The sequence below is a fragment of the Streptomyces sp. NPDC005492 genome (assembly GCF_040605995.1).
Lineage (GTDB): Bacteria > Actinomycetota > Actinomycetes > Streptomycetales > Streptomycetaceae > Streptomyces.
In genome coordinates, this window is record NZ_JBEXDX010000027.1 from 52,791 (window position 1) to 108,829 (window position 56,039).

Below are 56,039 nucleotides of genomic sequence, written 5' to 3' on the forward strand. Positions count from 1 at the left end.
GACCGCTGACGCGTCTCTCGAGCTACTGGCGGCGCTTCTTGCCGTCCAGTTCGTCCCACCACTCGTCGGACTTCGGGTCGCCCGAGGGGTCGTCCCACCAGCGGTCGTCGGGGCCCCTGCGGTTCGCGACCATCGCGGCGAACGGGGGGATGACCATCGCCACCACACACATCGCCACGGCCGCCGGGACCGACCAGATCCGTACGACTCCCCAGGCCAGGACGAACAGCGTGATGCAGATGCCCATCATGACGAAATAGGTGCGACGGCGGCGTGCCAGCATGGTTCCAGGGTAGGCCGGGGCACGCCAAAGGGCCGCACCCACGAAAGGTGCGGCCCCTCAGTGGTCAGGTGCCGGCGTCAGACCGCGATCGCCACCTCGGAGAGGCCACCCGTCTGGGCGACGACCGTGCGGTCGGCGGTGGCGCCCGGGACGAGGGCGCGGACGGTCCAGGTGCCTTCGGCCGCGTAGAAGCGGAACTGGCCCGTCGCGGAGGTCGGGACCTCCGCGGTGAACTCGCCGGTCGAGTCCAGGAGGCGGACGTAGCCGACCACGGGCTCGCCGTCCTTCGTCACCTGGCCCTGGATCGTGGTCTCACCGGGCTTGATCGTCGAGGCGTCGGGGCCGCCGGCCTTCGCTCCACACATGTGCTTCTCCAGAGGTCTTGAAAGGGGCGGACTTACTTGTTGGCGCCGAGCTCGATCGGCACGCCGACGAGGCTGCCGTACTCGGTCCAGGAACCGTCGTAGTTCTTGACGTTCTCGACACCGAGCAGCTCGTGCAGCACGAACCAGGTCAGGGCCGAGCGCTCGCCGATACGGCAGTACGCGATGGTGTCCTTGGCGAGGTCGACCTGCTCCTCGGCGTAGAGCTCCTTGAGCTCGTCGTCCGACTTGAAGGTGCCGTCGTCGTTGGCGTTCTTCGACCACGGGATGTTGCGGGCGGACGGGACGTGGCCCGGGCGCTGCGACTGCTCCTGCGGGAGGTGGGCCGGCGCGAGCAGCTTGCCGCTGAACTCGTCGGGGGACCGCACGTCGACCAGGTTCTGCGAACCGATCGCCGCCACCACGTCGTCACGGAACGCTCGGATCGCCTTGTTCTGCGGCTTGGCCTTGTAGTCGGTGGCGGGGCGCGAGGGCACCTCTTCCACCAGCTCGCGGGCGTCCAGCTCCCACTTCTTGCGGCCACCGTCGAGCAGCTTGACGTTGTCGTGGCCGTAGAGCTTGAAGTACCAGTAGGCGTACGAGGCGAACCAGTTGTTGTTGCCGCCGTAGAGGATCACCAGCGTGTCGTTGGCGATGCCCTTGCCGGACAGGAGCTTCTCGAAGCCCTCCTGGTCGACGAAGTCACGGCGTACCGGGTCCTGGAGGTCCTTGGTCCAGTCGATCCGGATGGCGTTGCGGATGTGGTTCTTCTCGTACGCGGACGTGTCCTCGTCTACCTCGACGATGGCGATGTCGGCGTTGTCGAGATTGGCCTCGACCCAGTCGGCGTCGACCAGGACGTCACTGCGGCTCATGTTCGTTCTCCTCCGGGGCAGTTGCGGCGGTGCGGTGCGGTGCGTGAGAGGGGGGTGCGCTCGCGTCCGAGTTCAGGGCAGCGCACAGGCGCGCTGTTCAGGGCGCGCGGGAATGCGGGAGTCTGCGCTTCCGCTCAGAAGGTGCGACAGAGCATGGCGGCGACGCGGCACAGGTCCACTGCCCGCCGCTTCGTGAAATCCGCCTGTTGCCTCATGGGGTCGATCGTAGGGACGGATAACCGGGCATGTCACCGGTGTGTCGTATTTTGAGACGCGATCGTCCGTGATGTGAGACAGAATCCATGCCAGGGGTGCGGTGGCGGGGTCTCCGGGCCTCCGTGGCTGTCGTCACACCTCATCGCCATCCCCGCTCCGGACGCGGGCGTCTCGCTCCTCGGACACGTCCCTACCCGGCCAGCTTGACGTTCGAACCCTTCACCTTGATCTCCACACCGCCCTGCTGGGCCTGCACACTGTCCAGCTTCACACCGCCCGGCAGTTGGTCGATCGTCTGCTGGAAGTCGGTGATCGAGCGGATCCGGGAGTCGGCGAGGTCGACGACCAGCTTGGGCAGGTTGTCGGCGTGCACCTTCACGGTGTCGCCGTCGACGGTGACCGTGCTGAGCACCGGGTACGTCGTCGTCCCGACACCGGTGACCGTGACCTTCATGTCGGCCTTGATCTTGCCGGCGCCGCCGTCGGAGAGGCTGACGATCTGGGCCTTGACCCCGGTGAAGACGTCCGTCGGCTGGGACTTGGCGGCCTTGAGCAGCTCGTCGTAGGAGATGCTCGCGGAGCCGGTCGCGCTGGCCGCGGTGGCGGAGCTGTAGTCGCCGGAGAACTTGACGTCCTTCATGTCGGCCTTGAGGTCGTCGATCCGGATCGTGGAGGCGCCGCCGTCGGTGTTGCCCGTGGGCGCCTCGTAGGTCTTGATGCCGAGCTCCACATCGTCCAGCTCACCGGAGGCGACCTGGGTGAGGAAGGGGAAACCCTTGATGGAGACGTCGGGGGTGGTGGCCAGGTTCTCCGTCGTCTTCACCTTGGACGCCGCCTCGTCCTCGGCGAAGTAGACCGCGACCCGGTCCACGACCACGAACAGGATGCCCAGAACCACCACGACGATCAGAAGTATTCGTAGCCCACGCATGACGGTGATCCCCCACCTGGCGGTCGTCGAAGAAAGCGGTACAACGACCTGGTGGCCGCCGAGCGCGAGAGTAGTCCTGCGGAGCGGGTGCGACCGGGAATTGTCGATCACCTGTGACAGGGCTCTTAACTACGCCAGTGCGCGGCCCAACACGTAAACCGCCGGAGCCGCGACCGCCAGCGGCAGCGCCACTCCCGCCGTGAAGTGGACGAACCGGGACGGGTAGTCGTAGCTCGCCACGCGGTGGCCGATGAGGGCGCAGACCGCCGCGCCCGCGCCGAGCAGCGCGCCCTTCGCGCCGAGGCCCGTCATCCCGCCGACCGCGATGCCCGCACCGGCGGCCGCGAGGAGGGAGACGACGACCGACGCCACCGTAGGCAGCGGGAGCGCGCGGGCCAGGATCGCGACCGCGATCGCCGCCGCGCCGACGGTGACCGCGTCCGGGTCGGCCGCGAGGTGGCCGGCCGCGACGATGGCCAGGGCCGCCGAGGCGACGGTCGCCATCAGGCTCTGGATGCGGGTGTCCGGGTCGGCGTGCGAGCGCAGTTGCATGACGAGGGAGAGCAGGACCCACACGCCCAGCGTGCCGAGGATCGCGGCCGGGCCGTTCTCCCGCCCGGCCGCCAGCAGCACCACGTCCGCGACGAGCGCGCCCGCGAAGGCCAGCGCGATGCCCTGCCGGGCGGGCCACATTCCGTTCAGCCGGAACCAGCCCGCGGCCGTGACCGCCTGGAGCACGACGAGCGGGACGACGAGGGCGTACGACCCGATCTGCGCGGTGACGGAGAGCAGCAGCGCGAGGAAGGCGGTGAGGCCGGCGGGCTGCATCCCGGGTTCGATGATCGGCGAGCGGCCTTCGAGCCGGGCCCGCTGGGCGTCGGTGATGCGGGCGTTCCCGGAGAGGGTGGAGGGGCCGTAGCCCTCCTCGGGGGCGGGGGCAGGAGCCGGCGTCTCGGGTCTCGGAGCCTGCGCGTACGGGTCGTAACTCTGCGGCGGCGCTTGGTAGTTCTGCGGTGGCAGGTACGCCGTGTCGGCGGCCGCGGGCGTGGTCTGGTGGACCTGGGTGTCCCAGGTCTGGCCCTGCCACTGCTGGGTGTACTGCTGGGCCGCCTGCGGGTCGTCGTACGCCTGCTGCTGATGGCCGGGCCACGCCTGCGCCTGCTGCGGCTGCTGCGCCTGCTGCTGCTGGGCGGCGTAGGGGTCGTAGCCCTCGCCGTAGCCCTCGTACGGCTGGTTGCTCATCGGTGCGCTCATCCTCCTGCGAACGGCGGGAGCACCTCGACCGTGCCGCCCTCGGCCAGCCGTACCGTCTCATGTCCGCGGGTGCCCACGGGGTCACCGTCGACGAGGAACGAGCATCGCAGCAGTACGCGGGCGAGTTCCCCGGGGTGTCGCTCGCGTACCGCGCCGAGGGCCTCGTCGAGGGTGGCCGCTTCGTACGGCTCCTCGGCGGTCCCGGCCGCGGCCTTCGCGGCGGCCCAGTAGCGCACCGTGACCTTTGCCATCCGCTCTTCCTCAATCGATCAGGGTCGACCAACTCGGTATCGACAACCGCCAGGCTAGCTCTCCTGTGAACCGGCCCAGCGCCCGATGCGGGCCAGCAGGTCGTCGGTGGCCGCGTGTTCGGCGTGGCCCATGCCGGGCTCCAGCCAGAGTTCGGCGTGGTCACCGGCGGCCGCGGCCAGCATGCGGGGGTGGTCGAGGGGGAAGTAGCCGTCGATCTCGCCGTGCACGACGAGCAGCGGGGTCGGGGCGATCCTGGGGACCGCCTCCACCGGGGAGAGCGGGACCGGGTCCCAACCGCTGTGATCGATACGGGTCTTGAGGCCGTAGCGGCCCACGAGCCGGCCCTCGCGGCGGGTCACCAGCCAGTGCACCTTGCGCATGGGGGCCGTGCCCCGGTAGTACCAGCGGGCCGGCGCACTCACCGAAACCACCGCGTCCGTGTGCGCATCCGTGCGCCCTCCGCGCCCCTGCCCGTCCGGGTGCTTCTGCGGGCCGTAGAGCGCCGCGTGCCGCAGCACCACGGAACCGCCCATCGAGAAGCCCACAGTGACCACACGCGCATGCCCCTGTTCACGGGCCCAGGCCACCGCGGCGGCCAGATCGAGCACCTCGCGGTCGCCGACGGTGGACCGCCCGCCGGACCGCCCGTGCCCCCGGAAGGAGAAGGTGACCACGGCCCCGTACTGGGCGAACGCCCCGGCCACCCGGCGCACATGCGGCTTGTCCACATCGCCCGTGAAACCGTGCGCCACGACGAACACCAGATCACCGGAAGGTGGCGGGGAGGCGTCGTATACGGCCGCCCTCGGTTCGTATACGGAATCGATCGTCACACCGTCGTCGGTGTGCAGAAACGTCCGCAAAGGTGTAGGTCTGATCGTCTCAGAGTTCGGACGAACGGTGGATCGTGCCACATGACCTGCCGTACCAGCGCTCATGTGGGCTATTCTGCTGGACAGAGGACTCGGGCAGCGAAGCCCCCGGGTCCTTTTGTGCTTTCAGGAGCGTTGTATACGACACGGGAAACCTCGGGAAACCCCAGGTGGCCGCCGGTGATACAGCGCCCCCGGGACCACAGAAGCAGTGCCGCAACGCCGCAGTGCCGCAAACGTCCTCGCAGGGACCGAGGAGGAACCAGACATATGAGTTCTCTGCTGCTCCTGACCAATGCCCTCCAGCCGTCGACGGAGGTGCTTCCGGCCCTTGGCCTGCTGCTGCACAACGTGCGCGTGGCACCGGCGGAAGGCCCCGCACTCGTCGACACCCCCGGTGCCGACGTCATCCTCATCGACGGCCGCCGGGATCTGCCTCAGGTACGCAGCCTGTGTCAGCTCCTGAGGTCCACCGGACCCGGATGCCCGCTCATCCTCGTCGTCACCGAGGGCGGCCTCGCGGCCGTCACCGCCGACTGGGGCATCGACGACGTACTGCTCGACACGGCCGGTCCGGCCGAGGTCGAGGCGCGACTGCGGCTGGCCATGGGCCGCCAGCAGATCGTCAACGACGACTCCCCCATGGAGATCCGCAACGGCGATCTCTCCGTGGACGAGGCGACGTACTCCGCGAAGCTCAAGGGCCGGGTCCTCGACCTGACCTTCAAGGAGTTCGAGCTCCTCAAATACCTCGCGCAGCACCCGGGCCGCGTCTTCACCCGCGCCCAACTGCTCCAGGAGGTCTGGGGCTACGACTACTTCGGCGGCACGCGGACGGTCGACGTCCACGTCCGACGCCTGCGCGCCAAGCTCGGACCCGAGCACGAGTCGCTGATCGGGACCGTCCGGAACGTTGGTTATCGATTCGTTACGCCGGAGAAGGGTGACCGGGGCGGCGAAGAGGCCAAGCTCAAGGCAAGCGCGGCTCGCGCCGGTGCAAAGCCGGAGGATGCGGACGAGACGGCCGACACGGCCGCCCTGGACGCGGCCGAGATCGCGGCCGAGGCGTAAGCCGCTCCGGGGCAGGGCATTGCTTCCGCACAGAGAAGCTGCGGAGAAGTTCCATACGCCCTGCCCAGAGCGGGTCCATCCGCGTAGACTCCGCGCGTGGCCAAGGTGACTCGGGATGATGTGGCGCGGCTGGCGGGTACCTCGACCGCCGTTGTCAGCTATGTCATCAACAACGGACCCCGGCCGGTTGCCCCGGCCACGCGCGAGCGTGTCCTCGCCGCGATCAAGGAACTGGGGTACCGGCCGGACCGGGTGGCCCAGGCCATGGCGTCCCGGCGTACGGACCTCATAGGCCTGATCGTGCCGGACGCCCGCCAGCCCTTCTTCGGGGAGATGGCGCACGCGGTGGAACAGGCCGCGTCCGAGCGCGGAAAGATGGTCCTGGTCGGGAACTCCGACTACGTGGCCGAGCGCGAGGTCCACTATCTGCGCGCGTTCCTCGGGATGCGCGTCTCCGGCCTGATCCTCGTCAGCCACGCGCTGAACGACCTCGCCGCCGCCGAGATCGACGCCTGGGACGCCCGGGTCGTCCTCCTGCACGAGCGCCCCGAGGCCATCGACGACGTCGCCGTGGTGACGGACGACCTCGGCGGCGCCCAGCTCGCCGTACGCCACCTCCTCGAACACGGCTATGACTACGTCGCCTGTATGGGCGGTACGGCGGAGACTCCGTCCGTCGGTGACCCGGTCTCCGACCACGTCGAGGGCTGGCGGCGCGCGATGGCCGAGGCCGGGCTGCCCACCGAGGGCCGCCTGTTCGAGGCGCCGTACAACCGCTACGACGCCTACCAGGTCGCCCTCGGGATCCTCGCCGGGCCCCAGCGGCCGCCCGCGATCTTCTGCTCCACCGACGACCAGGCGATCGGCCTGCTGCGGGCCGCGCGCGAGCTGCGCATCGACGTACCGCGCGAACTGGGCGTCATCGGCTTCGACGACATCAAGGAAGCGGCCCTCGCGGACCCGAAGCTGACAACGATCGCCTCGGACCGCCCCGCGATGGCCCGCGCGGCGGTGGACCTCGTCCTCGACGACGGCCTGCGGGTGGCGGGCTCGCGGCGCGAGCGGCTGAAGGTGTTCCCGTCGCGTCTGGTGATACGGCAGTCCTGCGGCTGCGAGACGGCCTGACGCCTCCTGACACCTCTCGGATTCGCCGGATTCCCCGAATTCTCGGGGCTCCGGCGTCTTTATATCGGGCATACGAGGTTCTGTCGGGCTTCTCAGCGGGGACTCAGGTACCTCTCATGATCACGCGACAGTCTCTTTTCCATGACCGAGAGCTTCCGCCGCAGCGGCGAGTACGAGACCCCCCAGGGCGACCAGCCGCAGGCGTACCCCCAGCAGCAGCACGCTTCTTCTCCCGTGAACCCTGAGTGGCCGCCCCCGCCGGCCCACCAGCCGCAGCAGCCGGTCACCGTCGAGCCGGGTACGACGGTATGGCCGGGCCAGACGGCCGCCCCCGCGCCCGCCCCGCAGGCCGCCTTCGGCGCCGACGGCGGTGCCTACGGCGGTGACGGCCACGGTGGCGGCGGCGACACGGCTCTCCTCACTCCCGTCCAGGCCGAAGCGCCCAAGCCGAAGAAGCGGACCCGCGGCCCGATAGCGCTGCTCGCCGCCGTGGCGATCGTCGCCGCGGCCGTCGGCGGCGGTACCGCCTACGCCTTCCAGCAGTTGACCGGCAAGGACACCGTCGCCACCTCCAGCACCACCACGGCGGTCGTGCCCTCCAGCAAGAAGGGCGACGTCGCCTCCATCGCGGCGGCCGTCAGCCCCAGCGTGGTCGAGGTCAGCGCCACCCTCAGCAACGGAACGTCGACCGGCGCGGGCGTGATCATCACCAGCAACGGCGAGATCGTCACCAACAACCACGTGATCTCCGGCGCCACCTCGGTCAAGGTCAAGACGAGCGACGGCAAGTCCTACACCGCGACGGTCGTGGGCACCGACAGCAAGAAGGACCTCGCGCTCCTCAAGCTGTCGAACGCCTCCGGCCTGAGGGCCGCCACGCTCGGCAACTCCGCCGGCGTCCAGATCGGCGACACGGTCGTCGCGATCGGCTCCCCGGAGGGGCTCACCGGCACGGTCACCAGCGGCATCGTCTCCGCCCTGAACCGTGATGTGACCGTCTCGACCGACGAGAGCCAGAGCCAGGGCTCGGGCTCGGGCGGCGGCAGCGGCCAGTGGCCCTTCCAGTTCGGCGGTCAGCAGTTCAACGGCGACACCGGCTCGTCCACGACGACGTACAAGGCGATCCAGACCGACGCGTCCCTCAACCCCGGCAACTCCGGCGGTGCGCTGATCGACGCGAACGGCAACATCATCGGCATCAACTCCGCGATGTACTCGTCCAGTTCCTCCTCGTCCTCCTCGTCCGACGCCGGCAGCATCGGCATCGGCTTCGCCATCCCGATCAACACCGTCAAGGCGGACCTGGCCTCGCTGCGGGCGGGCGGCTCCGACAGCTAGATCAAGGCTCCAACGCTCAGTTCAGCGACCAGTCCAGTAGGGAGTACGTCATGATCAAGCAGGTTTCGCACACGGTGACCGACACCGGAGCGGCCGGTCTCGGCCTGGCCCTCGGGGTGGCGTACGAACTGCACGCGCCGCAGACGCCGACGCGGGCGCCGGAAGTGGTGTCCGCACCGGAGCTGATGGGGCTGCGCACCAGCGCGGCCCGCCCGCACCACCGCAAGGTGCCGCTGAACCGGCTGACCGCGGTGCGGGGCTGATCTCACCCTTTGTCCGTCCCTTCCTCTTTACGCGCCAGCCGGGAAACATGCGAGGCTGATTGCGACCAGCCGATCGTTGTCTCCCTGTCCCACCGCACCCGAGGAATCCAGCCCATGAGCCCCGCCGAAGGCGACCGTGACACCCAGCGCATCCTGATCGTCGACGACGAACCGGCGGTACGCGAAGCACTCCAGCGCAGCCTCGCCTTCGAGGGATACGACACCGAGGTCGCCGTCGACGGCGCGGACGCGCTGGAGAAGGCGACCGCCTACCAGCCCGACCTGGTCGTCCTCGACATCCAGATGCCGCGCATGGACGGCCTGACCGCCGCGCGCCGTATGCGCGGGGCGGGCACCACCACCCCGATCCTGATGCTCACGGCCCGCGACACCGTCGGCGACCGGGTGACCGGCCTCGACGCGGGTGCCGACGACTACCTGGTCAAGCCCTTCGAACTCGACGAACTCTTCGCGCGGGTACGGGCGTTGCTCCGCCGCAGCTCGTACGCGGCGGCGGCCGCGGCCGGCACGGCCCCCGAGGACGACTCCCTCACCTTCGCCGACCTCCGCATGGACCTCGCGACCCGCGAGGTCACCCGCAACGGCCGCCAGGTCGAACTGACCCGCACCGAGTTCACGCTGCTGGAGATGTTCCTGGCCCACCCCCGGCAGGTCCTCACCCGCGAACAGATCCTCAAGGCGGTCTGGGGCTTCGACTTCGAGCCGTCCTCCAACTCCCTCGACGTGTACGTCATGTACCTGCGCCGCAAGACGGAGGCGGGGGGCGAGCCGCGACTCGTGCACACGGTGCGCGGGGTCGGGTATGTGCTCCGGCAGGGCGGCGCGGAGTGAAGAAGCTCGTACACCGGTTCCGCACGCTGCCGATCCGGTCGCGGCTGGCGATGCTGGTCGCGGCGGCGGTGGCGTTCGCGGTGGCGGCGGTTTCGGTCACCTGTTGGTTCATTGTGCAGGGGAAGTTGTACGAGCAGGTCGACGCCGATCTGCGGCAGATGGCGCAGCCGCAGGTGCTCGATGATGTCACGCGCTTCCTCGCCAGTTGCCCGCAGACCGTGGACACCACGCACAGCAGCGCGACCCACACCGGTTTCAGCGGAATCCGGACGCAGACCACCTATCTCCAACTGGTCAAGTCCAGCGGGAAGTTCTGCGTCTCCCAGGACTCGGCGGGCGTCATCAAAGTCACCGGCACCGACAAGAACGTGATCAAGGACGCGAGTACCCTCACATCGCTCCCGAGCACCCTCAAGGGGGTGTTCCGCAATGGCGTCGACTCAAACGGCAATGCCGTACGCGTGCTGACCACACCCCTGCTCGTCAGGGCGGGCCCGGGTCTCCCCCAGCTTTACTCCAACACCGCGCTTACCGTCGCGGTCCCCCTCAAGAGCACCCAGGACACCCTCAACGAGCTCGCCCTCATCCTCCTCCTCGTCTCCGGTATCGGAGTGATCGGCGCCGGAGCCGCCGGCCTCGCCGTCGCCCGTGCGGGCCTCCGCCCCGTCGACAAGCTCACCGAGGCCGTCGAACACGTCGCCCGCACCGAGGACTTGACCATACGGATCCCGGTCGAGGAGGACAGCGACGACGAAGTGGCCCGTCTCTCCCGCTCGTTCAACTCGATGACCGCGTCCCTGGCCAACTCCCGCGAGCTGCAGCAGCAGCTCATCGCCGACGCCGGTCACGAACTCCGCACCCCGCTGACCTCCCTCCGTACGAACGTCGAACTCCTCACCCGCAGCGAGGAGACCGGCCGCCCGATCCCCCCGGCCGACCGCAAGGCCCTGCTCGCCTCCGTGAAGGCGCAGATGACCGAACTGGCGTCCTTGATCGGTGACTTGCAGGAGCTGTCCCGCTCGGAGGGCCAGCGGGGTGAGCGTGTACAGATGGTCTCGCTCCAGGACACCGTCGAAGCGGCCCTGCGCCGAGCCCGCCTGCGCGGCCCGGAGTTGACGATCACGGCGGACGTACAGCCGTGGTACGTCCAGTCGGAGCCCTCCGCACTGGAGCGCGCGGTGGTCAACATCCTCGACAACGCGGTGAAGTTCAGCCCCGAGGGCGGCACGATCGAGGTCCAGCTCGCGCGCGGTGTCCTCACCGTCCGCGATCACGGCCCCGGCATCCCCGCCGAGGAACTCCCGCACGTCTTCGACCGGTTCTGGCGCTCCCCGAGCGCACGGGCACTGCCGGGCTCGGGCCTGGGCCTGTCGATCGTCGCCCGCACGGTCCAGCAGGCCGGCGGCGAGGTGACCCTCGCACACGCGCCGGGCGGCGGGACGGTGGCGACGGTACGGCTGCCGGGGACACCGACGGCGCCGCCGGAAGCCTCGTAGCACTCGTCGCGTCGCCTTGGACGATGGGCTGCTGATCGCGGCCCTGCGGTGAGGGGCAGATCAGTCCCAACACCGTTCGGTGTCACGGCTGTTCGGTGGCACCGACCGGGACGGATCTGCCACTTGCAGCTGGGCCCTCTCCTCCGTGAAAAAGATCCCGGCAACCTTTCCGCCCCGGGCTGCGACCACCAAGTGATCTCTCTCCACCCTCACTTGATCGGACGCAGCCCGTGAGCAGAACCCGCAGCAAGGCCCGGCACCGCAGACGGAACATGGCACTGGTGGCCGGCATCCCCCTCGCCCTGGCCGCCGCCGGAGTCATGGCCTATCAGAGCGGCGGCTCGCAGAAGGCCTCCGCCGCGACCGCCGCCCCCGCCTGGGCCACCGCCACCGCCGACGGCTTCGCCTCCGTCAACGCCCTTGGGCAGAACGGGACCTACGGCGGGCGGGACGGCAAGACCGTCACCGTGAAGACCCTGGCCGACCTGGAGAAGTACGCGACCGCCGCCGACCCGTACGTCATCGTCGTCGCGGCGACCATCGACATGGACCCGGTCGGCAAGGAGATCAAGGTCCAGAGCAACAAGACCATCGTAGGGTCGGGGACGGCCGGGCAGATCGTCGGCGGTGGGTTCTTCCTCGGGGAGGGCGTCCACAACGTCATCATCCGGAACCTCACCATCCGCGACGCCTACCAGGGCGTGTGGAACGACAAGGTCCACGACTACGACGGCATCCAGATGGACGGCGCCCACCACGTCTGGATCGACCACAACGACATCCGGCACATGGCCGACGGGCTCATCGACAGCCGCAAGGACACGACGTATCTGACCGTGTCGTGGAACAGGCTGAGCACCGAGAACAAGGCCTTCGGCATCGGCTGGACCGACAACGTCACCGCGGACATCACGATCCACCACAACTGGATCCGCGAGACCGAGCAGCGCAACCCGTCCACCGACAACGTCGCCCACGCGCACCTCTACAACAACTACCTGGAGGACGACGCGGGCACCGACATCACCTCCTCCTACGGCAACTACGCCCGCGGCAAGACCAACATGCTCCTGGAGAACTCCTACTTCCAGGGCATGAACAACCCGGTGATCCGCGACACGACCGCCACCCTCGTCCAGCGCGGCAACGTCTTCTCCGGGACCAGCGGCAGGAACGAGAGCGGGGGCACGGGCACCGCCTGGGACCCGAAGAGCTACTACGGCTACACGCTCGACAAGACCGCCGATGTCCCGGCGCTGCTCAAGTCCGGTGCGGGCCCGCGTTCCACCATCGGCACGGCATCCGCGACGACCGCGGCCACCACGGCGACCACCCTGACCGTCGCCAAGGACGGCAGCGGGAAGTACGCCACCGTGCAGGCCGCCGTTGACGCCGTACCGGCCGGCAACACCTCGCGGGTGGTCATCTCCGTCAAGCCGGGCACGTACCGCGAGACCGTCAAGGTCCCGGCGGACAAGCCGCACGTCACCATCCAGGGGTCCGGCAGCAGCCGTAAGGACACGGTGATCGTCTACAACAACGCGGCCGGTACGAAGAAGCCCGACGGTTCGGGGACGTACGGAACTCCGGGCAGCGCCACCGTCTCCGTCCAGTCGGACGACTCGCAACTGCGCAACCTGACCGTCACCAACGACTTCGACGAGGCCGCGCACCAGGACATCTCCAACCAGGCGGTGGCGCTGCTGACTTCGGCCGACAAGATCTTCCTCGACGGGGTCATCGTCAACGGCGACCAGGACACCCTGGAGATGGAGACCGCCGCGGCCGACAAACTGGGCCGCGTCTACATCGCCAACTCCTACATCACCGGCAACGTCGACTTCGTCTTCGGGCGGGCCACCGCGGTGGTCGACAGGTCCGTGATCACCCTGAAGAAGCGGTGGGACGGCACCTCCGCGGGGTACGTCACCGCTCCCTCCACCCCGGCCGGCCGCAAGGGCATCCTCATCAACCGCTCGACGGTCAACGGTGACGTGTCGACGGCCAGCTTCTACCTCGGCCGCAACTGGCACCCCGGCGGCAGCACCACGGTCGACCCGCAGACCACCGTCCGCGACAGCACCCTCAGCGCCGCGATCAAGTCCACCCCCTGGTCCGACATGGGCGGCTTCTCCTGGAAGGACGACCGCTTCGCCGAGTACGCCAACTCGGGCGCGGGCGCCGGGAGTTCAAGCACCGACAGGCCCCAGCTGACCACGACCCAGGCCGCCGACCAGGAGGTCGCGGACTGGCTGGGGGACTGGACGCCGACGGCACAGTAGAACGGTGGAGACGTCCCCGCCGTACGATCACTCCCGGACAGACTCTGGGGAGGGTCGATGGGCGGGGACGACGGGGGCGGGCGCGGGATCGAGCGGGAGTACCGCAGGCGCAGGAGGCTCTCCTGGCGGAAGATCGCCGTCATGGTGGTCGTCGGCGCGAACTGCGTTCTGCAACTGACGGTGAACCCCGCCGAGGACGGACTCTGGCCCAGGCTGGTGCTGTCGGCGATCCTGCTGGCCTCGCTCGGTTCCATGCTGCTTTTCGGGTGGCGGGGCCGCACGATCGTGGGCCCGGGCGGCATCACCGCGCGCGGCGCCGTGCGAACGGTCACGCGGACCTGGCACAGCGTCTACGACATCCGGGCCGAGCCCAACCCGGCCGGTCCCACGGACGACTCCAAGTGGGTGACCTACCTCTACGGCATCGACGGCCGCAGGATCCTTCTCCCCTATGTCGACGACTGGCAACTCCCGGACTTCCACACCGAGTTCGCTGGCCTGCGCACCACGGCCGCCCTGCACCGAGGCACGGCCTGGGACCCGCGGCCCGAGACGGAGACCCTGATCCGACGGCGCGCCCGACACCGCACGACCCTGGAACTGACCTGCGTCGCAGCCGCCGTCGCCCTCTTGGGCACGCTCGTGTTCCTGGCATAGTTTCCCGATCTACGATCACCTCAGCAGACTCCGGGGAGGGTCAGCGGGAGTACCGCAGGCGGCGGAAGCAGTCCCGGTGGCGGATCCTCTTCATGTGGCTCGTGCTGAGGAACTCGGCTCTTCAGACGACAAGGGCCGACGGCATCCCCGTGCCGTTCAGGCTGCTCGCCGTGGTGCTCCCTGTCCTGCTCGGCGTCTGGGGTGGTGCTCCTCGTGCGACTGGGGCGCACCGTCGTCGGCGCCGACGGGATCGCCGTCCAGGGAGTGTTCCGCGTGCGCAGACGGGCCTGGTGCGATCTACGATCTGCGCGTCGAGTCCCGTCCCGTGCGCGGTGCCGACGCGCGGTCGTTGACCCGCCTGCGGTCCCTGTCCGCCCGGTCCTGGGGCATGACCTGGGAGACGCGCCCGGGGGTCGAGGTGCGCATCCGCGAGCGGGCCGAGCGCCGCAAGGTCTGGGAGCGGGCGACGACATGGTGACGCTCGGCGTCTTCTTCGCCGCCTTCGCCCTCGTCTCCGCCTTCCTCCTCCCGAGCCCCAGCCCACACATAACCCCCTGCCAGCCCCCGCACAGCCGCCCGTCCCACCGTGTTCGGATGGCGCGGAAGACAACGGTTCTGCTGGCCGACGACGACGTGGACGTACGGGAAGGGCTCGGGCGGCTGCTCAGGTTCGAGGGGTACGAGACCGTCCTCGCCGGGGACGGGCGTACCGTCCTGGATCTGGTCGGCGTACCGGAGGACGCCACCGCGCCCGATCTGGTGCTGATGGACGTCACCATGCCGGAGCTGGACGGGCTCGCCGCCACGCGACGCATCCGGGCCTCGGGGTGCACCGTGCCGATCCTGATGCTCACCGGACGGGACGCGGTCGGCGACCGGATCGTGGCTCTCGACAACGGCGCCGACGACTATCTCAGCAAGCCGTTCGCCGTGGAGGAACTCCTCGCGCGAGTACGGGCGTTGCTGCGCCGCAGCAGCTCACGGCGGGAGCCCGAGAAGCCGTCTCCCGAGCTCGAACAGCTTGTCTTCCACGACCTCGTCATGGACCTGCGCGGCCGGACCGTCACCCGCTCCGGCCGGCCGCTCGACCTCACCCGGACCGAATTCCTGCTGCTGGAGTACCTGTTGAGGCATCCGGCGACCGTACTCACCCGGTCCCGGATCCACCGGCACGTCTGGGGCTTCGACTTCGAGCCCGCGTCCAACACCCTCGACGTCTACGTCATGTACCTGCGCCGGAAACTGGAGAGCCGCGGCGAACCGCGGCTCATCCACACCGTGCGGGGGCTCGGGTACAGCCTCCGTACCGTTACTTGAGGGGAAGCCTCAGGATCATCGTCTCGTCCGAGGCCGGTGCCGGTGCCTGCGGCCGGATCGGACGCAGGGTCATCGTGTCCTCCAACTGCCGTCCTGTGATGGCCATTTCGGGGAGCGGTCCGGCCAGCCGGGCGTACGCTCCGCCCCTGGCCACCAGCTCCGCGTGGGTGCCGGTCTCGACGAGCCGGCCGCCGTCGACGACCAGGATGCGGTCGGCGTCGGGGGCGAGGCTCAGGTCGTGGGTGATCATGATGGTCGTACGGCCGGACATCAGGCGGCGCAGCGGCTGGATCACCTGACGGGCCGCCACCGAGTCGAGACCCGCGGTCGGTTCGTCCAGGACAAGGACCGGTGCCTCGCGCAGCATCGCCCGGGCGATCGCGATCCGCTGCAACTGGCCGCCGGAGAGCGCCGCCGTGCCGGGGGCGATCTCGGTGTCGTAGGCCTCGGGAAGTGCGGCGATGAAGTCGTGCGCCGCCGCCGACCTCGCGGCCCGCTCGATCTCCTCGTCGCTCGCGCCCGGGCGGCCGCACTCGATGTTCTCCCGGATCGTGCCGTTGAGGATCAGGGTCTGCTGGGGCAGCAACGCCACGTTCTCGCGCAGGAATTCGAGGGGTACGTCACGGAGGGGGACGCCGTCCAGGCAGATCACGCCCTCGGAGGGGTCGTAGAAACGGGTGAGGAGTTTGGAGAGCGTGGACTTGCCCGCTCCGCTCTCGCCGGTGACGATGACCAGTTCGCCGGGGCCGGCCCGGAAGGTGACGTCGTTCACCGAGTCGCGGCGCGCGCCGGGGTAGCGGAAGGTCACGCCGTGGAAGCTGACCCAGCCGTGGACGGGCCAGGCGGGGACGGGTTCGCGGGGGTCGCCGACGGACGGGGTGGCGTCCAGGATCTCGTTGATGCGGGCGGCGCCGGCGGTGGCTGCGGTGAGGGTGAGGCCGAGCTGGCCGAGGTTGCGGACCGGGGGGTAGAGGTAGCCGATGAAGGCGGCGAAGGCCAGGAGCGCGCCGAGGGTCATGCGGTCGGCGGAGATCTCCCACACGCCGAGGCCGATGACGGACAGGACGCAGAGGGTTTCGACGACCTCGACGAACTGCTCGTACATCTCGCTGAGTCGGGCGCCCCGGACGGACGCCTTCATCCAGGCGCGGGCCTCCACGTCGAGGCGCTTCTCCTCGTCCCGGCGGCGGTTGTACGCCTGGGTGAGGACCACGTTGCCGAGGGACTCCTCGACCACCGAGGTGATCGCGCCGTCCGCGACCCGCTCGTCCTGCGAGGCCTGCTTGATACGACCGGAGAAGCGGCGGGCGGCGAGCAGGAAGAGGGGCGCGAGGACGAAGGTGGCCAGGGCCAGGTCCCAGCGGAGGTACAGGGCGGCGCAGGCGTAGAAGACGGCGGAGAACGCGGCCGAGACGGTGCCGACCACGCCGGACACGACCATCTGCTCGATGGCCTCGACGTCTCCGGTGAGGCGTTCGACCAGGTCGCCCTGGCGGTGCTTCTGGAAGAAGTGGGGTGGCAAGTCCTGGACGTGGCGGAAGACGTTCGCGCGCAGGCGCAGGACGAAGCGTTCGGCGGTCCAGGTGGCCAGGGAGTTGCCGAAGTAGCCGACCAGCGCGCCGAGCGCGGCGACGCCCAGCCAGGCGGCGGCCGGGCCCCAGAACTCGGACAGTGAACCGGCCTTGAGGGCGTTGTCGGTGAGGTCCGCGAAGAGCAGGATCGCGGCGGTCTCGGCGAGCGCCGAGACGATGACGCACGTGATGATCACCGCGAGCCACTTGCGGTCACCGCGGGTCAGCGGCCAGAAACGGCGGAAGGCCTCACGGGCTTCCCTCATGGTCAACAACTCCCTTCAGAGCGTGGGTCGGACGTGGCCGAGGCGGGGCCACCGGGCGAGTTCGCTCGCTAACCGGTGACCCCGCCTCAGGGTGTGGCGGGTCAGCCCTTGTGGCCGACGGGGCGCTTCGGCGCGGGCTTCTTGGGCGCGGGCTTCTTCGGGGCCGGGGCGGGCTTGCGGTGCTTCTTGACGGGGACGATCTTGTGGAAGCTCATGGTGGGTTCCCTCTCTGGGGGTTCGGCCCTGGGGCCGGGTGTGGGGTGCTGCGGGTCTTCTGCGGCTCGCGGGACTGCTTACTTGTGACCGACCGGGCGACGCTTCGGCGCCGGCGCCGGCTTCTTGGGCGCCTTCTTCGGGGCCGGAGCGGGCTTGCGGGTCTTCTTGACCGGGGCGATCTTGTGGAAGCTCATGGTGGGTTCCCTCCCTGTTGCGGTCTGGCTCGGGTGCTGGTCTGCTGCTTACTTCTGGCCCACGGGGCGACGCTTCGGGGCGTGCGCCGGCTTCTTGGGGGCGGGCTTCTTCGGGGCCGGGGCCGGCTTGCGGGTCTTCTTGACCGGGGCGATCTTGTGGAAGCTCATGTCTGTGTCCCTCTCTGCTGCTGCGGTGTCTGCTGCGGTTCTGCAACAGTTCTTCTACCGATCTGCTGCAATTGCCTTTGAATTACGCCTGTAAATTCTTTGTCAGCCCTCGTGGGCGACGGGGCGACGCTTCGGAGCGGGCTTCTTCGGGGCGGCCTTCTTGGGGGCCGGAGCGGGCTTGCGGGTCTTCTTGATGGGGTGAATCTTGTTGAAGCTCATGATTAATTCCCTCCCAGGATTTATTTATCTACGACTTACAGCGGGTGGCTTACTTGTTGCCGACCGGGCGCCGCTTCGGGGCCGGGACGTGCGCCTTCTTCTTCGGGGCCGGGGCGGCGGGCTTGTGGGCCTTCTTCACCGGGGCGATCTTGTGGAAGCTCATGGTGCTCTCCTTTGTCTCGTTCGTCTTGCTGTCGTTTGCGCCGTTCGCTTTCGACATGGAAAACACTACTGGACTCCTGACGCAGAAAAAGCCTTTTCCGCTTAGACCTTCCTGAGTGATTCCTGTGGAAGACTCTTAGGCAATTTGCGGAACTGAAACCGGTCTCACACAGAATTTAGAACGGAAAACAGCGGGGGCCCGGCGCCGACCTGCGGCACCGGGCCCCCGAGGGGTCGGCTCCTCCTACTGCACGACGGTGATCCGGTTCGCCGCCGGAGGCACCAGCGGGCTCGCCGCCGACGAGTGCGCCGTCAAGTACCGCGCCAGCGCGGACAGGTCGTCCGCCCCGACCAGGTCCCCGGTGCCCTGCCCCAGCGTCGTGAAGCCGTCACCACCGCCCGCGAGGAAGCTGTTCGTCGCGACGCGGTAGGTGGCGGCCGGGTCGATCGCCGCGCCGTTCAGGCGAATCGAGTCCGTGACCACGCGGTCCGCGCCCGTCTTCGTCAGGTCCAGCGTGTACGTCAGTCCGGACGACACCTGGAGCACCTTCGGCGCCGCCGCGTTCGCCCCGCTCACCTGTTCCTTCAGCGCCTGGACCACCTGCGCACCGGTGAAGTCCTGGAGGTTCACGGTGTTGGCGAACGGCTGCACCGTGAAGCCCTCGGCGTACGTCACCACACCGTCGCCCTCGGCACCGGACGCCTTGTAGGTCAGACCCGCCCGCACCCCGCCCGGGTTCATCAGCGCGAGGTCGGTCTCCGGGTCCAGCTCACGGCCGTAGGCGAGTTGGGCGTCGGCGATCAGGTCGCCCATCGGGGACTCGGTGCCAGTGCTGTTGACGTCGGCGGAGATGTAGCCGATCGCGCGGTTGCCGATGGGAGCGGCGAGGGTGTTCCACTTGCTGATCAGGGAGGTCATGTCGGCGGCCTTGGGCACGTCCCGGGTGACGACGTGGTTCGCGGACTTGACCGCCGTACGCGCGATGTCGCCGGTCCTGCGGTCGTACGTCAGCGTGGTGTCCGTGTAGAGGCGACCGAAGGAGGCCGCCGAAGTGACCATACGAGGCTTGCCACTTGGGTCGTCGATGGTGCAGACGTACGCGTTGTGGGTGTGGCCGGTGACGAGGGCGTCGACGGCCGGGGTGACGTTCTTCGCGATGTCGACGATCGGGCCGGAGATGCCGGAGCCGCCGCCGGACGCGTCGCAGTCGTAGTTGTAGGACGCGGAGGCCGGGAAGCCGCCCTCGTGGATCAGCGCGACGATCGACTTGACGCCCTGCTTCTGCAACACCTTGGCGTACTTGTTGATCGTCTCGACCTCGTCCTTGAACCGGAGGCCCTTGACGCCGTCGGCGGAGACGATCCCCGGGGTGCCCTCCAGGGTCACACCGATGAAGCCGATCTTGACGTCCTTCTTCTTCCACACCCAATAGGGCTTCAGGATCGGCTTGTCGGTCTTCTCGTCGAGGACGTTGGCCGCGAGGTAGGGGAAGTCGGCGCCCTGGAACTTCTTGTCCGTGTAGCAGCCCTCGGTGGGGTGGCAGCCGCCGTTCTGGAGCCGCGCCAGTTCCCCGGCGCCCTCGTCGAACTCGTGGTTGCCGACCGAAGTGACGTCCAGGTCGAGCTTGTTGAGGGCCTCGATGGTCGGCTCGTCGTGGAACAGACCCGAGATCAGCGGGGAGGCGCCGACCATGTCGCCGCCGGCCGCGGTGATCGAGTACGGGTTGCCCTTGCGGGCGTCCCGCAGATGGGTCGCGAGGTACTCCACCCCACCCGCGTCGATCGTCTTCGTCGTGCCGTCCGCCTGGAGTTCGGTGACCCGGCCGGAGGAACCGGACGGCGGCTCCAGGTTGCCGTGCAGGTCGTTGAAGGAGAGGAGCTGGACGTCCTGGTAGCGGCCGGGCCCGGCCCCGTGGCCGTATCCGTGGCCGGGCGGGTTGCCGTGCGCGTCGGCGGGCAGCGCGGCGGCCAGCGCACCGGCCGTGGCGAGGCTCGCGGCGGCGGCGAGCAGGCCTGCGACACGGCGTCTGCGCGGGCGGTACAACTGGGAAGTGGCTGGCATGAGCCCCCCTGTGAGTCGGCTGAGAGTCACCACGTTCCGGCGCAGCCTAGGGTCAACGCGCGTAGCACGGCAGGGGGTTCTTGGTTACATCCTGGTTTCTTCTTTGCCGCCACTTTGCCGGTACATCCGCTTACCCTGATGCCCATGACCAGCGACGACACCGCACGGCCCGCGCCCGCCTCCCGCTCCATCGAGACCTACTCCGCGCTCTCCCCGGACCAGGCGGCGGCCGTCCTCGCGCTGATCGCCGAGGCCGCCCGGACCGACGGACAGCCGGCGGTGTCCGAGCAGGGCCGGCTCCAACTGCGCGGCGGCGCACGGCAGGGCGTCTCGCATCTGCTGCTGACCCTGGGCGACGAACTCGTCGGCTACGCGCAGTTGGAGGACACCGACCCGGTGGAGGCGCCGACCGCCGAACTCGTCGTCCGTCCCTCGGAGCGGGGGCACGGACACGGGCGGGCGCTCGGTGCGGCGCTGCTGGCCGCTTCGGGCAAGCGGCTGCGGGTGTGGGCGCACGGCGGACACTCCGCCGCACGCCATCTCGCCCAGGTCCTCGGCCTCGCCCTGTTCCGTGAACTCCGCCAGCTCCGGCGGTCGTTGACCGATCTGGAACTGCCGGAGCCGGTCCTCCCGGAGGGCGTGACCGTACGGACCTTCGTCCCCGGCCAGGACGACGCGGCCTGGCTCGCGGTCAACGCCGCCGCCTTCGCCCACCACCCCGAGCAGGGCTCCCTCACCCAGCGCGACCTCGACGACCGGATCGCCGAGCCGTGGTTCGACCCGACCGGCTTCTTCCTCGCCGAGCGCGCCGGCGAACTCGTCGGCTTCCACTGGACCAAGGTGCACGCGGAGGAACAGCGCGGCGAGGTGTACGTCGTCGGGGTCCTCCCGGACGCCCAGGGCACCGGCCTCGGCAAGGCGCTGACGACAATCGGCCTACGGCACCTCGCGGCACAGGGGCTGCCGACGGCGATGCTCTACGTCGATGCCGACAACAAGGCGGCGGTGTCGGTGTACGAGCGGCTGGGCTTCACGACGTACGAGACGGATCTGATGTACCGGTCGGAGTCGTAGCCGGGCCGGTTCGAGGGCTCGCCCGGAACCCGCTCGGCCGCCACCACCCCCGCCGCACCGGCTCCGGCCCGCACCCCGCCCATACCGCCACCGCGCCCACCAGGACGAGCGCCCAGTGGTGGTGGCCCGGGGTCCACCACTTGTCCTGTGGGGTGGCGAACAGGCCCCAGTTGTCCGGGAGGAGCAGGGCCGCCGCCATGGATGTGGCCAGGAGGGCGATGGCCACCCGCTGACCCGGTTCCGGCTCGTCGGTGAGGCGTACGGCGGCGGCGGAGGCGGCGAGGGCGACGACCGCGGCGGCGGCCGCCTCCAGGGTGACGGCGCCGACCGGGGGGCGGGCCTGTGCCGGGATCAGCAGCAGGGCGGCCGTCCACCACAGTGCGGCGAGCGGGACGACCAGCGCGGTGCGCAGGGCGCCGCGGACCATGCGCCGGGTCGGCACCGCGGCGGTCACATGGCGGGCCGGGTCGTCCAGGAGGAACGTCAGGCCCAGGGCGAAGACGAGCGCGGCGCCGCGCAGCACGAGCAGCGCCGTCCACGGGTTGGGATGGTCCGCCAGCAGGCGCGGCAGCGAGGCCAGCACCAGTCCCGCGGCGGTGCCCGCGCCGAGGGCCCGCCGGGGCAGCGCCCGCAGCACCGGGCGCACCAACTGCCCCAACATCTCTGTACTCACTCGCACTTGTCCGCCCCCGTCGGCGCCTTGACACCGAGCAGCTCGGCCACGCGGGCGGTGGTCACCTTGGGTGCGGTCAGCTCCGCCCAGTGCGCCTTGACCTTGGGGGCGACCGCTGCCCGGCCGGCCGTGAACAACTCCCTTACGACCGTGGTCTGTTCGGTCGTCATGGCGAAGGAGCTGGTCGGCGAGAGGACGGTCGAGGGGCCGGTCACGGTGTCGTCGAGCCGGACCGTGCGCAGTTGGGCCACCGGGTCGGACTGCCAGCCGAGGGCCATCCACATGATGGTGACCGTGCGTCCGTCGCAGAGGGACTCGGTCGCCTTCTCGCTGCCGGTGACCAGCACGGAGGAGACCGCGGCGGCGAACTCCGGTACCCGCGACCCGCCCCAGCGGGTGCCGACCGTCACCTGGTACGGCACGGTGGACGGCAAGATCGCGCCGTCGCCGTCCACGCCGTAGCGGGCCTCGATGCGCTGGCGTACGAGCAGCTTCTCCTGGGCGGCGGTGCCGCCGGCCAGGGACTGCACGGAGTCGGTGACCTTCGCCCACGTACCGGTGCGCGGCATCCACTCGGGGAACGCGCAGTACGTCGACCGGCCGATCCGGATGCAGGACTGGACCTTCTCCGGGGTGAGCGTGGCCACTTTGCGGGCGGCGACGGTCGCCGCGGGCACCTCGCCGGCCTGGCCGACGGCGCCCCACGCGCCCAGGCCGATCGCCACGGCGAGCGCCGCCGCCACGGTCTTCGTACGGCCGCCGTTGACCAGTACCGCGGCGAGGGCCAGGGTCAGCGCGAGACCGACCAGATACAGGGCGTGCCAGGCGGCGGGGCGGCCCAGCAGGTCGGAGGGGAGCGGCTTGCTGCTCGCGTCGCCGATGACCGGGACCAGCCACCTCGTCGCGTTGCTGTCCGAGTCGTCCGTGAGCGTGCCGAAGAAAGTCGACGCGAAGAACGCCAGCACCAGGAGCATCGGTGCCGCGAACGGCCACCGCACCACCCGGGCCAGCAGTACCCCGGCCATCCCGGCGAGCAGCACCGTCAGCGGTCCGACGAGCAGTTCGGCGACCGAGCCGGTGCCGACCGAGCCGGGCGCCAGCACCGCCCAGGTGAATTGCGCGGCCACGAACAGCGCGGTGAGCACGGCCACCGGCACCACGGACAGCGCGAAGGCGATCGTACGGCGCCAGGGTTCGAGGATCAGGACCGCGAAGTGCCGGTCGGTGTCCTGCCGTTGGGAGCGCAGGACGGCCTGGTTGGCGCAGAGCAGTACGGCCAGTGCGGGCAGCAGCGGGGCGGTCTGGGTGTCGCGGTCGGCGTCCTGGAGCGCCGGGTAGCTGGTCCAGGCGTTGCGCATGGTCCAGCCGATATAGGCGGCGTAGAGGACGAACATGAACAACACCGGGAGCCGCAGCAGGAGTTGGCGGCCCTCGAAGCGGGCCAGCGCGAACACCGCCGCCCAGGAGCGTCGTTGGTCCTCGGTGCGTTCAGCCGGGAGTGCCTTGTCGAGTACGGCGCTCATGCCGCCACCTCCGCGGCCATGCCGTCGAGGGTGATCAAGTAGCCGTCCTCCAGGGTCGGTTCGACGAGTTCGGCGCCGGGCGGCGGGTCGCCCACGTTGCGGAAGGTACCCAGGCCGGTGCGCCAGCCCGCCATCGCGGCGGGGTCGCGCTCCCTCCCGAGCCACACCCGGCCCTCGGCCCGTGCGGTGAGTTCGACCGGGGTGCCCTCGAAGCGGATGGTGCCGCCGGCCATGACGACGACGCGGTTGCAGAGCATCGCGACGTCTTCGGTCTGGTGGGTGGAGAGCAGGACCGTCCGGCCCTCTCCGGCGCGGGCGATCAACTCCCGGAAGCGCATGCGCTGTTCGGGGTCCAGGCCGACGGTCGGCTCGTCGAGGACGAGGAAACCGGGGTCGCCGACCAGGGCCGCCGCGAGCGCGACGCGCTGCCGCATCCCGCCGGACAGCTTCTTGATGCGCTTGCCGCGCACGTCGGAGAGGTCGACCTCCTCCAGCACCCGCCGCACCTCGCGATGGCGTGCCTCGCGGTCGGTCAGCTCCTTGAGGATCGCGACGTAGTCGACGAACTCGAAGGCGGTGAAGTCCGGGTGGAAGCCGGGCGTCTGCGGCAGATAGCCGAGCACCCGCCGCACCTCCTGCCGTCCGCCGGTGGTGGACGGGTCGTGGCCGAGCACGCCGAAGGTGCCCGAGTCGGCGGGCAGCGCGGTGGCCAGGACCCGCAACAGGGTGGTCTTTCCTGCTCCGTTGGGGCCGAGCAGCCCGGTGACTCCTTCGCCGAGCCACAGCGACACATCGTCGAGGGCGTGCGTCGTGCCGTAGCGCAGGCTGAGCCCGGCCGCGGAGACGGTGGTGTTCATGTACGGAACTCCAGTCAGGGTTCGAGAGAGAGGTTCAGAGTTCGAGAGATCGAGAGATCGAGAGATCGAGAGATCGAGGGGTTGAGAGATCGAGGGTCCGGGAGATTCAGGCGAGCGGGCCGAAGGCGGCCGGCCTCGTGTCGAAGCGGTCCCGGAGCAGGTAGAGGAGCCCGGCCGCGAGCGCGGCCACCGCGGCGGCCACTCCCTGCCCGGCCGCGGTGAACGGCGCGAGTGTGCCGCCGTGCAGGTTCTGGGCCACGAGCAGGAACGCCACCCAGCCACCGCCGACCAGCGACGGCGCGAGGACCGGTCCCAGGCGGGGGGTCAGGGCGAGAGCGGTCGTCGTCAGGGCGAGGGCGGGCAGCAGCCAGCCGAGGGCGGCCAGGCCGTACGCGGGCAGGGCAAGGGACGCCAGGCCGTTGAGACCGAGGCCGGCCACCAGCACGGCGACCGTGCGGATCATCAGGAGGCGGAAGCCGTGCAGCGGGGCGACGACGGCCATCTCGTACGTGGGGTCGAACTTCGGCCCGTACGACAGGGCGACGCCACCGAGCGGCAGCAGCGGGGCGAGCCCGAGGAAGAGGCTCGGGGACCCGGTGTTCTTCAGCGCGTTGGTCATGAGCACGGTCATCACGAGCAGCGCGACGACCGCGCCGAGCCACGAGCGGCGCAGTACCGGCGTCGCCGCGAGCAGCCGTGCCGTGTGGTCGGCGACGCCGAACCGCACGAGCAGCGACTCCAACAACCCCCGCTTGGGGGCGTCGAGTTCGGCGTCGAGCCGCTCCCAGCCCGCGTCCAGCGCCACCGGGTCGGAGACCGTCGCGAGCAGGGCCCGGCACTCGGCGCACCGCTCGAGGTGGGTGTCGGCGGACCAGAGCAGAGGAGCTACCAACTCGCCCCGCGCATAGGCGCGTACGTCGTCCTCGGCCATATGCCAGGTCATGCCAGCTCCTCCCGCAGTTGCTTACGGGCCCGCATCGCCCGCGTCTTGACCGTGCCGGCCGGGATGCCCAGCAGCACGGCCGCCTCCCGGGTGGTCAGCCCGTCGATCACCGTGGCCTGGAGGACCGCCCGCAACTCCGGCGAGAGCCGGACCAGGGCGCCCGCGAGGTCCCCGTGCTCAACCCCCGCGAGCACGCGTTCCTCCGCCGACACCTCGTCCCGGTGCCGCAGCCGCGCCAGCGCCTGCCGCATCCGGCCGCGCGCGCCGTCGCCGCGCAACACGTCGATCAGCCGCCGCGACCCGATCCGCCACAGCCACCCGGCCACGTCGCCGTCCTCGCGGTAGCGGGCACTCCCCCGCCACACCGCGAGAAACGTCTCCTGTACGACGTCGTCGACCATCCCGGCGTCGGCGCACCGGCCGCGCAGCCGCGCGGTCAGCCATGGCGCGTACCGCCGGTACAGCTCCTCGAACGCGCGTCGGTCGCCGTGCGCCGCGATGGCGCGCAGCAGGTCACCGTCGCTTCCGTCGCTTCCCGTTTCGCTCACGTCTCCTCATCGCACGAGCCCCACCGATCGGTTCACGGATCCGACCCCGACCTTCCGAACCGACTTGACTTTATGAACCCCCTTCCACCACCCTTTCACTACTCAATTAGTGAAAGGGTGGTGGAACCCCAGTGGTCGAGTACCGCATCGACCGGCACAGCGGCGTGGCCACCTATGTCCAGATTGTCCAGCAGACCAAGCAGGCGCTGCGCCTGGGCATGCTGGAGCCCGGCGACAAACTGCCCACGGCCCGTGAGGTCGTCGAGGCCACCGCCATCAACCCGAACACGGTCCTCAAGGCCTACCGCGAGCTGGAGCGCGAGGGGCTGGTCGAAGCCCGCCGCGGCCTCGGCACGTTCGTCCGCAAAGGGCTGAGCACCACCCCCGCCGACTCGCCCCTGCGGCTGGAGCTCGACGACTGGGCCGAGCGGGCCCGGGCCTCCGGGCTCGGCCGGGAGGACATCGCCGCGCTCTTCACCGCCGTACTCGAAAAGCACTTCCAAGGAGAACCTTCATGACAGGCACCGCCGCGATAGAGGCCGCCGCGCTCGGCAAGCGGTTCGGGCGACGGGGCGGGTGGGCGCTGCGGGACTGCGCCTTCCGGCTGCCCGTCGGGCGCGTCTGCGCGGTCGTCGGCCCGAACGGCGCGGGCAAGTCCACGCTCCTCGCCCTCGCCGCCGGCCTGCTCGCCCCCACCGAGGGCGGGATATCCGTCCTGGGCGAGCGCCCGGGCGTCGCCCGCGAACGGGTCGCCTACGTCGCGCAGGACAAGCCCCTCTACCCGCAGCTCTCGGTCGCCGAGACGCTCGCGATGGGAGCCGACCTCAACACCGACCGCTGGGACGCGGCCGTCGCCGAGCGGGTGGTGGCCGACGGCGATCTGAACCCGAAGTCCCGCATCCGCGCCCTCTCCGGCGGCCAGCGCACCCGCGTCGCGCTCGCCCTCGCACTGGCGAAGCGGCCCGAACTGCTGCTCCTGGACGAGCCGACGGCCGACCTGGACCCGCTGGCCCGGCACGACATGATGGGCACGCTCATGGCACAGGCCGCCGAGTTCGGTACGACGATCGTGATGTCCTCGCACGTGGTGGCCGAGCTGGAGGACTCCTGCGACCACCTGCTGCTGATCGGCGGCGGCCAGGTCCGCGTCGACGGCCCGATCGACGACCTGCTGGCCGCCCACGCGCGCGTGACCGCCCCCGCGCAGACCGACCTCACCCCGCACACGGTCGTCGAGTCCCGCACCACCGGCCGCCAACTCACCGCCCTGCTCCGCCCGACGGCCCCCCTCCCCACCGACTGGCACGCCACTCCGCCCACCCTGGAGGAGCTGGTCCTCTCCTACCTCCGCAATCCCGAAGCCGACACGACGACGACGGCTCCCGCCGAGACCCGGGAGAGCGCGGCATGACCGCCCTCGACACCCCCACGCGCCCGGCCACCGGCCGCCGGGCCGCACCACACGCCACCACCCGGCGCACCAACCCGGCCGCGGAACACCGACCGCCCCTCTCCCACCCACGCACCCCGAACCACCACGCCCCGGGAGCGCCCGGCACAACCGCCTCCACCGGGCACCACCCGGCACACCGGCCCACCCGCCAAGAACCAGCCGGCCCGCTCCCGCCCGCGCACCCCAACCCGGCAGAGACCCGCATGACCGGCCCCCGCCGCCCTCACACGCCCGGCCACCGACCACCCGCCGCCCACAACACACCCCACCACCCCACCCGCCGAACACCACCCGGCCCGCTCCCGCTCGCGCACCCCAGCTCGGCAGAGACCCGCATGACCGGCCCCCGCCGCCCTCACCGGCCCGGCCGACCACCGGCCCACCCCACTGCCCCACCCGGCGACACCGCGCCCCGCCACTCGGCACACCGACCCACCCGCCCAGGACCACCCGCCCCGCTCCCGCCCGCGCACCCCAGCCCGAAAGTCCGCCGCGTAACCGCCCCCACCCCCCGGCACACCGCCCCCCTGATCCCGGAGCGCTCCGCATGACCGCCCTCGCACCCCCCGCCACCCGGCCCGCCCCCACCCGGCGATCCAGCACCCCCGACCTCGTCCGCTGGCTCGTGCGGCTGCATCGGCCCGCGCTGCTGGTCTGGGTGGGGCTCGTGCTGGTCCTCGGTGGGCTGCTGCTCTGGCTGGGCGGGCCGCTCACGGATGCCTCGGCCCAGGCGTGGAAGCAGTACGACGCCTGCAAGACGAGTTCCTGTCATTACGACCAGGACGCGATCGGCCGGTACAAGGACTGGTACACCTACACGACCGTCGCCGTCCTCGTCCTCCCGTTCCTGGTCGCCGCCTGGTCCGGTGCCGCCCTGATCGGGCGTGAACTGGAGCGCGGGACCGCCCAGTTGGCCTGGACCCAGTCGATCTCCCCGGCCCGCTGGCTCGCCGCGAAGCTGGCTCTCCCGGGCGTCCTGGTCGCCGTAGGATCCGGGCTGCTCGTCGCGCTGCACCACTGGGCCTGGTCCACCGGACAGGGGCGGATCGACACCGCCAAGCGGTGGTACGACACCGGGACCTACGCGGCCAACGGCACGATCGTCGTCGCCCTCGCCCTCGCCGGTCTCGCCGCCGGCGCCCTCATCGGCCTCGCCCGGCGCGAAGCCCTCAGCTCGCTCGTCGGCGGACTGGGCGCCACCGGCATCCTGTGGGCGGCGATCGACCGGGTGACACCCCACCTCTGGCCCACCGTCACCCACGTCAGCGGCCTCAGCCACGAGCACCCGACCGGCAACGGCATCAGCGTCACACAAGGACTGCTGACCTCGACCGGCGCCCGTATCCACACCCCGGACTGCGGCAGCGTCACCTACCTGCCGTGCAAGGACGTCTACGCGAAGCTCGACGCCGTCAGCTACTTCAACGACTACCACCCCCGATCCCACTACTGGCCCCTCCAGTTGACCTCGACCGCGCTCGTCCTCGCCGTCGCCGCCGCCCTGACCCTGGCCGCGTTCCAGATCCTCCAGCGCCGGACCGCCTCCGCGCCCGCCCGCAAGGAATCCGCCGTATGACCGCGCACACCGTCACGCTGACCGTCCGCCCGCGACCCGTCCGTGTCTGGCGCACCGTGCTGCGGCTGCAACGCGGGCCGCTGGTCCTCTGGGCGGTCATCGTCACCGGCGTCTCCGGGATCCTGCTGTGGGCCTACGGCCCCGGGGCGAGCGCCGCCCAGGCCGGACTGCGGAACACCTGCACCGCCACCGGCTGCGACTGGAACGCCGCCGTCTCGCTCTACGAACTGGCGTACACCGCCGCCGAGATCGCGATCGGCGTGCTCCCCTACCTCGCCGCCGCCTGGGCGGGCGCGATCGTCGGCCGCGAGCTGGAGAGCGGCACCGCCCACCTCGCCTGGACCCAGTCCATCCCCCCGGCCCGCTGGCTGGCCGGCACCCTCGCCGTGCCCGGCGCGCTGCTCACCGCCGGCACCACGGTCCTGGTGCTGCTGCACCGGCTGCTGTTCGACGCCAACAAGGTGCCCGTCCCCTGGAACTGGTGGAACGACGCCACCTACAACGCCGACGGCCCCGTCGCCGTGGCCCATGTCCTCGTCGGTCTCGCCGTGGGCGCCCTCGCCGCCCTGCTGCTGCGCCGCGCCCTGCCCGCGCTCGCCCTCGGGATCGTCGCCACGGCGGCCCTCGTCGCCGGCCTGCTCGCCGCCCGCCCGCACCTGTGGGCCCAGGCGACCAGCCTCGGCACCCTGGCCGGCGGCCCCAGAGCCCCGTCGAACGTCCTCCTCGGCGACGAGGGCGCCGTCACCTCCACCGGCGCCCACATCGCCGACCCGGGATGCGGCAACAGCACGCGCTGCCTGAAGGAGCACGACATCACCGGCTACTTCAGCCACTACCACCCCGCCGCCCACTTCTGGCCCCTCCAGCTCGTGGAGACCGGCATCCTCCTGGCCGCCACCGCCCTCCTCGTCGCCGCCGCCTTCACCGTCCTGCGCCGCCGCACGGCCTGACCGGATCCCCCCTCCCGGTGGCTCCCGGGCATCCGTTACGTTCGTTTACGTTGCTTCTGGCGCCGTAGACCCCCGGGAGCCGCTCCCCGATATCCCGCACGCCATGTCGCCGTAACCATCGGTTCAGACGGGCTTGCGACGCTCGGCGAATGAAGCCCGCCGCGCCCGAGCCTTCGCCGCCGCCCGAGGGGAACGGGGGGAACGGAGCCTCCTCTCTCGCGCTCACGCTCCCTCCCGCGCTCTCCGACGCGCCCGTATTGCCCGTGGCGCGGAAGAATGGGTCCATGAGCAGCCAGCCCAACGCCCAGGCACAGATCCAGCACGCGCAGCCCTCCGTGGGTTCCATAGCCGCGCACCGCCCGCACACCGTGTCGGCGGCGGTCTCCGACCTTGAACCCGACATCGACGCCGACCTCGACGAGTACGAGGAGTCGCCGTACGACGGGCCCCAGCTCCCGCAGGGCCGCTTCCTGGACCGGGAGCGGAGCTGGCTCGCGTTCAACGAACGGGTCCTGGAGCTGGCCGAGGACCCGAACACTCCCCTGCTGGAGCGGGCGAACTTCCTCGCGATCTTCGCCAGCAACCTGGACGAGTTCTTCATGGTTCGAGTGGCCGGCCTCAAGCGCCGTATCGCCACCGGTGTCGCCACCCGCTCCGCCTCCGGCCTGCAGCCGCGCGAGGTGCTGGAGATGATCTGGGCCCGCTCGCGCGAGCTGATGGCCCGGCACGCCGCCTGCTACCACGAGGACGTCGCCCCCGCGCTCGCGGAGGAGGGCATCCACCTGGTCCGCTGGAACGAGCTGACGGAGAAGGAGCAGGCGCGCCTCTTCACCCTGTTCCGGCACCAGATCTTCCCGGTGCTGACCCCGCTGGCCGTCGACCCCGCGCACCCCTTCCCGTACATCTCGGGACTCTCGCTGAACCTCGCGGTCGTCGTCCGGAACCCGGTCACCGGCCACCGCCACTTCGCGCGCGTCAAGGTGCCGCCGCTGCTCTCCCGCTTCCTGGAGGCCTCCCCGGGCCGGTACGTCCCGCTGGAGGACGTCATCGCCGCCCATCTGGAGGAGCTCTTCCCCGGCATGGAGGTCCTGGAGCACCACGCGTTCCGGCTGACCAGGAACGAGGACCTGGAGGTCGAGGAGGACGACGCCGAGAACCTGCTCCAGGCCCTGGAGAAGGAGCTCATGCGGCGCCGCTTCGGGCCGCCGGTGCGCCTGGAGGTCGAGGAGTCCATCGACCGCGAGGTGCTCGACCTGCTGGTGCGCGAGCTGAAGATCAGCGAGGCCGAGGTCTACCCGCTGCCGGGTCCGCTGGACCTCACCGGCCTGTTCCGGATCGGCGGCCTGGACCGGCCCGAGCTGAAGTACCCCAAGTTCATCGCGGGCACCCACCGCGACCTGGCCGAGGTCGAGTCGGCGTCCGCGCCCGACATCTTCGCCGCCCTGCGCGCCCGTGACGTACTGCTGCACCACCCCTACGACTCCTTCTCCACCTCCGTGCAGCGGTTCCTGGAGCAGGCGGCCAACGACGACGACGTCCTCGCCATCAAGCAGACCCTGTACCGCACCTCGGGCGACTCCCCGATCGTGGACGCGCTGATAGACGCCGCCGAGTCCGGCAAGCAGGTCCTCGTCCTGGTCGAGATCAAGGCCCGCTTCGACGAGCACGCCAACATCAAGTGGGCGCGCAAGCTGGAGGAGGCGGGCTGCCATGTCGTCTACGGCCTGGTCGGCCTGAAGACCCACTGCAAGCTGTCGCTCGTCGTCCGCCAGGAAGGCGACCTGCTGCGCCGCTACAGCCATGTCGGCACCGGCAACTACCACCCCAAGACGGCCCGCCTCTACGAGGACCTCGGGCTGCTGACGGCGGACCCGCAGGTCGGCGCCGACCTCTCGGACCTCTTCAACCGGCTGTCGGGCTACTCGCGCCGCGAGACCTACCGCCGGCTGCTGGTCGCCCCCAAGTCCCTGCGCGACGGCCTGATCGCCCGGATCAACAAGGAGGTCCAGCACCACCGTGCCGGGCGCCCCTCGTTCATCCGCATCAAGGTCAACTCGATGGTGGACGAGGCGATCATCGACGCCCTCTACCGCGCGTCCCAGGCGGGCGTCCCGGTCGACGTGTGGGTACGCGGCATCTGCGCGGTGCGGCCCGGCGTCCCCGGACTCTCCGACAACATCCGCGTACGGTCCGTCCTCGGCCGCTTCCTCGAACACTCCCGGGTCTTCGCCTTCGGCAACGGAGGCGAGCCCGAGGTGTGGATCGGCAGCGCCGACATGATGCACCGCAACCTCGACCGTCGGATCGAGGCCCTGGTCAGGGTCACCGACCCGGCCCACCGCGCCGCGCTCAACCGGATGCTGGAAACCGGTATGTCGGACACCACCTCCTCCTGGCACCTGGGCCCGGACGGCGAGTGGACCCGGCACGCGACCGACGCGGAAGGCCAACCCCTGCGCAACGTCCAGGAGATGCTCATAGACGCCCGGAGGCGCCGGCGTGGCACAGCAACACCTTGACCCGACGGATCCCACGGCCGGGGCGGTGACAGGTGACGCCCTCGCGGGCTACCTGCGCGCCCAGGCCACGGAGTTCCTCCGTGCGCTACGGCTGCACCGGGAGACCGGCGGCCAGAACGGCACGGAGGAGTCCGTCGACGCGGCACGCGCCCTGCGCCACTCCGCCCGCCGGATCAGCGGCAGCCTGCACACCTTCCGGCCGCTCCTGGACGCCGACTGGTCCGAGGAGATGCGCCCCGAACTGGCATGGCTGTCGGGCACGTTGGCCCTGGAGCACGCGTGCGCGGCCCGGCTGGAGCGGCTGCTCCTCGCCCTGCACCGGCTCTCGGGCTCGTCCGCGTTCCCCGTGCAGTCGGTGGCCTCCGCGGTCGGCGGCCGGGTCACCGGAGCGGGCCGCGCCACCGGCAACGGACCGGTTCCGGCGCCGACACCGACCGCCGAGCGCGGCAACCTCACCGTGGGCGCGGCGAAGGCGGGCGCCCTGCTGGAGCGCCAGCTCACCCTGGCCAGGACCCGGGCGCACTCGACCGCCCTCCAGGCCCTCGGCTCCTCCCGCTTCCACGCGGTCGCCGACAAGGTCGCCGTGCTGGCCAGCGAGGTCCCGCTGACCCCGGCCGCGGCCACGGCCGACCTGCGCCCGCTGGCCGCCGCCGCCGGGGAGCGCCTCACGGACGCGGTCACCGCGCTGCCGCTGGTCACCGCCGGGCATCCGTACAACGCGGAGGCCCTGATCCACGGCCTCTCCCCGGACCCGGCCCCGCACCCCCAGGACGGCCCCTGGCACCAGGTCCGGCTGCTGCTGCGGCTGCACCGCTACGCCGGCGAGGTGCTGCGCCCGGACGGCGCGCCGACGGACGTACGACTTCTGGCGGCCGGCCAGGCCCTCAATCTGCACCGGGACGCCTCGGAGGCCGCCGCGGCGGCCGCGGCGGCGGCCCGGACCCCACGCATCGCCCCGGCGACCGCGTACGCCCTCGGAGTGCTCCACGCCGACCAGCGCCACGAGGTGGAGGCGGCCCGGTTCGCCTTCCAGCAGTCGTGGCAGAAGCAGGCGGTGGGCACGCTCTGACGCCCTGACCCGACCCGCGCGGAGGAGACGGTGAACGACCGATGACTGCTCCCATGAACGACATCACTGTCCAGGCGGCCGGCTGCGTACTGTGGCGCCGCTCTCCGATGGACGGAGGGCTGGAGATCTGCCTGGTCCACCGTCCGAAATACGACGACTGGTCCCACCCGAAGGGCAAGCTCAAGCGCGGCGAGGATCCGCTCGCCGGCGCCCGCCGCGAGGTCGCGGAGGAGACCGGCTATACGGCCACCCCCGGTGCCGTACTGCCCACCGTGCGTTACCTCGCGAACGGGCGGCCGAAGCAGGTCCGCTACTGGGCGGCCGAGGCCGACGAGGGCGCTTTCACGCCGAACACCGAGGTCGACCGGATCCTGTGGCTCCCGCCCGCGGCCGCCCGAAACCGCCTCACCCAGCCGAGGGACCGCACCCTCGTGGACGCGCTGCTGGCCTCGCTGCGCCTGGCATAGTCCGGAATCAGCTTGTGTCCTCGACGTGAGCGTTCCGTGACCTAACCGCACCGCCCACAGGGGTTCACCCTCCGTTCACTTATGCCCATAGGCGCCTTCACCTGTTCTGCCTAATTTCGGCCTTACGCGATGCGGACCGCCGACCCGGGGGTCGTACCCGCATCACCCAGTCTTCGTCTTCGCACGCCGCCGGAAATTCAGGACGGCGGCTCCTGGAAGGAACTCCCTCAAGTGAAGCTTCAGCGCATGAATCGGCGGGCCATCGCCCTCGGTGCTCTCGCCGCGTCCGGCGCCCTGGTCCTCACGGCGTGCGGCTCGGACGACAACAGCTCGGGTACGACGAGCAGCAGCTCCTCGTCGGCCAACGCCAGCGCGGTCAAGTGCGGCGACGCCAAGAAGGGGCAGCAGCTCCTCGCCGACGGCTCGTCCGCGCAGAAGAACGCGATCGCCGCGTGGGTCAAGAACTTCACCCAGTCGTGTGGCGTCCAGATCAACTACAAGGCCGGCGGTTCCGGCGCCGGTGTGACCTCCTTCAACCAGGGTCAGCTGGCGTTCGCCGGTTCCGACTCGGCACTGAAGCCCGAAGAGGTCACCGCCTCCAAGCAGGTCTGCTCCGGCGGCCAGGGCATCGACCTCCCGATGGTCGGCGGCCCGATCGCCCTCGGCTACAACGTCCCGGGTGTCTCCAACCTGGTCCTGGACGCCCCGACGATCGCCAAGATCTTCAACGGCAAGATCACCAACTGGAACGACGCGGCGATCAAGAAGCTGAACCCGTCCGCCACGCTGCCCGACCTCAAGATCCAGGCGTTCCACCGCTCGGACGAGTCCGGCACCACGGACAACTTCACCAAGTACCTGCTCGGCACCACCGCCGCCAACTGGCCGTACTCGGGCGGCAAGGCCTGGCAGGCCAAGGGCGGCCAGTCCGCGCCGCAGTCCGCGGGTGTCGCCCAGCAGGTCAAGGCGACCTCCGGCGCCATCGGCTACTTCGAGCTGTCGTACGTCACCGACGGCATGAAGGCGGTCAGCATCGACACCGGCGCCTCCGCGCCGGTCGCCCCGAGCACCGACACAGCCACCAAGGCCATCGCCGACGCCAAGGTCGTCGGCACCGGCTCCGACCTGTCGCTGAAGCTGAACTACACCACCAAGGCCGACGGCGCCTACCCGATGGTCCTCGTCACGTACGAGATCGTCTGCGACAAGGGCAACAAGGCCGACACCCTGGCCGCCACCAAGGCGTTCCTGACCTACATCGCCAGCGAGGACGGCCAGAAGGTCCTCTCCGAGAACTCCTACGCGCCGATCCCCGACGCGATCATCACCAAGGTTCGCAGCACCATCGCGAGCATCAGCTAGTCCGAGTGTGCGGCCGGGTCCCGCTCAAGGGGCCCGGCCGCACCGTCCGGTGCACCGCCGCCACGGACCGCACACAGCACGTGCGGACCCGCAGACCGGAGAATCCTCATGGATATATCGACAAAGAACCCCGCAGAAGCACCGCCCCCCACTCCCCAGCCCACCGCCGCCGAGCAGAAGCGCGCGGCCCGCGGCGCCACCCGACCCGGTGACCGGATCTTCCTCGGTCTCTCCCGTGGGTCGGGCATCCTGCTGTTGGTGATCATGGCCGCCATCGCGGTCTTCCTCACCTATCGCGCCTCGCTCGCGATCAGCAAGGACCACGCGAACTTCCTCACCACCTTCGAGTGGAACACCAGCCTGGTGCCGCCGAAGTTCGGCATCGCCGTCCTGGCGTTCGGCACGGTGGTGTCCTCGATCATCGCCATGGTCATCGCGGTCCCGATCGCGGTCGCCATCGCCCTGTTCACCACGCACTACGCCCCGCGCAAGCTCCGCGGCCCGGTCTCCTACGTGATCGACCTGCTGGCCGCCGTACCGTCCATCGTGTACGGCCTGTGGGGCGCTCTGATCCTGGTACCGCACATGGTCGGCCTCTTCGGCTGGCTCAACGACTACTTCGGCTGGACCGGGATCTTCTCCTGGGACAAGGGAGCCCCCCGCTCGATGCTCACCGTCGGCATCCTGCTCGCGATCATGATCCTGCCGATCATCACCAACGTGAGCCGCGAGGTCTTCCGCCAGGTCCCGCAGATGCAGGAGGAAGCGGCGCTCGCCCTCGGCGCCACCCGCTGGGAGGTCATCCGCATGTCGGTGATCCCCTTCGGCCGCTCCGGTGTGATCTCCGCCTCGATGCTCGGCCTCGGCCGCGCGCTCGGCGAGACGATGGCCGTCGCCACCGTGCTCTCCCCCGACTTCCTGATCCACGGCAGCCTGCTCAACCCGGGCGGCGGCACCTTCGCCCAGAACATCGCCAGCAAGTTCAGCGAGGCGACGGCGGACGGCCGGGACGCGCTCATCGCCTCCGGTCTCGTCCTGTTCGTCATCACCCTGCTGGTCAACGGCGCGGCCCGGCTCATCATCGCCCGCCGCGCGGAGTACTCGGGGGCCAACGCATGAGCCACGCAGCCGTAGCCGACAAGCCCGCGAGCACCCTTCAGGGCGCGACGCTCCCCAAGTGGTCGCCGTACGCGATCGCCGGCGGCTCCATCGTGCTGGCCGTCCTCATCGGACTGGTCGGCGGCCTCGACAGCAAGATCCAGTGGGGTCTGATCGCGGCGGTCCTCTTCGTCGTCGGCACGTACGTCATCGCGTCGCGCGTCGAGGGCCCCCGTCAGGCCAAGGACCGGATCGCGACCAGCCTCGTCTGGGTCGCGTTCCTGCTCGCCGTCGTCCCGCTGGTCTCGCTCCTGTGGACGACGATCGTGCGCGGCGTGAAAGTCCTCGACATCTTCTTCCTGACCCACTCGATGGGCGTGGTCGGCGACACCGAGCCCGGCGGCGGTATCTACCACGCCATCATCGGCAGCCTGGAGCAGGTCGGCCTCGCCACCCTGATCGGCGCCCCGATCGGCGTGCTGACCGCGATCTACCTGGTCGAGTACGGCCGGGGCAAGCTCTCGAAGTGGATCACCTTCTTCGTCGACGTCATGACGGGCATCCCGTCGATTGTCGCGGGCCTGTTCATCCTCAGCCTTATGCTGATGTGGAACATGGAGCCGTTCGGTTTCGCCGGCTCCTGCGCCCTGGCCATCCTGATGATGCCAGTCGTGGTCCGCTCCACCGAGGAGATGCTCAAGCTCGTCCCGAACGAGCTGCGCGAGGCCTCCCTCGCGCTTGGCATCCCGAAATGGCGCACGATCCTGAAGGTGGTCCTCCCGACCGCGATCGGCGGCATCACCACCGGCATCATGCTGGCGGTCGCCCGAATCGCCGGTGAGACCGCGCCCGTGCTGCTGCTGGTGTTCGGCAACTCGTTCATCAACAACAACCCCTTCGAGGGTGCGCAGCAGTCGCTGCCGCTGTACATCTACCAGCAGTTCTCGAACAGCTCGGGTTCCGGTGCGGCCTACGACCGTGCCTGGGCCGCCTCGCTCACGCTGATCGCCTTCGTGATGATCCTCAACATGGTGGCTCGCGGCATCGCCCGCTGGAAGGCCCCCAAGACCGGTCGCTGACGCGGCCCACTCAGCGACCGATCTGACCCCCCTGGAAGTGAAGTAACCATCATGTCGAAGCGAATCGACGTAAGCGGGCTGACCGCCTTCTACGGCTCCCACAAGGCAATCGAAGACATCTCGATGACGGTCGAGCCGCGCTCGGTGACGGCCTTCATCGGCCCGTCCGGCTGCGGCAAGTCGACGTTCCTGCGCACGCTCAACCGTATGCACGAGGTGACGTCGGGCGGCCGGGTCGAGGGCAAGGTGCTCCTGGACGACGAGGACCTCTACGGCCACGGCATCGACCCGGTGTCGGTGCGCCGCGAGATCGGCATGGTCTTCCAGCGCCCGAACCCGTTCCCCACGATGTCGATCTTCGACAACGTGGCGGCGGGACTGCGCCTGAACGGCAGCTACAAGAAGAGCGAGCTGTCGGACGTCGTCGAGAAGTCCCTCAAGGGCGCGAACCTCTGGAACGAGGTCAAGGACCGCCTGAACAAGCCCGGTTCGGGCCTGTCGGGCGGCCAGCAGCAGCGCCTGTGCATCGCGAGGGCGATCGCGGTGGAGCCGAAGGTCCTGCTGATGGACGAACCGTGCTCCGCTCTCGACCCCATCTCGACGCTCGCGATCGAGGACCTGATCGGCGAACTGAAGGAACGCTTCACGATCGTCATCGTGACGCACAACATGCAGCAGGCGGCCCGCGTCTCGGACCGCACGGCCTTCTTCAACCTCGCCGCCGTAGGCCAGCCCGGCAAGCTCATCGAGATCGACGACACGGAGCGCATCTTCTCCAACCCGTCGGTCCAGGCCACAGAGGACTACATCTCGGGCCGCTTCGGCTAGACCGGCCTCCAAAGAACCCCTCGCGGTGCTGCATGGCGGTGCCACCGCGAGGACGAAAAGGGCCCGCCCCTGGCTCCCGGGGGCGGGCCTGTTCGTTCGGTCACCCAACGAGCCACCGAGACGGGTGGGCGGCTGGGTAGGCAAGACGGTGGCTACAGGAACGCCAAGTTCACGACCCAGAACGAACACGCCGCGACCACCGCGGCCGCCGGCATCGTGATGAACCAGCCCATCACGATGTTCTTCGCGACCCCCCACCGCACAGCGTTCACCCGCTTCGTCGCCCCGACGCCCATGATCGCCGAGGTGATGACATGCGTCGTGGAGACCGGTGCCTTGAAGAGGTAGGCCGTGGTGAACATGATCGCCGCGCCCGTCGTCTCCGCCGCGAACCCCTGCGGAGGATCCAGCTCGATGATCTTCCGTCCCAGCGTCCGCATGATCCGCCACCCACCCGCGTACGTCCCCAGCGACAGCATCAGCGCGCAGACGATCTTCACCCACACCGGAATCGGATCGCCGTAGGTCGAATGCCCGGAGATCACCAGGGCCATCACCACGACACCCATGGTCTTCTGCGCGTCCTGGAGACCGTGACCGAGGGCCATGCCGGCCGCGGAGACGGTCTGCGCGATACGGAACCCGCGCTTCGCCTTGTGCGGGTTGGCCCGCCGGAAGATCCACATGATCGCCGTCATCACCAGATAACCGCCGACCAGACCGACGACCGGCGACACGAACATCGGCACGATGACCTTGTCGACGACCCCGTTCCAGAGGACATCGGTGCCACCGGCGAGCGCCGCCCCCACCAGTCCGCCGAAGAGCGCGTGCGAGGACGACGACGGCAGCCCGAAGTACCAGGTGACCAGGTTCCAGACGATCGCACCGACCAGTGCGGCGAAGAGGATCCCCATCCCCTTCGACCCCTCGGGCGTCTCGATCAGCCCCTCACTCACCGTCTTGGCGACCCCGGAACCGAGAAAGGCGCCCGCGAGATTCATCACCGCGGCCATCGCCAGCGCCGCCCGCGGCGTCAGCGCCCGCGTCGACACGGACGTGGCGATCGCGTTCGCGGAGTCGTGGAAACCGTTCGTGTACGTGAAGAAGAGCGCGACCAGAATGGTCACGACCAGAGCGAAGGTGTCCATGAAGAGGTCAGGACTCCTTGACGGCGATGGTCTCCACCGTGTTCGCCACGTGCTCGAACGCGTCCGCCGCTTCCTCCAGCACATCCACGATCTGCTTGAGCTTGAGCACCTCGATGGCCTCGTACTTGCCGTTGAAGAGCATGGCCAGCAGTTTGCGGTGGATCTGGTCGGCCTGGTTCTCCAGCCGGTTGACCTCGATCCAGTACTCGGTGAGGTTCTCCATCGTGCGCAGGTTCGGCATGGCCTCCGCGGTCAGCTCCGCCGCCCGCGCCAGCACCTCGATCTGCTGCTCGACGCCCTTGGGCAGTTCCTCCACGTTGTAGAGGACGACCAGGTCGACGGCCTCCTCCATGAAGTCCATGATGTCGTCGAGGCAGGAAGCGAGGTTGTAGATGTCCTCGCGGTCGAAGGGCGTGATGAAGGAGGAGTTCAACTGGTGGAAGATCGCGTGCGTGGCATCGTCACCGGCGTGTTCCGCGGCCCGCATACGCTCTGCGATCTCGGCCCGGCCGGCGGTGTCCGCCCCGAGCAGTTCCATGAGGAGTTTCGAGCCCGTGACGATGTTGTCCGCGGATGCGGCGAACATGTCGTAGAAGCTCGTCTCCCTGGGGGTCAGACGAAAGCGCACAAGGGGTCCTAGGTTGCATCGGTTTCGGTCAGGCTGATGCTAAGTGCATCATCCGGCCACGGCTAATGGGCCGCCCACCAGTGTCGCCCATCGGGCAGAGTGATCAGCACGGGGGCGGTAGGGGGGCGGTACGAGGCGTCGGCCAAGGGCCCTATACCCAGCAAAGTTCGTTACCATATACCCACTAGGGGTATACGTCTGGAGGACGCGATGGACGCGATGACGACCACCGAGGCCGGCGCGGCGGCAGCGCCCTCCGAAGCGGCGAGCGAACCGGTGACGCACGGTTACCACAAGCAGAAGGACGAGCACCTCAAGCGCCTGCGCCGGATCGAGGGCCAGATCCGCGGCCTGCAGCGCATGGTCGACGAGGACGTCTACTGCATCGACATACTCACCCAGGTGTCCGCCTCCACGAAGGCCCTGCAGTCGTTCGCGCTGCAGCTCCTGGAGGAGCACCTGCGGCACTGCGTCGCCGACGCGGCGGTCAAGGGCGGCGAGGAGATCGACGCCAAGGTCGACGAGGCGACAAAGGCGATCGCCCGCCTCCTGCGTACCTAAGCTCCGGACCCGCCGGAGGCATCCCGCTCCTCCGCCACCCTCAGCACCGCGTCGATGCTCTCCAGGCTCAGCCGCTCCTCGGCGGCCGATGCCGCGATGATCAGGTCTCCGCACAGCTCGATCTCGGCGAGGGCCACGTGGTCCTGAACTGCCGTACCGCCGACCGGAGCCACGTGCATCACCTCTTCTCTGCCGTCACCGACTTCCTAGAGTAGGGAGCGGCCTACACAACGCGCATGGCACGGACGGGCTAGTCCTCACCCCGCCGCACACCGATCGATTCAGGTCACTTGTCGGCGATCTGCCCGGCGTAGATGTCCTTCGACGCCGGAAGGCGTACGTCCACGGCGGCCCCGAAGTCGTACAGCAAGGTCGTCGAGGCGACCGCCACGGCGCTGCGGTGCTGCCCGTTGACGAAGCTGAAGCGCTGGCGGACCTTGCGGACGCGCCCCTGGTCGTCGAGGTAGACGTCGAAGGGCACCCGGGGGGTGGCGAACCCTTTCGCCGCCGACCGCAGAGCCGCCTCGTTCCCCGCCGAAGCGCTCCGCGCGGCGACGGAGAGATCGGCGACCCCCCGATAGTGACGCACGGATGCCCCGGCCACCTCCGTCTTTCCCAGATACGTCGCCGTGGTCGCCCCCCGCAGCACCTCGGCGGCGGCGTACGGGTCGGTGGCCCCGCCGGTCACGAGGTTCCCGTCGGACAGCGTCCCCGTCTCGACCCGTACCCATTTGTCGGCGGGCACCCCGGCCCCCCGGTTCTTCATGAACAGGGCGCCCGGCGCGAGGAGCTCGGTGATCGGCCGGTGCTCGCTGGCACCGGCGGGATCCTGCGGGAGCTGCACCCTGAGCCGGCCGAGCTGCCGGCCGAAGTCGTAGACGCCCTCACCGCGGATGGTCACACGGGTTCCGCCGGTGGCCATCTCCATGGACGTACGGGCCTGCGAACTCCCCGCCGCCACCAGACCATCGGCCGCCCGCCGCACCACCGCGACCGTGCCCGCGGCGCCTCGCGCGTCGGCGACGGCGGCACCGTCACCGCCACCGCATCCACCGGCGCCCGCACAGACCCCGATCATGAGTCCCGCCGCGACGACCGCCCCACCGGTACGCCCCCGCTGCTGCCGCTCCATAGCTGCCGTACCCCCGGTACGTCGTCACGGGCCCTGTCGTTCCGCTTAACGACGGGTAGGTGGCCCCGTCACGCGGCATCGCGGCCGTACAACCGCTCTACGGCCGTCGCGCGACCGCCATACGAGTCCTTTACCCGGGCTCGGTAACGTGGTCCGGGTGGCGCAGCAGGACGGCCTAGAGGCTCCTCCCGGACATCAGGAACATCACACGACGACGGTCGAGCAGGGTCCCTTCTGCTTCGCCCGCTGTGTCTGCGGCTGGCGTGGTCCGGCGAGACGGGCGAGAAGTCAGGCCAGGACGGACGGGTCGGGGCACGCCGCTGTTCCGAACCCGTGACATGGCCACCGCGAACTTCTGCGGTCCGGAGCGCATCTCATTCCACGAAACCCCACAGGAGGCGAAATGGAACGGCGTTCGTTCATAGGCGGCGGCGCGGCCGCGATTGCCGCGGTCGCGACGGCCGCGTGCAGCGGCAAGACCCTCGGCGGCGGTGACACGACCGCCTCGGCGGCCGACGCCTCCGCTTCCGCTTCCGCCTCGACGAGTACGACGGGACTGCGCACCACCAGCGCCGCCGCGGCCGCCAACTGGACCGCCCTCGCCCGCGAGCTGGACGGCACCCTGGTCCGCCCCGGCGACGCCTCCTGGAAGACGGCCCACCAGCTCTACAACACCCGCTTCGACAACCTGAAGCCGGCCGCGGTGGCGTATGTCGCGAATCCCGACGACATCCGCTCCGTCCTCTCCTACGCCCGCGCCCACAGCATCCGCGTCTCGATCCGCAACGGCGGCCATTCCTACGCCGGTTGGTCCTCCGGCGACGGCCGCCTCATCCTCGACGTGTCGAAGCTGAACAAGATCCGGGCGAGCGGCTCGACCGCGGTCGTCGGCGCCGGCGCCAAGCTCATCGACGTGTACCGGGGTCTCGCCGCGAAGGGCGTGACGATCCCCGCCGGCTCCTGCCCGACGGTCGGCGTCTCCGGCCTCACCCTCGGCGGCGGCCACGGCGTGGTCTCCCGGGCGTACGGCCTGACCTGCGACAGCCTCACCCAGGCCACGCTGATCACCGCGGACGGCAAGCAGGTGGTCGCCAACGCGAGCCAGAACAAGGAGCTGTTCTGGGCGCTGCGCGGCGCGGGCAACGGCAACTTCGGCGTCGTCACGGAACTCCAGTTCAAGACGCACGCCGCGCCGCAGGCCGTGTCGGCGTACCTGAAGTGGCCGTCGTCGAAGGCGGCGGCCGTGGTGAAGGCCTGGCAGGAGTGGGGCCCGGACCAGCCGGACGAGATCTGGTCGTCCTGCCACCTCACGAACACCCCCGGCGGCACACTCGGCGTCTCCGTCGCCGCGTTCTCGCTCGGCACCTACAACGAACTCCAGAACGCGGTCGACCGCCTGGCTCACCTGATCGGCGCCGACGCGACGACGGTCTCCCTGAAGCGGCACAGCTACGAGGAGTCGATGGAGGCCTACGCGGGCTGCTCGTCCTTCTCCACGGACGCCCAGTGCCATCTGCCGGGCTCGACCCCGGGCCGCTCCCCGCAGGGCGCGCTGGGGCGGGAGACCTACACGGCCCGCTCCGACTTCTTCGACCGCTCCATTTCGGCCACGGGCATCCAGACGATGCTCTCCCAGATGCGGTCGGTCCGCGGCACCTCGGGCGACATCGCGCTGACGGCCCTGGGCGGCGCGGTCAACCGCGTCTCCCCCACGGCGACGGCCTTCGTCCACCGCCGCTCCCGCATGCTGGCCCAGTACATAGTGTCCTGGCCGTCCGGCACGAGCGGCACGGCGGCCCAGTCCTGGCTGACGGCGGCCCACAACGCGATGAAGCCGTACGCCTCCGGCGCGGCCTACCAGAACTACACGGACCCGACCCTCACGAACTGGCGCAAGGCGTACTACGGCGACGCGGCGAACCGCCTGGCGACGGTGAAGAAGCAGTACGACCCGAGCCGGTTCTTCACTTACCCGCAGGGCTTGTAGGGCGCGCGGAGCTCGCGGGACCTGGTGCTCAGGCCGCCAGGTCCCGTTCCTCCGTGCCCGACGTCTCCGTCCGGGCCCCCGGAATCACCGCGTCCCGCCCGAGCCGCCGTACACCGGCGGACCGGACCACCCAGGCCCCCCACCCGGACGCCTCGACGGCCTTCAGCACCGGGGTGAGCAGAGCCATGGCGACCGGCGAGAGGAGCAGCGCGACGGCCGTGCCGAGCGCGAAACCGCCGATCACGTCGGTCGGGTAGTGCACGCCCATGTAGACCCGGCAGAACCCTTCGAACAGCGCGAGCGCGATCCCGACCAGACCGAACCGCCGGTTGGCGACGAACAGGGCGACGCCCATCGCCATGGTGATCGTGGCGTGGTCGCTCACGAAGGAGAAGTCGGTCTTCCCGGAGACGAGGACGTCGAGCCCGGTGTGGTCACGGAAGGGCCGGGGCCGCTCCACGAACCCGCGTATGGGTACGTTCACGAGGACGGCGAGCGACGCGGCCAGCGGCGCCCAGACGAGCCCCGCGACGGAGGCGGCGGAGTCCTCGGCGCCCCGGCGCCGCACGGACCACCAGCACCAGACCACCAGCAGCACCATCGCGATCAGCAGTCCGTACTCACCGACGAACGCCATGACCCGGTCGAACCAGTGCGGTGCGTCCTTGGCGAGTCCATTGATGTCGTAGAGCAGATCGACGTCGGGGTTCGACCCGGATTCGGCGAGTACAGCCATGGTGCTGCGGCTCCTTCGTCGTAGTTCCGGGCGCACCTCGTGTGCGCATTACTGAACAGGAACGCATGGCCTCGGTTAATACGTTCCACACTCCACCGAATGATCACTCAGACGTTATCGAAGAGAGACTCATCGCCGCAGCTCAGGGGGTGGGTTCACGCTCGGTTCACACCGTCGTGGGGAGTGCTTTCGCGCCATCTTCGGTGACCCGGGTGGCGCCGAAGTAATCGGGGGTGTCAATGGGGTCGAACCGGATCACAGCACCCGTCCGGGGTGCGTCGATCATGTACCCGCCGCCGACATAAATCCCTACATGCCGGATGGCCCGGGAATTGGTCAGGTCGTCCGAGAAGAACACCAGATCTCCCGGCAGCAATTCGGCCCGCTGCGGATGCGGCCCCGCGTTGTACTGATCGTTCGCAACGCGCGGCAGCGTGATCCCGGCGCTTTCGTAGGCGGCCTTGGTCAGCCCCGAGCAGTCGAAGCGGCCGCCCTGGTCGGCGGTGCCGTTACCGCCCCACAGGTAAGGCGTGCCGAGCTTCTGCTGGGCGTAGTTGATGGCGGTGGCGGCCTGCGCGGAGGGATCGACCCGGGTGACGGGCGCGGCGAAGCTCTGCGCGAGCGTCGTGATCGTCTTCACGTAGTTCTTGGTCTCCGAGTACGGCGGCACGCCCCCGTACTTGATGACCGCATAGGCCCCCGCGTTGTACGAGGCGAGCATGTTCTGGGTCTGGTCGCCCGGCACGTCCTTCACATACGAGGCCAGCTCGCAGTCGTAGGTCGCGGCCGACGGGATCGCGTCATTCGGATCCCATACGTTGCGTACGCCGTCGCCGTTGCCGTCGATGCCGTGCGTGGCCCAGGTCCCCGGGATGAACTGCGCTATCCCCTCGGCCTTCGCCGGGCTCGTCGCGTTCGGGTTGAACCCGCTCTCCTGGTAGAGCTGGGCGGCGAGCAGCGCGGGGTTGAGGGAGGAGCAGAGGTTGCCCCACTTCTGGACGAGCGGCGCGTAGGCGGTCGGCACCGCTCCCTTGGCGAGCGCGATGCTCCCGCCGCCGGCTCCGTTGACGAGGTTCCCGGCGACGAGGTACACCCCGACGACGAGCAGCATCACAAAGCTGAGCCCCAGCCCAACCGCGACCCCACCGGCCACCCATACTTTTCGCACGGCTCAACCCTCCCCCATGTCGGCCCTGTTCAAGGCCATTTCGGGGGAGGGTGGCGGCATTTCGCCGTGCTTCCGCCACATCTGACGCGTATTCAGCGAGTGGGCCCCGCCTCGCACCGATCCTTATAGGGCCCTATTCCGGGTCGGTCGTCGCGTCCCTGTACAACTCGGCCGCCTCTTTCCCGAAGACGACACTGTACGAAATGTCAGGCGTCGCCCCGCCCTGCTCGTGCCCGCCGATGGCACCGACGATCTGCTGGTCGCCGTTCACCCAGGGGCTGCCGCTGGTGCCGCCGGGGAAGCCCGGGCAGTCGATGCGCTGCTGGGTGGTGCTGTGCACGGTGGGTTTGTTGGTGCAACTGATGGGCTGGTCGGTGGTGGAGGGATACCCGGTGATGGTCACCGCCGTGGCCCCGGTCGCCATCCCGGTCACGAACCGGTCGGCCCCGACCACGTCCTCGATATTCCTGCCGTCCTCCTCGGCGACCGTGGCGAACCCGATGTCGCTGTCCTCGGCCTGCCCCTTGGACCACCCGTCGGGCAGGAACCGCCGCTCGATCTTCCACACTCCGTACGGCGCCGTGCCGTCCCGGTATCCCGGCACGAACACGTCACCGGGGTCCCCGTCCAGGCAGTGGGCCGCGCTGACGATGAGGTCGTGCCCGGCGCTGTGCACCACGGACGCGGTGCAGTGGTGCCCGCCGACGAGTCTGGTGGCATGGGCCGCCCCGAACAGTGCCCCCACGCGCGCGCTCTGTTTGCTCGCCTCGGTCACGGTGGTCACCCCGAAGGGCCCGGGACCGTCGTCGGCGGTCGCCACGGACGCCGAGGTCAGCGCCAGCGTCACCACGGTGACGAACAGCGTGTACCGGCGGTTGCCCGCGAGGCGAGCGGAACGGGAGGTGCGTGAGCTGCGCTTCATCGGCCCCCACTTTGTCCCACGAAGGTGAGAAAGGACGTCGACGTCGGCTGAGATTTCGCTGTGAACGGCTCATGCGGTTTCGTTCGGCGGTCAGTCCACCGTACTGTCCCCCCGCCTCTCCTGCCCCCTGAGCCATACTCGAAGCCACCCCGGCCCCAGAAAGAGGAAAATCCCCGTGTCCGACCTCCCCCCCGACCTCACCTGGGAACGCGCCGCGCCACCGGACGCGACCGGCCCCGGCCCCTGGATCGAGATCGCCTTCGGCGCGGGGGACGACGACGAGACCCCGGTCTACCTCCGCGAAACCAGCGACCCGACCAACATCGTCACCACCAACCGCCGCAAGTGGAACGCCTTCGTACTCGGCGTACAGGCAGGGGAGTTCGACCACTTCGTCGAAGGCGTGGAGAACGTGGGGGAGACGGATGACTCGGAACACCCGCCGCATGCATAGAAGTCGCGTCTTCGCCCTGCTGATCGACACCCCCGGGCCGGAGGCCGCGGCCGCGGCGGCCTTCTGGTCGGCGGCACTCGGCGCCCCCGCCGAACCGGACCCCGCCGAGGAGCAGTTCACCAGACTGCACGAGGCGATCCCCGGGCTGGTCACGGCGGTTCAGTCGATCGACGACACCGACCCGCGCTTCCACATCGACATCGAGACCGACGACGTGGAGGCGGAGACCGCCCGTCTGCTCGCCCTCGGCGCCACCCAGATCGCCCGCTGGCTGGAGTGCCGGGTACTGCGCGCCCCCGGCGGCCACCTCCTCTGCGTCCTCCCCGTCCACAGCGACCCCGCCGTCTTCAACGCCCGGGCCCGCACCTGGAGTTGACGGCGTCAGGCCACCACCCCCACCGAGAAGCGCACCCCGGTCAGCTCCTCCGAAGTCGTCCACAGCCGGCGCGCCGCCGCCACATCGCTCGCCGCCGCACTCCGCCCCACCAGCGTCGGCGCCCCGCGCATCTCGCCCAGCCCGCCCGGGCCGACGTAGCTCGCGCCGGGCAGGTCCTCGACCGCGGCGAACAGTGTGGGCAGGGCGCCGGCCTTGTCGTCCTGGGCCACCACCTTGTTGCCGAGGGCCATGAGCGCGCGTCCGACCGGGTTCGCCGTGTGGCTCTGGAGGTTGGTCGCCGCCCAGCCCGGGTGGGCCGCGAGGGCGCGGACGGGTGAGCCCGCCTCGGCCAGCCTTCGCTGGAGTTCGAGGGTGAAGAGCAGGTTGGCCAGCTTGGACTGGGAGTAGGCGCGCTGCGGGCTGTAGTCGCCCTCCAGGTTCAGGTTGTCGAAGTGGATGACGCCGTCACCCATCCGGTGCGCGCCGGAGGCGACCGTGACCACCCGGTCGGTGATGTGCGGCAGCAGCAGGTTCGTGAGGGCGAAGTGGCCCAGGTGGTTCGTGCCGAGCTGCATCTCGAAGCCGTCCCGCGTCCGCAGCTCGGGGAGCATCATCACGCCCGCGTTGTTGATGAGCAGGTCCAGCGGACCGTCCCAGCCCGCGGCGAACTCCCGCACGGACGCCAGGTCCGCGAGGTCCAGCCGCCGCACCTCGGTGCTGCCGCTCGCCTTCGCCGCCGCGGCCCGCCCCCGCTCCGGGTCCCGTACCGCGAACACCACGTGCGCACCCGCCCGGGCCAGCTCTGCGGCGGCCGCGAAGCCGATACCGCTGTTGGCGCCCGTGACGACCGCCGTACGGCCGGAGAGGTCGGGGATCCGTGTCGCGTTCCACACGCTCTTGTCAGTCGTTTTCTTCGCCATGACATCCAATGTAGGCAACGCCAACAATGATGTCAATGACAACATCGGCGACGGCCCTCGATAGGATGTTCACCATGGCCGTACGCCCCTATCACCACGGAGACCTGCGCTCCGCCCTGCTCGCGAGCGCGGAGCGCACCCTGCTGGAGAAGGGCGTCGCGGCCCTGTCCCTGCGCGAACTCGCCCGTGACGTGGGCGTCAGCCACGCCGCCCCCGGCCGGCACTTCAAGGACAAGCAGGCCCTCGTCGACGCCCTGGCCCTGTCCGGCTTCGAGCGCATGGCGCAGACGCTGGACGAGGCCGACGCCCCGGCCCTGCCCCTGGAGGAGCGCCTCACCGCGCTGGCCACGGCATACGTGCACTTCGCGGTGACCAACGCCGAGCTGGTCGAGGTCATGTACTCCCGCAAGCACGACCCGGACATCTCCGAGCAGTTGAGGACGGCCGTCGACAGCACGACGGCCCTCTTCGTGCGGGTCATCGCCGAGGCCCAGGAGCACGGCGAGATCGTCCCCGGCGACCCCTGGACCATCGGCCTGGTGGCCGGTGTGGCCCTCCACGGCATGGCGTCCCTCGCGGCCCAGGGCACCTTCACGCCCGAGGCCGCCGTCACCGGCGTCCCGACCCTCGTCCACCACCTGCTGAACGGCCTCAAGCCCCGCTGACAGAGCACCCCTTGGCGCTTGTCAACGCGCGTCACGCTGTGGATTTTCGGTGGAGAGAGTCAAGCCGGGACCATCGCCGTGCCATCCCGGCGCCATTGATCAGCAATCCCACAACCCCCTTGAGTAACGCGGAAGTCAGAATTCCGGAACCCTCCTTGTTGTCACGTACTCAACAAGAGATGGTCGACGCGGGCCGCCGCCCCCACCGGGAACCTCACCGGTGGACCCCCCACCCCGCAGGCCTCTGCCCACCTCTCTCTGGAGGCTGTACGTTGCGTACGTCACCCCCCAACTCCCCCCACATACGCGGCAACTGGCGCAGAATCGGTTCCGCCGCCGCCGCGACCGCCGCGCTCCTGATCGCCGGACTCGGCACCGCGGCCCACGCGAGCGCGGCCGCCGACACCACCGCGAGCAGCAAGAAGGTCAGCGCCAGGACCGTCGCCGCGCAGGTCGCCAAGGCCCATGTGCAGTACGCGAAGCTCGGCTGCGGCGCGACCCCGAAGAAGGCCTACGCCGCGTGTAACGCGTTCCGCGTGACCAGCGGCACCACCGCCTTCATGGAGAAGCAGGCCGCGCTGAAGGGCATCGCCCCGAAGACGATCTCGCCGAAGGCCGCCACCGACGACCCCACCGGCTACGGCCCCTCGGACATCCAGTCCGCCTACGGCCTGGCCAGCGCCGCCGCCTCGAACGGCTCGGGCGAGACCGTCGCCATCGTCGACGCCTACGACGACCCGAACGCGGAGTCCGACCTCGCGACCTACCGCGACTACTACGGCCTCTCCGCCTGCACCACGGCCAACGGCTGCTTCAAGAAGGTCAGCCAGACCGGCTCGACGACCTCCCTGCCGACCGCCGACAGCGGCTGGGCCGGCGAGGAGTCCCTCGACGTCGACATGGTCAGCGCGGCCTGCCCGAACTGCAACATCCTCCTGGTCGAGGCCAAGTCGGCGAGCGACGCCAACCTGGGCACCGCGGTGAACGAGGCCGTCAAGCTCGGCGCCAAGTTCGTCTCGAACTCCTACGGCGGCTCGGAGTCATCCTCGGACACGTCGTACGACACCTCGTACTACAAGCACCCGGGCGTCGCCATCACCGCCAGCGCGGGCGACGAGGCCTACGGCGCCGAGTACCCGGCCGGTTCGCAGTACGTCACCTCGGTCGGCGGCACCAAGCTCTCCACGTCCTCCACCTCCCGCGGCTGGACCGAGAGCGTCTGGAAGACCAGCAGCACCGAGGGCACCGGCTCCGGCTGCTCGGCGTACGACGCCAAGCCCTCCTGGCAGACCGACACCGGCTGCACCAAGCGCATGATCTCCGACGTCTCCGCGGTCGCCGACCCGGCCACGGGCGTCTCGGTCTACGACACCTACGGCTCCGACGGCACCGGCTGGGGCACCTACGGCGGCACCAGCGCCTCGTCCCCGATCATCGCCTCGGTCTACGCCCTCGCCGGCACCCCGGGCAGCAGCGACTACCCGGCCTCCTACCCGTACGCCGCGGCTGGCACCTCCGCGCTGAACGACGTGACGAGCGGCAACAACGGCTCCTGCTCGACGAGTTACTTCTGCACCGCCACCTCGGGCTACGACGGCCCGACCGGCTGGGGCACCCCGGAGGGCGTGTCCGCCTTCACCGGCTGACACACCCCGCGAGACCTCCCCGTCGGGTCACGGGGAGCCGCCGACCAGAGGGGGACGTGGGGTCCCCTCGGCGGAGCAAGTGGCAACGGGCCGCGGCAACCAGCCGCGGCCCGTTCGCCGTGCTCTGAGGCCCCAACTCCCATGAAAAACCTGTGGGTTTGGTAAAGGACCAGACCCCGTTCGGTAAGCCGGAAGTCATGATTCCAGCAGCCTCTTGTTGTCACGTACTCAACAAGAGATGGTCATCGCGAACCGCCCCCCACGGCCGGGGAATCCGTACCGGCGACGCGCACCCGCACTGCCCCTGTTCCACCGACTCAGGAGGCTGCACCTTGCGTACCACCACCCCCAACTCCCCCCACACGCACGGTAGATGGCGCCGCATCGGATCCGCCGCGATAGCCACCGCCGCGCTGGTGTTCACCGGCCTCGGCACCGCCGTACAGGCGGACGCGGCACAGAGCACCACCACCTCCACGAAGGTGACCTACGCCGCCACCCCCTGTGCGACCCCCAAGCACACGGGCGACCTCACCTGCAAGTCCTACCGCGTCACCGGCGGCCTCACCGCCTTCCAGAAGATGCAGGCGGCGAAGACCGGCATCACCCCCAAGGCGGCCGACGCGTCGACCCCCTCCGGCTACAGCCCGACCAACCTCCGGTCCGCCTACGGCCTGACCTCCGCCGCCGCCTCCAACGGCTCCGGCGAGACCATCGCGATCGTCGACGCGTACAACGACCCCAACGCCGAGGCCGACCTCGCGACCTACCGCTCGTACTACGGCCTCTCCGCCTGCACCACGGCCAACGGCTGCTTCAAGAAGGTCAGCCAGACCGGTTCCACCACCTCGCTGCCCACCTCCGACGCCGGCTGGTCCGAGGAGATCTCCCTCGACCTCGACATGGCGAGCGCGATCTGCCCGCTGTGCAACATCACCCTCGTCGAGGCCACCAGCGCCAGCTACGCCAACCTCGGCACCGCCGAGAACGAGGCCGTCGCCCTGGGCGCGAAGTTCGTGTCGAACTCCTACGGCGGCTCGGAGTCCTCGGCCCAGACGACGTACGACACCTCGTACTACAAGCACGCGGGCGTGGCCATCACCGTCTCCTCCGGTGACAGCGCCTACGGCGCCGAGTACCCGGCGACCTCCCAGTACGTCACCGCGGTCGGCGGCACCAAGCTCTCCACCTCCTCCACCACCCGCGGCTGGACCGAGGCCGTCTGGCGCACCTCCAGCACCGAGGGCACCGGCTCCGGCTGCTCCTCCTACGACGCCAAGCCCACCTGGCAGACCGACACCGGCTGCACCAAGCGCATGGAGTCCGACGTCTCCGCCGTCGCCGACCCCGCCACCGGCGTCTCGGTCTACGACTCCTACGGCGTCACCGCCGGCTGGTACACCTTCGGCGGCACCAGCGTCTCCGCGCCGATCATCGCGGGCGTCTACGCCCTGGCCGGCACCCCGGCCAGCGGCACCTACCCGGCGCAGTACCCCTACGACTACGCGGGCACCTCGTCCCTCAACGACGTGACCAGCGGCTACAACGGCACCTGCTCGACGGCGTACTTCTGCACCGCCGAGACCGGCTACGACGGCCCGACCGGCTGGGGCACCCCGGAGGGGATCTCGGCCTTCACCAACTGATTCCCCTGATCCCCTGTCTGACCCCCAGTCACCTGTCATGCCACAGTGGGTCGTGGGGGCCACACGTGGCATGACGGAACGGGCCGCGGCATCCAGCCGCGGCCCGTTCGACGTGAGAACATCGATCAGGGGCTAACGACCGAACCACGCCCAGGTTCCGATCCGGCCTCGTTGCCCGGCGTTACCTAGCGTGATACACAGAGTGACCGTACGGTGTAACCGTACGGTGTATTCGTACGAAACCCGCCAATCAATGACGCCAAGTCGACATCGGACGGCGCCTTTGTCGGCGACAATGATGCCTGACCTCTGCGCACCCGCAGGGGATGCGGAACTACCCACCAGGGGCGGTGACTTACATGCTCTTCGCGGCCGACAAGGGAGACATCAACACCATCATCGGGGGGATCGCTCCTGACTGGGGCCCCTTCGGCAGTCTGGGCAACGAGGCGAAGGTGATGATCGAGGTCGTGATGGCCGTCGCCATCCTCCTCTGCCTCGGAATCGCCGTATGGGGTGCGGCCAAACAGCGCATCGGCGCGACGGCGCTGCGCGACACGTTCAGCGCGGAACAGGGCAAGGGCCTCATCGTCGCCGGTCTGACCGGGGTCTTCATCATCGGCTCCCTCGGCACCCTCTTCACGATCGTGTACGGCATGGCCGTATAGCCGAGCCCGGCAAGTCCCCCTCTCCCCGCTGAGGTTGCGTTTCCCTGATGTCGAGTCACCACACCGCGCCCGCGCGGGAACCAGCACGGCTACCGTCGTACTTCCAGATGTTTCTGGACGACGGCGAAGGGACGTACCCGGCATGAGTCCCGGAGACGAGCACGAGACCTCCGGCGGTTACGGCGGCACCGGCCAGACCCGAACACGCCTGCCCCAGGGCGGGGGCGACATCTACGGCGGCGCCCGCAGAGGCCCCCGCTCCTCCTCCAGAAGCCTCGTCACGGTCGTCGGAGTAGTAGTCCTCCTCATCGCCGCCATCGCCTTCGCGAACCGCGGCGACGACAACTCCACGTCGACAGACGGAAGCACGACCAGCGGCGCGAAGCCTGATTCCTCGTCGACGGCGGCCAGCGGGACGAAGCCGGTGGAGACGAAGACCGGTGGAATTCCCTCGGGGTTCGCGCACAACGAACAGGGCGCGCAGTCGGCGGCGGCGAACTACTCCGTCTCGCTGGGCTCGACCGGCATGTTCCAGAAGGAGATCCGGCACACGCTGGTGAACACCCTCTACACACCCGCCGAAGCGAGCAGACTGACGGGTCGGATGGATCAGGCCTACTCGGCCGACTTCCTCAGCAAGCTGGGCCTCGACGCCAACGGCAACGCCCCGACCGGCAGCACGTTCGTCTCGCGCGTGATCCCGGTGGGCACGACCACCCAGCAGTACAGCGACACCAGCGCGAAGGTCGCGGTCTGGTACGTGGGGCTCCTCGGCATGGCCGGACAGACCTCGACCGACCCCGTCACCACCTCGTGGAAGACCTGGACCTTCGACCTTCAGTGGTCTGGCGGCGACTGGAAGATCGCCGCGGACTCCCAGAAGGACGGCCCCGCCCCGGTACCCGGCGACGACACGGCTGCCGCCTCGGACGAGATCAGCAAGGCCATCGACGAGTACGGAGGGTTCACGTATGCCCGGTAACCCGCAACGCGTGCTCAGGCTCGCCGGCATCGTGACGGCCGTACAGACGTCACTCGTGCTGCTGGCCACCCATGCCGTGGCCGCGCCCAGCCCCTCCCCCTCGCCGTCCAAGAGCGTCGACTGCGGGGCCATCGTCGGCGACGCCAAGAAGTACTGCGAACGCGGCAACAGCGCCACCACCGGCGGCACCACCCCCAGCACCACAGACACCCTCGACCCCCTCTCCTCCCTCGCCAAGGGCTGCGCAGAAGCCGCCTCCTGGACCATCGACAAGCTCAGCGACGCCGTCAAGGACACCGCGAACGTGGACTTCACGAACGCCAAGTTCCTTCAGCAGTACGCCGTCGTCTTCGCCGCGTCCACGATCCTCACCCTCCTCCTGTGGCTCCTCGCGGTAGCGAAGCGCGCGGTCCGAGGCGTCCCCCTCACCACCGCGATCTCCGAGGCCATCGGCTTCCTCTGGCTCACCGTCATCGCCTCCGCGTTCACACCCCTGATCCTGTACACAGTCGTCTCCGCCACCGACGGCATCACGGAAGTCCTCGCGAAGACGACCGGCAACCAGGACACCTTCTTCGGCAACTTCTCCAGCGCCCTGTCCAAGGGCAACAACATCGGCGGCGGCCCGATCATGCTGATCGTCGTCTCCCTGGTCAGCATCCTCGCCGCCGGCGTCCTCTGGCTGGAGCTCGTCATCCGCGCCGCCCTCCTCTACGTCGGCGCCCTCCTCGGCACCGTCGTCTACGCGGGCCTCGTCGACAAGAACCTGTGGAGCCACGTCCGCCGCTGGGCGGGCATCATGATCGCGGTGATCCTGGTGAAACCAGTCATCGTCATCGTGCTCGGCCTGGCCGGCGCACTGTCCTCCGCCGACGGCCCCGACTCGTTCTCCGCCGTCGTCTCCGGCCTCGCCATCATCCTGCTCGCCATCTTCGCCAGCGCGATGATCTACCGATTCGTCCCCGGCTTCGGCGACGACATCGCCAACGGCCGCAACAACCGCATCATGCAGGGCGCCGAGGGCAAGGCCGCGGCCGTCATCAGTTCCCCGGCGACCATGGTCGCCCAGGGCATCAAGACCCACAGCGCCCGCACGAACGACGGCGGGGGCGGCCAGTCCTCGTCCGGCGGCGGCGCCCGCCCCTCCAACCCGGTCTCCGGCGGCGTCGCGGCGCACAGCAGCCGCACGCCGAGCGGCGGTGGTGGAGCCGTCCCCTCCGCCGCGCCCCCGCCCCGCCAGAGCCCGGTGAACACCCCGCACGCCAGCAACGCCCGCAACAACCGCACGGGAGGTGAAGGGCGTTGACGACAGAGTCCCACCTGTCCCATCCGATCACGCCCCGCCGGACATATCTCATCGGCCGTGCCCGGCCGAACGCGATCGTCGGCAAGAATCGTGAGACCGGCGAGATCGCGCTCATCATCCTGGGCGCCTTCCTCGGCATGATGAGCGGACTCCTCGTCCCCGTCCTGTCCCTGCGCATCGTGCTCCTCACGGGCTTCCCGATGCTCGCGCTGATGGCGGTCTACGTGCCGTACAAGCGCCGTACGTTCTACAAGTGGTTCGAGATCAACCGCAGTTACAAGCGGACCCTGCGCAACGGCACGGTGTACCGCTCCTCCGTCATGGAGGCCGGCGTCCACCTCGACGGACGCGAGGTCGAGATCGGCCCGCCGCCCGGCATCGGCCGGATCAACTGGCTGGCCGCGCCCTTCGGCCCGGACGAGATCGCGGTACTCCTGCACGCCGACCGCCGTACGGTCACCGCCGCGATCGAGATCGAGGGACCGGGCGTCGGCCTGCGCGACAGCGAGGACCAGGAGGCCCTCGTCGACCGCTTCGGCACCCTCCTCAAGCACGTGGCGAACGGCGACGGCTTCGTCACCCGCCTCCAGATGCTCGCCCGCACGCTCCCCGCCGACCCGGACGCCCACGCCAAGGACGTCGCCCAGCGCGGCGACGAGAAGTCCCTGACCTGGCTGCAGCAGTCGTACGACCAACTGCAGTCGATGGTGTCGACCAGCAGCGAGCAGCACCGCGCCTACCTCGTGGCCTGCATGCACTTCACCCGCG

57 protein-coding genes (2 of these 57 cut by a window edge) are annotated in these 56,039 nt (G+C 69.8%); 35 read left to right on the forward strand and 22 right to left on the reverse strand.

The window, feature by feature from the left end:
* A protein-coding gene (locus ABZT04_RS30045; RefSeq protein WP_356060115.1) for a hypothetical protein crosses the window boundary here: on the forward strand, positions 1-9 show its 3' portion. Its footprint begins 366 nt before the window's first position; 9 of the gene's 375 nt are visible here — the last part of the coding sequence; the start codon falls outside the window, past its left edge; its stop codon occupies positions 7-9.
* Between the two features lie 13 nt (positions 10-22).
* On the opposite strand, the gene ABZT04_RS30050 is transcribed toward ABZT04_RS30045, so the two are convergent.
* From ABZT04_RS30050 to ABZT04_RS30080, 7 genes are all read right to left on the reverse strand, one after another.
* Complete coding sequence (locus ABZT04_RS30050; RefSeq protein WP_355909956.1) at positions 23-283, reverse strand: DUF3099 domain-containing protein; 261 nt, start codon at positions 281-283, stop codon at positions 23-25.
* 77 nt (positions 284-360) lie between these two features.
* Positions 361-648 (reverse strand): DUF1416 domain-containing protein, encoded by a 288-nt coding sequence (locus ABZT04_RS30055; RefSeq protein WP_149509380.1) that lies wholly within the window; start codon positions 646-648, stop codon positions 361-363.
* A gap of 32 nt (positions 649-680) precedes the next feature.
* A complete protein-coding gene (locus tag ABZT04_RS30060; RefSeq protein WP_356060116.1) occupies positions 681-1,520 on the reverse strand; it encodes a sulfurtransferase in 840 nt (279 codons plus the stop codon).
* 406 nt (positions 1,521-1,926) lie between these two features.
* Entirely contained in the window at positions 1,927-2,667 is a 741-nt protein-coding gene (locus tag ABZT04_RS30065; protein WP_356060117.1) for a DUF2993 domain-containing protein, read from the reverse strand.
* A 129-nt stretch (positions 2,668-2,796) separates the two neighbouring features.
* Positions 2,797-3,909: a hypothetical protein gene (locus tag ABZT04_RS30070; protein ID WP_356060118.1), complete on the reverse strand. Its 1,113-nt coding sequence runs from the start codon at positions 3,907-3,909 to the stop codon at positions 2,797-2,799.
* An 8-nt stretch (positions 3,910-3,917) separates the two neighbouring features.
* Positions 3,918-4,172 (reverse strand): MoaD/ThiS family protein, encoded by a 255-nt coding sequence (locus ABZT04_RS30075; protein ID WP_356060119.1) that lies wholly within the window; start codon positions 4,170-4,172, stop codon positions 3,918-3,920.
* Between the two features lie 54 nt (positions 4,173-4,226).
* A complete protein-coding gene (locus ABZT04_RS30080; RefSeq protein WP_356060120.1) occupies positions 4,227-5,111 on the reverse strand; it encodes an alpha/beta fold hydrolase in 885 nt (294 codons plus the stop codon).
* 204 nt (positions 5,112-5,315) lie between these two features.
* Here ABZT04_RS30080 and ABZT04_RS30085 point away from each other — a divergent pair, with 204 nt between their 5' ends.
* From ABZT04_RS30085 to ABZT04_RS30130, 10 genes are all read left to right on the forward strand, one after another.
* The gene (locus tag ABZT04_RS30085; protein ID WP_356060121.1) at positions 5,316-6,116 is read left to right on the forward strand and encodes a response regulator transcription factor; all 801 of its coding nucleotides are present in this window, start codon (positions 5,316-5,318) and stop codon (positions 6,114-6,116) included.
* Between the two features lie 96 nt (positions 6,117-6,212).
* Positions 6,213-7,241 (forward strand): LacI family DNA-binding transcriptional regulator, encoded by a 1,029-nt coding sequence (locus ABZT04_RS30090; RefSeq protein ID WP_355909937.1) that lies wholly within the window; start codon positions 6,213-6,215, stop codon positions 7,239-7,241.
* Between the two features lie 141 nt (positions 7,242-7,382).
* Positions 7,383-8,579, forward strand: a complete 1,197-nt coding sequence (locus tag ABZT04_RS30095; RefSeq protein WP_356060122.1) for a trypsin-like peptidase domain-containing protein — start codon at positions 7,383-7,385, stop codon at positions 8,577-8,579.
* Positions 8,580-8,629: 50 nt separating this feature from the next.
* Positions 8,630-8,842: a hypothetical protein gene (locus ABZT04_RS30100; RefSeq protein ID WP_356060123.1), complete on the forward strand. Its 213-nt coding sequence runs from the start codon at positions 8,630-8,632 to the stop codon at positions 8,840-8,842.
* 114 nt (positions 8,843-8,956) lie between these two features.
* The gene (locus ABZT04_RS30105) at positions 8,957-9,694 is read left to right on the forward strand and encodes a response regulator (protein WP_019073726.1); all 738 of its coding nucleotides are present in this window, start codon (positions 8,957-8,959) and stop codon (positions 9,692-9,694) included.
* Positions 9,691-11,190: a HAMP domain-containing sensor histidine kinase gene (locus tag ABZT04_RS30110; protein WP_356060124.1), complete on the forward strand. Its 1,500-nt coding sequence runs from the start codon at positions 9,691-9,693 to the stop codon at positions 11,188-11,190. Before ABZT04_RS30105 ends, ABZT04_RS30110 begins: the two co-directional genes overlap by 4 nt.
* Before the next feature lie 272 nt (positions 11,191-11,462).
* A complete protein-coding gene (locus tag ABZT04_RS30115; RefSeq protein ID WP_356060170.1) occupies positions 11,463-13,472 on the forward strand; it encodes a pectinesterase family protein in 2,010 nt (669 codons plus the stop codon).
* 57 nt (positions 13,473-13,529) lie between these two features.
* Positions 13,530-14,129 carry a PH domain-containing protein gene (locus tag ABZT04_RS30120; protein ID WP_356060125.1) on the forward strand — a complete coding sequence of 200 codons (600 nt, stop codon included), beginning with the start codon at positions 13,530-13,532 and terminating at the stop codon, positions 14,127-14,129.
* Positions 14,130-14,454: 325 nt separating this feature from the next.
* Positions 14,455-14,607 carry a hypothetical protein gene (locus ABZT04_RS30125; protein ID WP_356060126.1) on the forward strand — a complete coding sequence of 51 codons (153 nt, stop codon included), beginning with the start codon at positions 14,455-14,457 and terminating at the stop codon, positions 14,605-14,607.
* 116 nt (positions 14,608-14,723) lie between these two features.
* On the forward strand, positions 14,724-15,446 hold the full coding sequence (locus tag ABZT04_RS30130; protein ID WP_356060127.1) for a response regulator transcription factor: 723 nt from the start codon (positions 14,724-14,726) through the stop codon (positions 15,444-15,446).
* Here ABZT04_RS30130 and ABZT04_RS30135 read toward each other — a convergent pair.
* Positions 15,439-17,283, reverse strand: coding sequence for an ABC transporter ATP-binding protein (locus tag ABZT04_RS30135; RefSeq protein ID WP_356060128.1), 1,845 nt, complete (start codon positions 17,281-17,283; stop codon positions 15,439-15,441). The two genes, ABZT04_RS30130 and ABZT04_RS30135, sit on opposite strands and share 8 nt — an antisense overlap.
* A gap of 1,203 nt (positions 17,284-18,486) precedes the next feature.
* A complete protein-coding gene (locus ABZT04_RS30140) occupies positions 18,487-20,304 on the reverse strand; it encodes a bifunctional metallophosphatase/5'-nucleotidase (RefSeq protein WP_356060129.1) in 1,818 nt (605 codons plus the stop codon).
* A 144-nt stretch (positions 20,305-20,448) separates the two neighbouring features.
* Between ABZT04_RS30140 and mshD the strand changes: the two genes are divergently transcribed.
* Positions 20,449-21,378 (forward strand): mycothiol synthase, encoded by a 930-nt coding sequence (gene mshD, locus ABZT04_RS30145; RefSeq protein ID WP_356060130.1) that lies wholly within the window; start codon positions 20,449-20,451, stop codon positions 21,376-21,378.
* Here the strand turns inward: mshD and ABZT04_RS30150 are convergent.
* The 5 genes from ABZT04_RS30150 to ABZT04_RS30170 all read right to left on the reverse strand — a co-directional run bounded on the left by ABZT04_RS30150 (position 21,335) and on the right by ABZT04_RS30170 (position 25,922).
* Entirely contained in the window at positions 21,335-22,039 is a 705-nt protein-coding gene (locus ABZT04_RS30150; protein WP_356060171.1) for an ABC transporter, read from the reverse strand. The two genes, mshD and ABZT04_RS30150, sit on opposite strands and share 44 nt — an antisense overlap.
* An 8-nt stretch (positions 22,040-22,047) precedes the next feature.
* The gene (locus ABZT04_RS30155; RefSeq protein ID WP_356060131.1) at positions 22,048-23,574 is read right to left on the reverse strand and encodes an ABC transporter permease; all 1,527 of its coding nucleotides are present in this window, start codon (positions 23,572-23,574) and stop codon (positions 22,048-22,050) included.
* A complete protein-coding gene (locus ABZT04_RS30160) occupies positions 23,571-24,431 on the reverse strand; it encodes an ABC transporter ATP-binding protein (protein WP_356060132.1) in 861 nt (286 codons plus the stop codon). The genes ABZT04_RS30155 and ABZT04_RS30160 overlap by 4 nt, the downstream gene beginning before the upstream one ends.
* A 106-nt stretch (positions 24,432-24,537) precedes the next feature.
* A complete protein-coding gene (locus tag ABZT04_RS30165; protein ID WP_356060133.1) occupies positions 24,538-25,374 on the reverse strand; it encodes a zf-HC2 domain-containing protein in 837 nt (278 codons plus the stop codon).
* Positions 25,371-25,922, reverse strand: a complete 552-nt coding sequence (locus tag ABZT04_RS30170) for an RNA polymerase sigma factor (RefSeq protein ID WP_356060134.1) — start codon at positions 25,920-25,922, stop codon at positions 25,371-25,373. Before ABZT04_RS30170 ends, ABZT04_RS30165 begins: the two co-directional genes overlap by 4 nt.
* Before the next feature lie 131 nt (positions 25,923-26,053).
* Between ABZT04_RS30170 and ABZT04_RS30175 the strand changes: the two genes are divergently transcribed.
* From ABZT04_RS30175 to pstB, 11 genes are all read left to right on the forward strand, one after another.
* Complete coding sequence (locus tag ABZT04_RS30175; protein ID WP_356060135.1) at positions 26,054-26,440, forward strand: GntR family transcriptional regulator; 387 nt, start codon at positions 26,054-26,056, stop codon at positions 26,438-26,440.
* Complete coding sequence (locus ABZT04_RS30180) at positions 26,437-27,333, forward strand: ABC transporter ATP-binding protein (RefSeq protein WP_356060136.1); 897 nt, start codon at positions 26,437-26,439, stop codon at positions 27,331-27,333. Before ABZT04_RS30175 ends, ABZT04_RS30180 begins: the two co-directional genes overlap by 4 nt.
* 589 nt (positions 27,334-27,922) lie before the next feature.
* Positions 27,923-28,951: an ABC transporter permease gene (locus tag ABZT04_RS30185; RefSeq protein WP_356060137.1), complete on the forward strand. Its 1,029-nt coding sequence runs from the start codon at positions 27,923-27,925 to the stop codon at positions 28,949-28,951.
* On the forward strand, positions 28,948-29,901 hold the full coding sequence (locus ABZT04_RS30190; RefSeq protein ID WP_356060138.1) for a hypothetical protein: 954 nt from the start codon (positions 28,948-28,950) through the stop codon (positions 29,899-29,901). Before ABZT04_RS30185 ends, ABZT04_RS30190 begins: the two co-directional genes overlap by 4 nt.
* 149 nt (positions 29,902-30,050) lie before the next feature.
* The gene (locus tag ABZT04_RS30195) at positions 30,051-32,420 is read left to right on the forward strand and encodes an RNA degradosome polyphosphate kinase (RefSeq protein WP_356060139.1); all 2,370 of its coding nucleotides are present in this window, start codon (positions 30,051-30,053) and stop codon (positions 32,418-32,420) included.
* Positions 32,401-33,489, forward strand: a complete 1,089-nt coding sequence (locus ABZT04_RS30200; RefSeq protein WP_356060140.1) for a CHAD domain-containing protein — start codon at positions 32,401-32,403, stop codon at positions 33,487-33,489. Before ABZT04_RS30195 ends, ABZT04_RS30200 begins: the two co-directional genes overlap by 20 nt.
* 53 nt (positions 33,490-33,542) lie before the next feature.
* Positions 33,543-33,956 (forward strand): NUDIX hydrolase, encoded by a 414-nt coding sequence (locus ABZT04_RS30205; protein ID WP_356060141.1) that lies wholly within the window; start codon positions 33,543-33,545, stop codon positions 33,954-33,956.
* Between the two features lie 231 nt (positions 33,957-34,187).
* On the forward strand, positions 34,188-35,318 hold the full coding sequence (gene pstS / locus ABZT04_RS30210) for a phosphate ABC transporter substrate-binding protein PstS (RefSeq protein ID WP_356060142.1): 1,131 nt from the start codon (positions 34,188-34,190) through the stop codon (positions 35,316-35,318).
* A gap of 108 nt (positions 35,319-35,426) precedes the next feature.
* Positions 35,427-36,437 carry a phosphate ABC transporter permease subunit PstC gene (pstC, locus tag ABZT04_RS30215; protein WP_356060143.1) on the forward strand — a complete coding sequence of 337 codons (1,011 nt, stop codon included), beginning with the start codon at positions 35,427-35,429 and terminating at the stop codon, positions 36,435-36,437.
* Positions 36,434-37,495, forward strand: a complete 1,062-nt coding sequence (pstA, locus tag ABZT04_RS30220) for a phosphate ABC transporter permease PstA (protein WP_356060144.1) — start codon at positions 36,434-36,436, stop codon at positions 37,493-37,495. Before pstC ends, pstA begins: the two co-directional genes overlap by 4 nt.
* Positions 37,496-37,546: 51 nt before the next feature.
* Positions 37,547-38,323, forward strand: a complete 777-nt coding sequence (gene pstB, locus ABZT04_RS30225) for a phosphate ABC transporter ATP-binding protein PstB (protein WP_356060145.1) — start codon at positions 37,547-37,549, stop codon at positions 38,321-38,323.
* A 152-nt stretch (positions 38,324-38,475) separates the two neighbouring features.
* Here pstB and ABZT04_RS30230 read toward each other — a convergent pair whose 3' ends face one another.
* The gene (locus ABZT04_RS30230) at positions 38,476-39,474 is read right to left on the reverse strand and encodes an inorganic phosphate transporter (RefSeq protein ID WP_356060146.1); all 999 of its coding nucleotides are present in this window, start codon (positions 39,472-39,474) and stop codon (positions 38,476-38,478) included.
* Between the two features lie 7 nt (positions 39,475-39,481).
* A complete protein-coding gene (locus ABZT04_RS30235) occupies positions 39,482-40,102 on the reverse strand; it encodes a DUF47 family protein (protein WP_043672967.1) in 621 nt (206 codons plus the stop codon).
* A 219-nt stretch (positions 40,103-40,321) separates the two neighbouring features.
* On the opposite strand from ABZT04_RS30235, the gene ABZT04_RS30240 reads away from it, so the two are divergent.
* Positions 40,322-40,663, forward strand: coding sequence for a metal-sensitive transcriptional regulator (locus ABZT04_RS30240; protein WP_356060172.1), 342 nt, complete (start codon positions 40,322-40,324; stop codon positions 40,661-40,663).
* Here the strand turns inward: ABZT04_RS30240 and ABZT04_RS30245 are convergent.
* Together ABZT04_RS30245 and ABZT04_RS30250 are read right to left on the reverse strand one after the other, a co-directional pair.
* Positions 40,660-40,842, reverse strand: a complete 183-nt coding sequence (locus ABZT04_RS30245; protein ID WP_356060147.1) for a hypothetical protein — start codon at positions 40,840-40,842, stop codon at positions 40,660-40,662. The two genes, ABZT04_RS30240 and ABZT04_RS30245, sit on opposite strands and share 4 nt — an antisense overlap.
* Positions 40,843-40,949: 107 nt before the next feature.
* A complete protein-coding gene (locus ABZT04_RS30250) occupies positions 40,950-41,795 on the reverse strand; it encodes a hypothetical protein (RefSeq protein WP_356060148.1) in 846 nt (281 codons plus the stop codon).
* Positions 41,796-41,952: 157 nt separating this feature from the next.
* Here ABZT04_RS30250 and ABZT04_RS30255 point away from each other — a divergent pair, with 157 nt between their 5' ends.
* Both ABZT04_RS30255 and ABZT04_RS30260 read left to right on the forward strand, forming a co-directional pair.
* Positions 41,953-42,132 carry a hypothetical protein gene (locus ABZT04_RS30255; RefSeq protein WP_356060149.1) on the forward strand — a complete coding sequence of 60 codons (180 nt, stop codon included), beginning with the start codon at positions 41,953-41,955 and terminating at the stop codon, positions 42,130-42,132.
* Positions 42,133-42,198: 66 nt separating this feature from the next.
* Positions 42,199-43,782 carry an FAD-binding oxidoreductase gene (locus ABZT04_RS30260; RefSeq protein ID WP_356060150.1) on the forward strand — a complete coding sequence of 528 codons (1,584 nt, stop codon included), beginning with the start codon at positions 42,199-42,201 and terminating at the stop codon, positions 43,780-43,782.
* A 28-nt stretch (positions 43,783-43,810) separates the two neighbouring features.
* Here ABZT04_RS30260 and ABZT04_RS30265 read toward each other — a convergent pair whose 3' ends face one another.
* The 3 genes from ABZT04_RS30265 to ABZT04_RS30275 all read right to left on the reverse strand — a co-directional run bounded on the left by ABZT04_RS30265 (position 43,811) and on the right by ABZT04_RS30275 (position 46,608).
* Positions 43,811-44,518, reverse strand: coding sequence for a phosphatase PAP2 family protein (locus ABZT04_RS30265; protein ID WP_356060151.1), 708 nt, complete (start codon positions 44,516-44,518; stop codon positions 43,811-43,813).
* Positions 44,519-44,684: 166 nt separating this feature from the next.
* Positions 44,685-45,686, reverse strand: coding sequence for a bifunctional lytic transglycosylase/C40 family peptidase (locus tag ABZT04_RS30270; protein ID WP_356060152.1), 1,002 nt, complete (start codon positions 45,684-45,686; stop codon positions 44,685-44,687).
* Between the two features lie 133 nt (positions 45,687-45,819).
* Positions 45,820-46,608 (reverse strand): trypsin-like peptidase domain-containing protein, encoded by a 789-nt coding sequence (locus ABZT04_RS30275; RefSeq protein ID WP_356060153.1) that lies wholly within the window; start codon positions 46,606-46,608, stop codon positions 45,820-45,822.
* A 175-nt stretch (positions 46,609-46,783) separates the two neighbouring features.
* Here ABZT04_RS30275 and ABZT04_RS30280 point away from each other — a divergent pair, with 175 nt between their 5' ends.
* Positions 46,784-47,062, forward strand: coding sequence for a DUF397 domain-containing protein (locus ABZT04_RS30280; RefSeq protein WP_356060154.1), 279 nt, complete (start codon positions 46,784-46,786; stop codon positions 47,060-47,062).
* On the forward strand, positions 47,055-47,438 hold the full coding sequence (locus tag ABZT04_RS30285; protein ID WP_356060155.1) for a VOC family protein: 384 nt from the start codon (positions 47,055-47,057) through the stop codon (positions 47,436-47,438). Before ABZT04_RS30280 ends, ABZT04_RS30285 begins: the two co-directional genes overlap by 8 nt.
* Before the next feature lie 5 nt (positions 47,439-47,443).
* Here the strand turns inward: ABZT04_RS30285 and ABZT04_RS30290 are convergent, their stop codons facing one another.
* On the reverse strand, positions 47,444-48,358 hold the full coding sequence (locus ABZT04_RS30290; protein WP_356060156.1) for an oxidoreductase: 915 nt from the start codon (positions 48,356-48,358) through the stop codon (positions 47,444-47,446).
* A gap of 74 nt (positions 48,359-48,432) precedes the next feature.
* Between ABZT04_RS30290 and ABZT04_RS30295 the strand changes: the two genes are divergently transcribed.
* The 7 genes from ABZT04_RS30295 to ABZT04_RS30325 all read left to right on the forward strand — a co-directional run.
* Positions 48,433-49,023, forward strand: a complete 591-nt coding sequence (locus ABZT04_RS30295) for a TetR/AcrR family transcriptional regulator (protein WP_356060157.1) — start codon at positions 48,433-48,435, stop codon at positions 49,021-49,023.
* Between the two features lie 272 nt (positions 49,024-49,295).
* The gene (locus ABZT04_RS30300; RefSeq protein ID WP_356060158.1) at positions 49,296-50,669 is read left to right on the forward strand and encodes a S53 family peptidase; all 1,374 of its coding nucleotides are present in this window, start codon (positions 49,296-49,298) and stop codon (positions 50,667-50,669) included.
* Positions 50,670-51,001: 332 nt separating this feature from the next.
* Positions 51,002-52,315 (forward strand): S53 family peptidase, encoded by a 1,314-nt coding sequence (locus tag ABZT04_RS30305; protein ID WP_356060159.1) that lies wholly within the window; start codon positions 51,002-51,004, stop codon positions 52,313-52,315.
* Between the two features lie 359 nt (positions 52,316-52,674).
* Positions 52,675-52,983, forward strand: a complete 309-nt coding sequence (locus tag ABZT04_RS30310) for a hypothetical protein (RefSeq protein WP_019065418.1) — start codon at positions 52,675-52,677, stop codon at positions 52,981-52,983.
* Positions 52,984-53,125: 142 nt separating this feature from the next.
* On the forward strand, positions 53,126-53,965 hold the full coding sequence (locus tag ABZT04_RS30315; protein WP_356060160.1) for a hypothetical protein: 840 nt from the start codon (positions 53,126-53,128) through the stop codon (positions 53,963-53,965).
* Entirely contained in the window at positions 53,955-55,271 is a 1,317-nt protein-coding gene (locus tag ABZT04_RS30320; RefSeq protein WP_356060161.1) for a hypothetical protein, read from the forward strand. Before ABZT04_RS30315 ends, ABZT04_RS30320 begins: the two co-directional genes overlap by 11 nt.
* Positions 55,268-56,039: the 5' end (the start) of an SCO6880 family protein gene (locus tag ABZT04_RS30325; RefSeq protein WP_356060162.1), read on the forward strand. The gene runs 788 nt beyond the window's last position; only the first 772 of its 1,560 coding nucleotides appear in the window; the start codon lies at positions 55,268-55,270; the stop codon falls past the right edge of the window. The genes ABZT04_RS30320 and ABZT04_RS30325 overlap by 4 nt, the downstream gene beginning before the upstream one ends.

Coding starts and splice junctions, on each gene's coding strand:
- ABZT04_RS30050 (WP_355909956.1), bottom strand. CDS start 283: ATGCTGGCACGCCGCCGTCGCACCTATTTCGTCATGATGGGCATCTGC.
- ABZT04_RS30055 (WP_149509380.1), bottom strand. CDS start 648: ATGTGTGGAGCGAAGGCCGGCGGCCCCGACGCCTCGACGATCAAGCCC.
- ABZT04_RS30060 (WP_356060116.1), bottom strand. CDS start 1,520: ATGAGCCGCAGTGACGTCCTGGTCGACGCCGACTGGGTCGAGGCCAAT.
- ABZT04_RS30065 (WP_356060117.1), bottom strand. CDS start 2,667: ATGCGTGGGCTACGAATACTTCTGATCGTCGTGGTGGTTCTGGGCATC.
- ABZT04_RS30070 (WP_356060118.1), bottom strand. CDS start 3,909: ATGAGCAACCAGCCGTACGAGGGCTACGGCGAGGGCTACGACCCCTAC.
- ABZT04_RS30075 (WP_356060119.1), bottom strand. CDS start 4,172: ATGGCAAAGGTCACGGTGCGCTACTGGGCCGCCGCGAAGGCCGCGGCC.
- ABZT04_RS30080 (WP_356060120.1), bottom strand. CDS start 5,111: ATGAGCGCTGGTACGGCAGGTCATGTGGCACGATCCACCGTTCGTCCG.
- ABZT04_RS30085 (WP_356060121.1), top strand. CDS start 5,316: ATGAGTTCTCTGCTGCTCCTGACCAATGCCCTCCAGCCGTCGACGGAG.
- ABZT04_RS30095 (WP_356060122.1), top strand. CDS start 7,383: ATGACCGAGAGCTTCCGCCGCAGCGGCGAGTACGAGACCCCCCAGGGC.
- ABZT04_RS30100 (WP_356060123.1), top strand. CDS start 8,630: ATGATCAAGCAGGTTTCGCACACGGTGACCGACACCGGAGCGGCCGGT.
- ABZT04_RS30105 (WP_019073726.1), top strand. CDS start 8,957: ATGAGCCCCGCCGAAGGCGACCGTGACACCCAGCGCATCCTGATCGTC.
- ABZT04_RS30115 (WP_356060170.1), top strand. CDS start 11,463: ATGGCACTGGTGGCCGGCATCCCCCTCGCCCTGGCCGCCGCCGGAGTC.
- ABZT04_RS30120 (WP_356060125.1), top strand. CDS start 13,530: ATGGGCGGGGACGACGGGGGCGGGCGCGGGATCGAGCGGGAGTACCGC.
- ABZT04_RS30130 (WP_356060127.1), top strand. CDS start 14,724: ATGGCGCGGAAGACAACGGTTCTGCTGGCCGACGACGACGTGGACGTA.
- ABZT04_RS30135 (WP_356060128.1), bottom strand. CDS start 17,283: ATGAGGGAAGCCCGTGAGGCCTTCCGCCGTTTCTGGCCGCTGACCCGC.
- ABZT04_RS30140 (WP_356060129.1), bottom strand. CDS start 20,304: ATGCCAGCCACTTCCCAGTTGTACCGCCCGCGCAGACGCCGTGTCGCA.
- mshD (WP_356060130.1), top strand. CDS start 20,449: ATGACCAGCGACGACACCGCACGGCCCGCGCCCGCCTCCCGCTCCATC.
- ABZT04_RS30150 (WP_356060171.1), bottom strand. CDS start 22,039: ATGTTGGGGCAGTTGGTGCGCCCGGTGCTGCGGGCGCTGCCCCGGCGG.
- ABZT04_RS30155 (WP_356060131.1), bottom strand. CDS start 23,574: ATGAGCGCCGTACTCGACAAGGCACTCCCGGCTGAACGCACCGAGGAC.
- ABZT04_RS30160 (WP_356060132.1), bottom strand. CDS start 24,431: ATGAACACCACCGTCTCCGCGGCCGGGCTCAGCCTGCGCTACGGCACG.
- ABZT04_RS30165 (WP_356060133.1), bottom strand. CDS start 25,374: ATGACCTGGCATATGGCCGAGGACGACGTACGCGCCTATGCGCGGGGC.
- ABZT04_RS30180 (WP_356060136.1), top strand. CDS start 26,437: ATGACAGGCACCGCCGCGATAGAGGCCGCCGCGCTCGGCAAGCGGTTC.
- ABZT04_RS30185 (WP_356060137.1), top strand. CDS start 27,923: ATGACCGCCCTCGCACCCCCCGCCACCCGGCCCGCCCCCACCCGGCGA.
- ABZT04_RS30190 (WP_356060138.1), top strand. CDS start 28,948: ATGACCGCGCACACCGTCACGCTGACCGTCCGCCCGCGACCCGTCCGT.
- ABZT04_RS30195 (WP_356060139.1), top strand. CDS start 30,051: ATGAAGCCCGCCGCGCCCGAGCCTTCGCCGCCGCCCGAGGGGAACGGG.
- ABZT04_RS30205 (WP_356060141.1), top strand. CDS start 33,543: ATGAACGACATCACTGTCCAGGCGGCCGGCTGCGTACTGTGGCGCCGC.
- pstC (WP_356060143.1), top strand. CDS start 35,427: ATGGATATATCGACAAAGAACCCCGCAGAAGCACCGCCCCCCACTCCC.
- pstA (WP_356060144.1), top strand. CDS start 36,434: ATGAGCCACGCAGCCGTAGCCGACAAGCCCGCGAGCACCCTTCAGGGC.
- pstB (WP_356060145.1), top strand. CDS start 37,547: ATGTCGAAGCGAATCGACGTAAGCGGGCTGACCGCCTTCTACGGCTCC.
- ABZT04_RS30230 (WP_356060146.1), bottom strand. CDS start 39,474: ATGGACACCTTCGCTCTGGTCGTGACCATTCTGGTCGCGCTCTTCTTC.
- ABZT04_RS30240 (WP_356060172.1), top strand. CDS start 40,322: ATGACGACCACCGAGGCCGGCGCGGCGGCAGCGCCCTCCGAAGCGGCG.
- ABZT04_RS30245 (WP_356060147.1), bottom strand. CDS start 40,842: ATGCACGTGGCTCCGGTCGGCGGTACGGCAGTTCAGGACCACGTGGCC.
- ABZT04_RS30250 (WP_356060148.1), bottom strand. CDS start 41,795: ATGGAGCGGCAGCAGCGGGGGCGTACCGGTGGGGCGGTCGTCGCGGCG.
- ABZT04_RS30260 (WP_356060150.1), top strand. CDS start 42,199: ATGGAACGGCGTTCGTTCATAGGCGGCGGCGCGGCCGCGATTGCCGCG.
- ABZT04_RS30265 (WP_356060151.1), bottom strand. CDS start 44,518: ATGGCTGTACTCGCCGAATCCGGGTCGAACCCCGACGTCGATCTGCTC.
- ABZT04_RS30275 (WP_356060153.1), bottom strand. CDS start 46,608: ATGAAGCGCAGCTCACGCACCTCCCGTTCCGCTCGCCTCGCGGGCAAC.
- ABZT04_RS30285 (WP_356060155.1), top strand. CDS start 47,055: ATGCATAGAAGTCGCGTCTTCGCCCTGCTGATCGACACCCCCGGGCCG.
- ABZT04_RS30290 (WP_356060156.1), bottom strand. CDS start 48,358: ATGGCGAAGAAAACGACTGACAAGAGCGTGTGGAACGCGACACGGATC.
- ABZT04_RS30295 (WP_356060157.1), top strand. CDS start 48,433: ATGGCCGTACGCCCCTATCACCACGGAGACCTGCGCTCCGCCCTGCTC.
- ABZT04_RS30310 (WP_019065418.1), top strand. CDS start 52,675: ATGCTCTTCGCGGCCGACAAGGGAGACATCAACACCATCATCGGGGGG.
- ABZT04_RS30315 (WP_356060160.1), top strand. CDS start 53,126: ATGAGTCCCGGAGACGAGCACGAGACCTCCGGCGGTTACGGCGGCACC.
- ABZT04_RS30320 (WP_356060161.1), top strand. CDS start 53,955: ATGCCCGGTAACCCGCAACGCGTGCTCAGGCTCGCCGGCATCGTGACG.